The sequence below is a fragment of the Streptosporangium carneum genome, from assembly GCF_027922005.1.
Taxonomy (GTDB): domain Bacteria; phylum Actinomycetota; class Actinomycetes; order Streptosporangiales; family Streptosporangiaceae; genus Streptosporangium; species Streptosporangium carneum.
Genome location: NZ_BSEV01000015.1, coordinates 1 through 57,671, shown reverse-complemented (window position 1 = coordinate 57,671; position 57,671 = coordinate 1). Strand labels below are relative to the sequence as shown.

The following is a 57,671-nucleotide window of genomic DNA, read 5'->3' as shown; positions in this document are numbered from 1 at the left end:
GCCCGCGGCCGAGGCGATGGTGTCGACGCTGTCGTCCGTGGTCTCCAGCAGCTCCTGCGCGCGGCGGATCCGCTGCGTCAGCAGCCACTGCAGCGGAGTGGTGCCGGTTACCGAGCGGAAGTGGCGGGCCAGGTGGCGCGAGCTCATGTTCGCCTGGCGGGCCAGGTCCTCCACGGTGAGCGGCTGGTCCAGCCGCCGCATCACCCAGGGGAGCAGCTCGGCCAGGGGATGGCCGTCCTGGGCGGGCACCGGTGTGGTGACGAACTGGGCCTGGCCGCCGGCCCGGTGGGGCGGCACGACCAGGCGGCGGGCGACCACGTTGGCGATCGCCGAGCCGTGGTCGCGGCGGACCAGATGCAGGCACAGGTCCATCGCCGCGGCCTTGCCCGCGGAGGTGAGCACGCTGCCGTTGTCGACGTAGAGCACGTCCGGGTCGACCTTCACCCGGGGGTAGCGGGCGGCCAGTTCCTCGGTGTGGGCCCAGTGCGTGGTCGCGTACAGCCCGTCCAGCAGGCCTGCGGCGGCGAGCACGAACGCGCCTGTGCACAGGGAGACCATCCGCGCGCCCGACTCGTGGGCCGCGCGCACCGCCTCGACCAGGTCGGCCGGCGGGTCCTCGCCGACGTCCGCCAGGGCGGGGACGATCACGGTGTCGGCGTGCGCCAGCCGGTCGAGCCCGCAGTCCGGCTCCAGCAGGAACCGGCCGACCCGGACGGCCCGCGTGCCGCACACCCTGACGTCGTACCAGGGGTCCGGCAGGGCGGCCGGGGCGGAGCCGAAGACCTCGTAGGCCAGGGCCAGCTCGAAGTGCAGCATTCCGTCGGTAGTGGCGACCGCGACGGAACGCGGGGCAGAGTTCATGTCGGGAATTGTACGCATCATGTCGTTTCGGACACTGGGCATCGCCGGGCCGACAGGACAGGATTTCCGCCGTGGACAACGTCGAGCACGTGGGAGCAGGCATGGGATCGGGTCGGAACGTGGCGGTGTTCGGCGCCTACGGGCACACCGGGCGGTTCGTGGTCGCGGAGTTGCGCGAGCGTGGGTACGTCCCATTGCTTCTCGGGCGCGACCAGGACAAGCTGCTGGCGCTGGCGCAGGCCCATCCGGGACTCGAGGCGTGGCAGGCCTCAGCCGACGATCCGGCCTCGCTCGACCGCGCCCTGAGCGGGGCGGCCGCCGTGATCAACTGCGCCGGGCCCTTCGCCACGACCGCCGCCCCGCTGGTCGAGGCCGCGCTGCGCGCAGGCATCCCGTATGTCGACGTGGCCGCCGAGATCGAGGCGAACCTTGACACGTTCGCGCGCTTCGCGGGGCGCGCCCGCGCCGCGGGCACCGTGGTGGTCCCGGCGATGGCCTTCTTCGGCGGCCTCGGCGACCTGTTGGTCACCACCGCGATGGGCGACTGGACGGCGGCGGACGAGGCGCACGTCGCCTACGGCCTGAGCAGCTGGCACCCCACTGCCGGAACGCTCGCCTCGGGCGTGGTCTCCGGGCGGCGACGGGGTGGCCGCCGTGTCCGCTACACCGGCGGACGGCTGGAGTACCACGACGACGCTCTGCCGACCCTGGAGTGGCCCTTCCCTGCTCCGCTCGGCCCTCAGAGCGTCATCGGAGAGTTCACCATGGCCGACGTGGTCACCGTTCCCAGTCACCTGGCCGTCCCCGAGGTGCGCACCTACATGACCGCCAAGGCGGCCGCGGACCTGTCCGCTCCCGGCGCCTCGGCACCGGCCGCCGTCGACGAGCGCGGCCGCTCCGCGCAGACCTTCGTCGTCGACGTCCTTGTCCGCTCCGGCGGCACGGAACGCCGCGTGGCCGCCGCCGGTCAGGACATCTACGCCATCAGCGCGCCGCTCGCGGCGGAGGCCGTCGACCGCGTCCTCACCGGCCGGACCAGGACCACCGGCGTCGCCTCCGCGGGCGCGGTCTTCGACGCCCCGGACTTCCTGCGCGCCCTGTCCTCGCACCTCTCGCTGCACGTCCCGCTCGACACACATGGCTGACCGGCGCCCCGTGCCGGGATCCGCCCTCTGGTCAGCGCGGTCGGTGAGCAGGAAGATCCATCGCTTGCTCCCACCGGTTCTGCCGGACGCCGTCCCCTCGGTTTGCCGCACCGCGTCCTGGTTTCGCGCGTCCACGCAGGATGCGGGTAGCGGTGCGCAGGTCATCGACAAACACCAACTCGCCGAACTCCTCGGCCTGACGGTCTACTGGATCGAAAAGCGGTGCCGTCGTCAGCTCATCCCCCACCTACGGCTAGGGCGCCAGTATCGGTTCACGTCGGCACACGTTCAGAAGATCATCGCGATGCACGAGCGCCGCCCAATCGAGCGACCGCCAACTGTCGCCCTCGCCCCCTCTTTGAACGCTGGGGATTCTCGGCCACTGGTTGCCCGAACTCCTCGGCACCGAGTCCAGGCACCCGACGCACCGACTGCTCCTGCGCCGCTGCGCGCTCGCGACCTGCCGACACGCAGACTCCGCCATCCAGTCGGTGACCAGTAACCACCACTGAACACCGCTCCCAGGACGAATTCCGTTTCTCCAAGGCGTGGGGCTACGACCGAATCCTGGAAGCCAAACGGGAACTCGCCGAGGCCGGATGGTCCTTCCCCGAGGACGGCCCCCCGGTGTCCCCCACAGAGGCCAAGCGGGTTCTTGCCGAGGCCTCCCCCCGTTCCCGCCGGACCACCGCGACGGCGACCGTGAACGGACACGCGCCGGGCGGTGAGGCGGGATGAATGGGTTCATCTATCGCACCGGTTCCAGCGCCTACCTCGCCCAAGAACTGCTCGAGGTCCGCGCCCAGTACGGCAGTGCCCGCGTCGTCTACCTGACTCCCAACGACGACGGCACACACTCCATCTGCCTGGAGGTAGGGAATGACTGCGGACCTCACTGAAGCCCCGCAGCAAGCCCCAGACGCTGCCGGGCAGCAGACCGCCGCGGAGCCGAGCCGTCCTCGCAGTGAGCCCACTAATAGCTCCTAACAGAATGATCTCCGTTGTGGTTTGATCTCTCGCTGTAACGACAGCGGGAGAGGTGAGCGGGTTGGCGCGGCTGAAGCCGTGGGAGGTCGGCGACGAGCTGTGGGCGATCATCGAGCCCCTGCTGCCCAAACACCAGCGGCGAGCCCGCTGGCCAGGGCGAAAACGGCTGGATGACCGCCTGGCCCTGCAGGGTGTGCTGTTCGTGCTGCACACCCGGATCTCCTGGGAACACCTGCCGCAGGAACTCGGGTACGGCTCGGGCATGACGTGCTGGCGGCGGCTGAACGAGTGGCACAAGGCCGGTGTCTGGCAGCGCCTGCACGAGGTGCCCCTGGCCCGGCTGCGCGCGGCAGGAGCGATCGACTTCTCCCGGGCTTCGGTGGACTCCTCCCACGTCAGAGCCCTAAAAGGGGGGCGCAGACCGGCCCGTCGCCGGTCGATCGGGGACGATCCGGCAGCAAGCACCACCTGATCAGCGACGCCACCGGCATCCCGCTGGCAGCGATTGTGACTGACGGCAACCGCGGGCGACGTCATCCAGCTGATACCGCTTCTGGAGGCCGTCCCACCGGTGCGCGGCAAGCGCGGCCGGCCGCGTCGGCGCCCCGATGTCGTCCTCGCCGACCGCGGCTACGACCACGACAAGTACCGCAAGCAGGTCCGCGGCTTGGGCATTCGCCCGCTGATCGCCCGACGCGGCACCGAGCACGGCTCCGGCCTGGGCAAACACCGCTGGGTCGTCGAGCAGGCCTTTGCCTTGTTGCACCACTTCCGTCGACTGCGTATCCGCTGGGAGGTGCGCGCCGACATCCACGAAGCCTTCCTCAGCCTCGGCTGCGCCTTGATCTGCCGGCGCCGCCTCAGCTCATTGCGTTAGCAGTTCTAAGCGGGCTGACGAGAAGTACTACCTCATCGACGGCCAGCACAGCACCAAGGTCGCCCAGGAGAAGGAAGGCATGAGCTTCCTCCGTGACTGCATGGTCTACGAAGGCCTCGACATCGAGATGGAAGCTCGCCTGTTCTTGGCAGCCAACCAAGATCGTAAGCCGGTCAAGCCCTACGACAACTTCAACGTCGCAATCACCGCGAAGGACCCGCTGGCTACACGGGTGCGCCGAGAGGTCCAGAGCTGCGGTCTAGAGGTTGCCCCCGGCACGTCGACCAACCGAGTCGGTGCCGTACAGGCGCTCATGGCGATCGGCACACGGCGCGACGGCCTGGTGGTGAAGGTGCTACAGACGGCAGAAAGGGCATGGGGGCGCGAAGCCGCCAGCTGGGACAACATGATGCTGCGCGCTCTGAGCATGGTCATCCATGAGAATTGGGACCGGATCGACTACAGGCGCCTGGTTAAGACGCTGGAGAAGCAGTCGGTCGGTCGTTGGAAGAGTGTCGCCATCCCAGGCAGCACGGGCGGCGAAGGTTCGTCCTCCCGCTCAACCCCCTTGGCCGCACACATCATCACGTCTTACAACGGCCGACTGGGTCGCGAGAAAATGCTCACCCTCGCTGCCGCTGCGGCGTCATAGAACGGCAGCCGCCCCCTCTTCAAAAGCTTTGCCCGACGACCTGGTGGACGAGCAGCTGCGCCTAGAGCTGCTCGTCGAGGCACTCCACCACGAAGCCGAGGCCCTGGTCCGCGGCTGACCGGTCCGGCCCCGACTCCGGCGAGGGGAGCCGGGGCCCCGCCCGCACAGCCGTCAGCCGATGTCGCCCCGGTACCGCCACACCGCCGGATCCCCGCCCAAGGTCGGCTCGTAGACCGCCCGGGCCACCGAGCCAGGAACAACCATGTACGCCCCCGGGTCGCTCGTGATCGGCTGCGCGGGCAGCACCATGCCGTCCAGCGGCCCGCCGTACAGGGTCACGTCCATCTCCATGCCGTCAGCACGACACAAAGCGCCCTCGTCGTTCCGCTGAATCGTAAGCGCAGGCAAGGTTGCCGCGACCGACGGATAGTTGCGCAGCACCGCAGGCTCTTCTTCTTCCGAAACCTCTGTAAAGACCCGTGCAATGAAGATCGCTCTCAAAAGCCATCGACGTAGCTACGGGAGAGGATTGACATCAAAGGAGGCTGGCTTGAGGGCGGAGCCCTGCGCTCTTGCCGGGAGCCTCCGAGCCGCGCCGCGAAGACCGAAGGAGGTAAGGGGCATGCCCCTCACCGAAAGGGGTCGGCGACGCTGGCGGATCGTCGCCCTCGCGCTGCTCGCCATCGTGCTTGCCTTGATCGTCAAAAGGGCCATCGACTGGGCTGATCTGAGAAAGAAGCCCGAAATTACGGACTTGGCGGGCATGATGGTCGCGGTGGTCACCCTGACCGGAGTCGCGATCACCCTGTTCAAGTGGGCCTTGCGCCGTCAGCCGCCTCTGGCCGTCCCGACCGACACGATGATCACCGCTGCCAAGGCGGCGCTGGCGGACCTAGTGCAGCAGCAATGGAAAGAAGAGGCCCGCAGCCGATCCCGGTCGCCTGGCATTTGACCGGCAAACGCGCGCTGATGGACCACCCGCACCTGATCGCGGCCCAGGAACTCGCCTTCGCCGGCAACGCCAACGACATACGCGCCTTGGCCGGGCAGTTTCGCGGCCTGTGTAGCCGCCGCCTGATCATCACAGGCGGCCCGGGCACCGGCAAGACGACCTTGGCCGTGCAACTGCTGCGGGAACTCCTCGACAGCCGCAGCCACGCAGAACCGGTTCCCGTGATGCTGTCGATCGCCAGCTGGGACACCGCCCGTTACCGACGCTTGGACGAGTGGCTGGCGGCGCAGCTTGCCGTCGACTACGCGACGCTGTGCGCCGCCGAGTATGGCGGTGACGCCGCCCCCAGAATGCTCGCCGAGCAAGGGCACATCCTGCCCGTTCTCGATGGCCTGGACGAGCTACCCGCTTCGGCCCGGGCACAGGTCATCCGGGCGTTGAACGATTCGCTGATGGAGGGTGATCAACTGATCTTGACCAGCCGCACGACCGAGTTCGCCGCTGCCGTTCAGAGCGTGGGAGACGTGGTGACGGCTGCGGCCGTCATCGCCCCGGCCGCGCTCACCCCGCCCATCGCCGCCACCTACCTGCAAACCTGCCTGCCGCCCGCACGCCGCTACGACTGGGGACCCGTCCTGGCGGCCATCCGCTCGGGATCGGCTCCGGCACTGTCCTCAGTGACCACCACCCCGCTGGGCTTGTGGCTGATCCGCATGGTCTACATCCTGCCCAACGCCGACCCCGCTCCGCTGCTCGGCCACCTGGGCAACGCCCCCAAAGCCTTGCGCCGCTATCTGCTGGATCACCTCATTGACGCCCTCATCCGAGCCCGGCCCCCCACCAGCGACCCCGGCGATCCCTTCCGCCCTCGCCAATCATGGAACCCCGATCAAGCATGTACCTGGCTCAGCCACCTGGCCCAGGCACTCGCCCGCAACCACACCCGGGACCTGGCCTGGTGGAACATTGCCCGCTACACCACCTCTCCCGCACGGCGCCGCCTTCTGACGGCGGCGATCGGGGCCACGGCCGGGTTCGCGGTGGGCCTAACCGGCGCTACCCTGGCCGCCTTCCTAACCTTCCTGACCGGCGAATCATTTTCGCTAAGGAGCGCCGCGACCGTCGGAGGTGTGCTCGGGCTCACCGCCTGGATCTTAGTTTGGGTCAAGACTAGAGGCTGGTTCGATGAGGTCCCAGGATTTCAGTCCGGTGGGCGGCTTGCCGTGATCCGCACTCCCTCCCTCCGGGATATCGGGCTCAGGTTGGGAGTCATAGTCGCGGGATTCCTGCTTTCAGCCCTTACTCTGCGTTTGCCAATAACACAGCCCATGGCCATATTGGCTTCGTTTGCTTTCCTCATGCTTGGCATCACGGGCGCGGCCGCGATCATGTTCTCCGCGTGGGTTGGGCAGATGGAACACCCCACCCCGCTCGATTCCGCGACCAGTGCTTCGTCGGCCTGGAGAGCTGACAGGAACCTCACCCTCGCTCGTATTCTCGCGGCCGCGTTCGCGTTCAGTGTCTCGGTCTTCGGGTACTTAGGCGTGATAAACCTCCTTCAGGGCGGCAGTACTGGATATATGGTCAAGATCGGACTCGTGCTCGGCATCGGGTTCGGGCTCACCGGCGGGTTCGTCGCAGGAGTGGCATCCGGGCGTCATCACGCGTGGCTGGTCTGCAAGATCGCCTTATTGACCCAGACCCGTCTGCCCCGCAGGCTGATCCCGTTCCTCGATGACATGCACCGCCTTGGGCTGCTGCGCACTGTCGGTCCGCTCTACCAGTTCCGCCACGCCGAACTACACGATCACCTCGCCGCGTCGGCCCCCCTGCACGCGGTCAGGCCGGCAGAAAGCGAAAGTGGTCGCCACAGCGATGACCGAGATGCCGGTCACGTGTGACGAGGAGGGCCGGTAGTGAAACTGCCAGCAAGTACACGTGATTGCGTTAGCCCAGTTCAGCGGGCCGGACCCGCGGGCCAGAGTCAGCATTCTGCAAGTAAACCCCAGCGGGGCTGCGAAAGTTGTCACCAGGGTCAACATGATCGCCGGCGCCTGGTGACACACCCCTTAACGACACCCCGCCATGCGTAGCGGCGGTAATCGCCGGAATGGGGTCAGCGTTACTGCCCGGATGAGGACGTTCCCGCCCGCCAACCCTCCGCAGAAAGCGGCCGTCTTCCTGGTGTTCACTCACCTGATCCCGGGAGCGTCCCTTACTCAGACGTCTCATCGTCTCCGCCAGTCTCGTCGCCGCCGTACTCGCACCGGCCGCGGCTCTGCCCGCCGCCGCCAGCGTCCAGGGCAGCACCTCCGTCGCGAGCGTGACCTGCACCTACCAGCGGTCCGGCACCCATTGGTCATGCATCACGCCCGGCGTGTACTGCCCGGCCGCGGCCCACAACCGGTACGGCTACGCCAAGGTCACCAACCGGCGCTACAAGTGCAGCCAGTACCCCAACGGCCAATGGCGCTGGAAGCGCGTCTAACACAGCGAAAACGCCCCGTTCGCCCTCCACGCAGGAGGGCGAGCGGGGCGTCCTGTTGTTCAGGCCCGGCGAAACAGCTTGCGGACGGCACGCCATGCAGCCGAAATATGAGAAACCGGGAGCTCCCCACCCCCGACGATCGGTGGTCACCTTGAGGTGTCCTCCCACCCGACCGTGAGGAGTCACCATGAAGATCCGTCGATTGCCCGCCGCAGCCCTGCTCGCAGCGGCGCTGGGCACCGCCGCCCTCGCCAGCGCCGCACCAACCGCCGCAGCCACACCCACTGCGGCCTCATTCGCGTACATCGCCGGCTACTACCCCAGCTACGCGTCCTGCGCCTACGCTGGCGAGCATGGGCCCTGGTCCTGGTACACCTGCTTCCAGTCGGGGAGCGTCTGGGCTCTTCAAGTGCCCGACGGATGAAGTCACACGGGCGCGCCTCGGCCACCAATGCGGGACGCGCCCGGTCAGCTCTCCTTCCGGGCAGCCTTCTGCAAGGCCGTCCGCCTAGGGAGAGCGAGGCTGTCCAGGCTAGGCGAAACAGCCTGCGAACGGCACGCCATGCAACCGAAACACGGGAAACCGAGAGTTCCCCGGCCTCGCCGATCGGTGCTCATTTGAAAGTGTCCTCCTACCCCAGCCACGAGGAGACCTTCGTGAAGATCCGTCGATTACCCGCCGCCGTCCTACTCGCGGCAGCACTGGGCACCGCCGCCCTGACCGGCGCCACACCCGCTTCCGCCACCGCTCAGGTCAGCTCCGCCACTGCTCAGACCATAGTGTGGGCAGGCCCCTACGCCACCTATAGAAAGTGCGAGGAAGCGCGGCAATACGTCCTCACGCACGACCCCGTCCTATTCGCCGACCCTTGCGAGTACAGTAGCGAGACTCCTCCCGGTTTCTACTTCCTCGCTGGCTTCTGAGCCAGTAGGCGAACGGGTGTCCGGGGCTGCGGTCACTCCTTGGCAGCCTTCTGCAGCGCCATCCACGCCCCATGCCGGTTCCGCTGCTCACCTCGCCACAGGATGTGCGATGCGCCCCACTGTTCAGGTCCGGCGAAACAGCCACGAACCTCAAACCATGTGGCCGAAATATGAGGAAATGCGAGCTCCCCACCCTCGCCGATCGGTGCTCATCTGAAGGTGTCCTCCCACCCAGCCGTAAGGAGTCACCATGAAGGTCCGCCGACTGTCAGCCGCAGCCCTGCTCGCAGCGGCGCTGGGCACCGCCGTCCTGGCTGGCGCAGCGCCCGCCGCCGCCCTCGCGGGCGACCCTCCCCCGTCGGTCACGCGCGGCCCCTTCTCCACCTTGGAGCAGTGCCAGGCGGATCGGGATCACATCATCCAGCGCTATGGGGCGCACGTCTGGGTCACCCAGTGCTGGAGCGGCTCGGGCGGCTACTACTTCAAGGCCGTCTCCATCGACTGAACCGGCGGGCGTCGCGGGCTGCGATCATGCTTCAGCGGCCCGCTGCTCCTCCGTGACCTCCGCCTCCCCCGCCAGCACCGCGACCGACGACGGCAGAGCGTCCGTCACCTCCTGCACCCGGGCGCCGGCCTCCCAATAGGCCTGCTGCGCGGCGATCAGGTCGTCTGGGAACTCGATAGTCGGACATGGCGGATCTCCCCCGGGCGTGCGGTTTGGGGCGATCCTATTCACCAAACCCAGGACAGCCGAAAACGCCCCGCCGTCCTGGCGCAGGGTCAGTGCCGGTAGCCGATGGTGGTGGCCAGGGTCTGTACACCGGACACCCGCGGATACTGGTTGATCAGGGCCACTGCCATCGCACGAATCGCCGGCCGGGTGCGGACCTCACCCACCGACTCCTGGCATGCGTTCAGCAGGGCCGACGCGGTCTGTTCGGGTTTGCCCCACTGCCACCACGCCCGCGCCAGGTCGGTGTGGAGCCGCCCGCGCCGTTCGGGAGTGAGCAGCTGGCTGGGATGAACGCTGCGTCCCGCGTGCACAGCTGCCCCGGCGTCGCCCAGAGACCAGCGCACGCCGACCTCATACAGGCTGACATGCGCGGGACTGACGGCGAAGGGCCGGCCAGACACCGCCTGCGAGGGAAGCCGGGCGGCGACGTACGCGGCTTGCCTGATCATTTCCAGGGCGCGGTCCCGATCTCCTACCTGAGCAGCGGTGTATGCACAGGTGCACAACATCTGGGCGTAGGCGGCGGCGTGAGCGGGGACATCGAGGCCCGCGGCCTCCACACGGTTCACAGCCTGCAATATGAGCCGGTCGGCGATCTCACGTCGGCCTTCGTGACGCAGCACCATACTCAAAGAGCGTGCCGAGGCGGCCATGCTGATCGGGGCCCCGGACAGGCCCGCGAGCATGACGGCGCGGTCTGCGGTGATCCTGCTTGCCTCGTGGCGGCCGACCTTGAGCAGGGCGTCGGTCGCCAGGTCGTAGCACGCGGCAGCCTGCGCATAGGCGGTCGCTGTCGCGTGCGTCTCGGCCGCCTCGTGGGCCAGGGCAAGCAGGTCGGGAAGGCCGGCGACCAGCCGACCGAGATCACCAGCGTCGAAGCTGGCACGTGCCTGCGCCAGTCGAGAGGCGATCTGTTCCGGAAGCGCAGGAGCGGAGGGGGTAGGCAAGACGGCCAAGGCGTCGTCGACTCTGGACAGCAGGTCGGGAACGGCGGCTGCCGCGCCGGCCACCGCGAGGTTGGTCAGGAGTGCGCGTCGCCGCATCGGATCGCCACCGTCCTCGTCGTGATCGTCCCGGCCTACGGTAGTCGGCGGCACAGCCCACGGGGAGGCTACGGCGAATGCGGCATGTCGCCCGTTGATGTCCAGGGACAAGCCGAGAACGGCAGGCGGGATACTCAAATGCTGGGCCAAGAGCTGCAGGATGGCGACGTTCGTAAGGGGCTGTTCGCCGGTTTCCAGCCGGGAGACCGTCGAGGCTGAGCAGCACAGCAGGCTCCCAAGTTGGGCCTGGGTCAGGCTGCGGGCGCGGCGGACCAGGCGGACGACGGCGCCGAGGTCTCCTGCGGCTCGTGCCGCTGCCATCGCACGAGAGCTCCATACAGGATCACAGTCGTCCATGCCCCACCTGCCCTGTCGCACTCAGCGTAAGCAGGTGGTTGCGGATGTCTATCGGGATTTGCGTTTTCCGCAAACCGTGTGCACGTCTCGGGCAGCGCCTTCTGTCATCACCTCGCGGCGCTCACCGTAAAGGCACGCCCCCAGCAGGGAGCCGCAGGACCGACATCACGGAGGACCGATGACCATCATCGTCGACCGCCCCACCGTCACCGACCCGTGCACCCTCGTCGAGCCCGGCCTGTTCGACCGGCTCGTCTCCCGGATCCGCGTCGACCACCCCGAGCTCGGCGAGGTCGCCGAGCCCATCATGGAGCAGGCGCTGGCGTTCCTCGCCACCTGCGCAGCCAACCCCGGCGCCGACCTCGGCCCGTCGGAGCAGGTCGACGTCGGCTGGCACACCTTCATCCTCTACACCCGGGACTACGCGGCCTTCTGCCAGCGCACCGCGGGCCGATTCATCCACCACACCCCTGACGACGTTCCCAGCGGCGGTCTCGGCGAGTCCAAGACGGGCCCCGGCCTGGCGGCTACGATCGAGGCAATGAGGGCGGCCGGCTACCGCGTCGACCCGGTCGTGTGGCCGGACTCCGCCGCCGACTGCACCAGCAAATGCCACCAGTGCTACTCGGGGTGTTATGCATCACCAGAGAAGGCAGTGGGATGACCTGCCTGAGCAAGCCCGTGAGGCGATCCAGGAGCAGAACGGCACCGTCGTCGGCGTCCGGTCGGCGCCGATCGGCCTGACCTCTGGCCTCGCCGCCACCATCACCACCGAGGGGGCCGCCTTCTTCGTGAAGGCGGCCCCCGCCGCCGCTCCGATCGCCCACCACCTTTTGAGCGAGCGCACCGCCAACCAAGCCCTGCCTGCGAGCATCCCGGCACCGCGCCTGCTGTGGACGGATGACGTCGCAGGCTGGCATCTGCTGCTCTTCGAGCACGCCCCCGGCCGCCCCGCCGACCTCTCCCCAGGCTCGCCGGACCTGCCCGCCGTACTGGACGCCGTCGCCGCCATCGGCGCGCCGTGCCCCTGGCCGGCCCCACCTGTCACCGGCAAGCTTCTCGGTCTCCTGCGCACGGCCGAGGAGCAGCTCACCGCCTCTCCTGCGGACGCTGACTATGAGCCAATCGTCAAAGCACTCGACCTCACCGCTTTCGCCGGCACCACGCTGCTGCACGCCGACCTGCACGCCGACAACCTCCTGGTCGAGAACGGCCAGGCGCAGATCGTCGACTGGTCCATGGCCTGCCAAGGCGCCGCCTGGGTCGACATCGCCCTGCTGATCCCCCGCCTGGTCGACGTCGGCCACACCCCTGCTCAGGCTGAGCAGACCGCTGCCTGGGTGCCCGCCTGGAGCACGGCGCCGCCGGATGCAGTGACCGCGCTGGCCGCCGTCCGAGGCTTGTTCTCGGCACGCATGGCTGAGATCGGACCCATGCCGTTGCGGGCGAAGCGGCTACGGACCGCCGCCGCGTGCCGGACATGGGTGGAGTACCGCACCAGCTGACCCCAGACACGGCGAAAACGCCCCGCCGCCCTCCGGAGAGGACGACGGGGCGCCGCAGTGTTTGGGTGAGGTCTCAGTCGTGGTTTGGCCGCACTCCCAAGACCCCACCCCAGCGAGGCTACCGGCTGGCTGGCGTGCTCAGTTGATTAGTTCAATTGAGGGGTGAGGAGGCCGCTCAAACTGCCGGATGGCAGGCGTACCCGCACTCGTGCGGGCCGCCAGCGGTCAGGCAGTCGCCGTTGCAGCCGTGACGACAGTCACTCAGGTCGTCAGTGGGCACGGCCAGCTCGTCGCCCATTACATCCGGGTCGTCGAGGGGTGTCCCGAGCAGGCATGCGACATGCCGCGAGATGCGAGGACCAGGACCAGGACCACTCATGCTCAACTCCTCTGCGCATCAGATCGAGGAGTTGAACGCCGCCACCGGCACCCTGTCTACGCCTACGCTGTCCAGCAGGATCCGCCGCAGGACGGCATCCACCTCGCCCTCCCCTACCAGAGCGAGCGGAACGTTCCGCAGGTCGCGGATGGCGGTCTCCTCAACGGGCATGCGGACTCCTCGATTTACGGCCATAACAAAAGCATCTGTTTTTGCGAAACAATCTGGGCATCCGAGGAACTCGGAGGTAGACCGGATCTGTGCCCGTGAACGTGCCGGGGAACGGGAGCAGAAGGCCCCCTCACAACGCCAGCATGGCGGCATTGCGAGGGGCCTTCATCGTCTTCGAGAACCGCACGGAAAAGGGCCCAGCGGCCCGCGAATCGATGTTACCGCTGAGGCCGCACGGACTCGTGGTAGTTCTCCACCACGATGGTGGGCGTGACTGGGCCGTCCTTGGGCGCCACGTTGGCTCGCAGCACCAAGCCAAGCACCGCAGACACCAGGATTACGAAGGTCGCGGACTGCTGCTCAGTGAGTGGCAGCCCGAACGAGGCGAGACCCGCCAGAATCGTCGACAGAGCACCGGTGAGGGCAGATACTCATGCTGCTCCGCGGGCTTCGCCGCGGCGAAGCGTGTGGACTTCGGTGGAGCGACATCGCTTTGACCACCGGGCATGCCACGATTTTCCAGACCGTCCTGCAGTACGGGGGGCGCATCGTCATCGACACCCCGAAGTCCAGGGCAGGTAAGCGAGTCGTCTCACTCGATGCGGAAACCGTACGCCTGCTGAAGGCTCACAAGAAGGCCCAGCTGCGGGCGCGGCTCGCGGCCGGCGACGGCTACGAGGACAACGACCTGGTCTTTCCGCGCAGAAACGGCCAAGTGCCCTCCCCTGATTGGGTGTCAGAGCAGTTCCGGGTGATCAGGAAGGCCGCAGGACTGCCGGCGATCAGGCTGCATGAGGCTCGGCACACGGCAGCCACACTGGGCCTGGAAGCCGGCCTGGATGTGAAGGTCGTCTCCGTGCAACTCGGCCACTCCACGACGACCATCACCCGGGACCTCTACCAGCACGTTCGGCAGGCTGTGCTGGATGACGCCGCGGAGAAAGTTGTGGCGCTCATCCCGGAGCGAAAGACGCCGGAAGAAGCAACATCGTGACGCGGTGTTCCCATCTTGTTCCCATCGAGGCGTCAAACAAGGTCATTGACGCCGCCTCGTCCGGCTCGTCTTTCCCGGGTTTCGCGCATTCGCCCAGGCAGCGGAGGCGGACGGGAATCGAACCCGCCAGGCCGAGGACCTCGGCCTCGTCGGTTTTGAAGACCGCGGGGGCCACCAGGCGCCCAGACGCCTCCAGGGGAGAACATACTCGCGGGCGGGTAGGACTGCGGGACGCGGGGCGGCGGCGCGCCGGGCAGCCTCGGAAGGGCCCACCAGGGGAGGCGGCATGACGGGAACGACGACGGGGCGGGGCGTCTCCGCGCGGCCGCCCGGATCCGGGCGGGGCGCGATCAGGCTGACGGGTTACGCCCACGGGGGCGGCTGCGCCTGCAAGATCCCGCCAGGCGAGCTGGAGGCCGTCGTCGCCGGTCTCCTCACCGGTCCCGAGGACGCCTCCCGTCTCTTCTCCCCCGCGGGCGAGCTGGTCATCGGGCTGGACGACGGCGACGACGCCGCCGTGGTCCGGATCGAGGGCGGCCGCGCGCTCGTGGCGACCGCCGACTTCTTCACCCCCGTGGTCGACGACCCCTACGACTGGGGGCGGATCGCCGCGGCCAACGCCCTGTCCGACGTGTACGCGGTCGGCGGCGAGCCGCTGGTGGCCGTCAACCTGCTGTGCTGGCCCAGGGAGCGGCTGCCGATGGAGCTGGCGAAGGAGGTGCTGCGCGGGGGCCTCGACGTGGCGCGGGCCGCGGGCTGTCACGTCGCGGGCGGCCACAGCGTCGACGACCCCGAGCCGAAGTACGGCATGGCCGTCACAGGCCTGGCCGACCCGGAACGGCTGCTGCGCATCGACGGCGGGCGGCCGGGGCTGCCGATCTCGCTGACCAAACCACTCGGCGTCGGGGTGCTCAACACCCGGCACAAGGCGACCGGCGAGGTCTTCCCGCAGGCGGTCGCGGCGATGACCGCGCTGAACCGCGACGCCTCGAGGGCCGCGCTCGCCGCGGGCGCGGAGTGCGCGACGGACGTGACCGGGTTCGGCCTGCTGGGCCATCTGTACAAGCTGGCCAGGGCGAGCGCGGTCACGGCCGTGGTCGACGTGGCGGCCGTGCCGTACCTGGAGGGGGCGCGCGAGGCGGTGCGGGACGGCCACGTCAGCGGCGGCACCCGCCGCAACCTGGCCTGGGTCGAGCCGCACCTGGACCGCGGCCCGTTCGCCGAGGAGGACCTGCTGCTGCTCGCCGACGCCCAGACCTCGGGCGGCCTGCTCGTGGCGGGCGAGGTCCCCGGCGCTCCGGTCGTCGGCGAGCTCGTCCCCTCCGACGGCACGCCCCTGAGGCTGCGCTGAGCGGCCGTTCCGGCTCCATGACCGTCGCGGGCGCTCGCCCCGACCGGTTCGGGCCCGTACGGAGCCTCCCTCCGCGTCCGCGGTCCGGGCTCCGCGGGCGACGCCTACGGTCCGGCGGGGACCGACGCGGGCCTGCCCGCGTCGAGGCGGCGGCGCTGGGGGACCACGGTGTACTTCGGGTCCGCGGCCGACGCCCTGCCCGCCTCCAGGAGCCCGAAGCGGGTGCACAGCGCGCCCGCGGTGAGGGCGGCGCCGGACAGGCCGGTCAGGACGCGGCTCCGTCCGGCGACGACGGCGAGCAGCCCTCCTCCGACCGTCAGGGCGCGGGCGAGGCGCATTCTGCGGCCCGCCTTCCCCTGCCGGTACGGCTCGCCGACCAGGCCCAGTCGCCGTTCCATCACCGCGCCCGCGACCGTCTCCACGACCGCCCCCAGCACGGCGGCGGCACGGGCGGGGGCCGCCTGGGCGTGAGGGGTCGCCAGCATGCCCGCGGCGCCGGCGCTGGCCAGCGCGCTCCCCGCGAACAGGAACGGCAGCTCCCTGTGCGCCTCGTGCCAGGCTGGCACGGCGGTGTCCGCCAGGAGGACGGCGGTGTAGGTGGACATGAGCGGCCCCGTGAGCACGGTGGCCATGACGGCGGCGTCGCCCGCGGCGGGCAGGACCGAGGCGACGGCGGGGGCGCGCAGGACGGCGGTGACCGGGGAGGGCGGCAGGACGGGACCGAGCGCGGAGGCCGCGGCGAGCGCGGTCAGCCCGCTGTGGACGGCCAGGAGCCAGGAGCCCATGCTCATCGGGGAGGTCGGCTTGAACACGCGCAGCATGTTGAGGAACCGCTCGGGACGGCCGAGCTCGGCCACCAGGAATCCCGCGCCCGCGGCGGCCCCGAGCGCCGCGGTGACCCTGGCGGTCAGGGCGAGGCGGTCGTTCCCCGCGATCCGGGCGGCGGCGGCCATCGTGGACGCGGTCCCGGACAGACCTCCGAGGTAGAGGTAGACCGGCATGTGCGGCTCGTGCCAGACGGGGGATTTGATGATCGGCTGCCCGTAGTAGGACCGGAACTCGGCCTCGGGGACCATCGCCTCCTCCCCGCGCCTCACCGCCGCCACCCCCGGCCCCTCCCCGCGGTCGCGAAGGACACCGCGACGGCTCCGGCCAGGGACAGCGCGGCGCCCGCCGCCCACCGCCACATCGCGGGCAGGTCCCGGGTCGTGACCACCGGGTCGGGAGGGAGGCCGTACACCTCCGGATCGTCGAGCAGCAGGAAGAACGCCCCGTCCCCGCCCACGCCGTCGTCGGGATCCGCCCCGTAGAGGCGGGCCCGCGCCCTGCCCTCGCCGCGCAGCCGCTCCACCCGCTCCTCGGCCCTGGCCCGCAGCTCGTCCAGCGGCCCGAACTGGATGGAGTCGGTCGGACAGGCCTTGGCACAGGCGGGTTCGAGGCCGCCGAGCTGGCGGTCGTAGCACATCGTGCACTTGAACGCCCTGCCGTCGCGTTCCCGCCGGTCGATCACGCCGTAGGGGCAGGCGGGCACGCAGTACCCGCAGCCGTTGCAGACGTCCGCCTGCACCACGACCGTGCCGAACTCGGTGCGGAACAGCGCGCCGGTCGGGCAGACGTCCAGGCAGGCGGCGTGCGTGCAGTGCTTGCAGACGTCGGACGACATCAGCCAGCCCTCGACGCCCTCCTGCCCGTCAGGCCCGCCTGGTCCGCCTGGTCCGCCCGGCCCGTCAGAGCCGCCCGGAGCGCCCGGACCGCCCAGTTCGCCCAGGACGTCCAGGCCGTCCAGGCCGCCTTCGGGGCCCGCCTGTTCGCGTTCTCGCCGTATCGGCCGCGACTGCTCGATGAAGGCCACGTGACGCCAGCTGTCGGCCCCCAGGGCTCCCGTGTTGTCATAGGAGGTCGCCCTGAAGACGAACCCGTCGTCGGGCACGTCGTTCCATTCCTTGCAGGCCACCTCGCAGGCCTTGCACCCGATGCAGACGCTCGTGTCGGTGAAGAAGCCCATCCGCTCAGCCATCGCGGTACTCCTGGATCAGTTCGAGCAGTGCCCTGCCCGTGGGACGCCTGCCGGGGCGCAGGTCGCAGGTGACGGCCTTGCCCTCCTGGATGTAGACGTTCGGGTCGAGCACGAGGGGCAGCAGGTCGTTGGCGACGTCGCCGGTCACGAGTCCGCCGCCGCCCCAGCCCCAGTGGTACGGCAGGCCGATCTGGTGGACCGTCCTGCCCGCCAGCCGCAGCGGCCGGACGCGATCGGTGACCAGGACACGGGCCTCGATCGCAGTACGGCTCGTCACGATGGTCGCCCAGCCGCCGTTGACCAGCCCGAGCCGCTCGGCGAGCAGCGGCGAGACCTCGCAGAACAGCTCGGGCTGCAGCTCGGCCAGGTAGGCCAGCGGCCTGCTCATGGCCCCCGCCGTGTGGTGCTCGGTGAGCCGGTAGGTCGTGAGCACGTACGGGAAGCGCGGCGACTGCGGCGGGTTGTACGGGGCCTCCTCGCGGTGGTAGATCCGGCGCGCGGGGTTGGCCTGCTGGCCGTACAGGGGGTTGCGCAGCGGCGACTCGTGCGGCTCGTAGTGGGTCGGCAGCGGCCCGTCCGCCAGCCCCGCGGGGGCGAACAGCCAGCCCTTGCCGTCGGCCTGCATGATGAACGGGTCGGTCCCGGCCAGCGCCGCCTCGGCCAGCGCCCCCTCCGGCGGCAGGTAGTCCGGCGGCTTGTCCTTCTCGAAGTCGGGCACGTCGTGCCCGGTCCACTCGCCCCTGTCCGCGTCCCACCAGACGTAGGCCTTGCGTTCGCTCCACGGGCGGCCCTGCGGGTCGGCGGAGGCCCGGTTGTAGAGGGTGCGCCGGTTGGCGGGCCACGCCCAGCCCCATTCGGGCGCGACCCAGCTCTGCTCACGTCCCGGCTTGCGCCTGGCCGCCTGGTTGACCTCGTCGGCGTAGACCCCGCAGTAGATCCAGCAGCCGCACCGGGTCGAGCCGTCGGGTTCGAGCTCGGTGTAGGCCGACAGCGCCCGCCCGTCGGGGCCGGTGCCGTTGATCTCGCGCAGCACGGCCTCGGCCGAGGGCTCCGCGCGCTCGCCCTCCTCCGGGTAGTCCCAGGTCAGCTCGCGCAGCGGGCGGTCGATCTCGTCGTCGGACAGACGAGCCCTGATTCGTTTGCCGAGGTGGTAGTAGAACGACAGTTCGCTGCGGCAGTCGCCGGGCGGGTCGAGCGCCTTGTGCCGCCACTGCAGCAGCCGCTGGGTGTTGGTGAAGGTGCCCTCCTTCTCCACGTGGCTGGCGGCGGGCATGAAGAACACCTCGGTGGCGACGTCCTCGGTGCGCGTCTCCCCGGTCCTCAGCTCGGGGCCGTCCTTCCAGAACGTGGCCGTCTCGACCAGGGTGAGGTCGCGCACCACGAGCCAGTCGAGGTTGGCCAGCCCGAGCCGTTGTGTCCTGCCCCCCGAGGAGCCGACGGCGGGGTTCTCCCCCACCACGAAGTAGCCCTTCACCGTGCCGTCGATCTGCGCCATCACGGTCGTGTAGTGGCCGTGGTCTCCGGTGAGGCGGGGCAGGTGGCCGAAGCAGAAGTCGTTGTCCTCGGTGGCCGCCTCCCCCCACCACGCCTTGAGCAGGCTGACCATGTAGGAGCGCTTCCTGCCCCAGAAACCCGTGTCCGCGCCCGCGTGGGCCAGGTAGTCGTCCAGGTTCTCGTGCCGGTGGGCGTGCGGCATCGGAAGGTAGCCCGGCAGGATGTTGAACAGCGTCGGGATGTCGGTCGAGCCCTGGATGCTGGCGTGGCCGCGCAGCGCCAGGATGCCGCCGCCGGGGCGGCCCATGTTGCCCAGCAGCAGCTGCAGGATCGAGGCCGTACGGATGTACTGCGCGCCGACGGTGTGCTGGGTCCAGCCGACCGCGTAGGCCCACGCGGTGGTGCGCTCGCGCCCCGAGTTGGCCGTGATCGCCTCGGCGAGCTCCGTGAAGCCCTCTCGGGGGATGCCGCACACCTCCTCGACCATCTCGGGGGTGTAACGCGCGAAGTGCCGTTTGAGGATCTGGTAGACGCAGCGCGGGTGACGCAGCGTCGGGTCGGTCAGGGGCCTGGCCTCCGTCTCGGCTCCGCCCGAGCCGTACTGGTCGGCGCCCGCCGCCTCGGCGTGGCGCGCGCCGCCCTCCATCTGCTCGCCTGCCTCGGGTTCGCCCTGTCCCCGCCCGGCGCCGTCCTCCCGTCGCCCGCCGCCCTCGAACTGCTCGCTGCGCTGCCCCGCGGCGGCCTCCTGCCTGCCTCCGGCGTAGGCCCAGCTCGACGGGTCGTACTTACGCGTGTCCGGGTCGAAGCCCGAGAACAGCCCGTCCAGGTCCTCGGTGTCCCTGAAGTCGTCGGAGACGATCGACGAGGCGTTGGTGTAGGCCGTCACGTACTCGCGGAAGTCCAGCTCGTTGGCCAGGACGTGGTTGATCAGCGCGCCGAGCAGGACGATGTCGCTGCCCGCGCGGATCGGCAGGTGCCGGTCGGCGATCGCGCTGGTCCGGGTGAAGCGCGGGTCGACGTGGAACACCTTCGCCCCCCTGGCCTTGGCCTCGACCACCCACTGGAAGCCGACCGGGTGGCATTCGGCCATGTTGGAGCCCTGGATGACGATGCAGTCCGCGTTCGCGAGATCCTGCTGGAAGTCCGTCGCGCCGCCGCGCCCGAAGCTGGTCCCCAGACCGGGGACGGTGGAGGAGTGTCAAATACGCGCCTGGTTCTCCACCTGGATCGCGCCGAGGGCGGTGTAGAGCTTCTTCATCAGGTAGTTCTCTTCGTTGTCCAGCGTCGCCCCGCCCAGGCTCGCGATGCCCATGGTGCGCCGGACGACCTTGCCCCCCTCCTCCTGCTGCCAGGTCTCCCGCCGGGTGCGGACCACCCGGTCGGCGATCATGTCCATCGCGGTCTCGAGGTCGAGGCTCTCCCACTCCGTGCCGTGCGGACGCCGGTAGAGCACCTGGGTCTGCCTGCCGGGGTGGGTGACGAGCTGTTTGCTCGCCGATCCCTTCGGGCACAGCCTGCCGCGCGAGATGGGCGAGTCGGGGTCGCCCTCGATCTGGGTGACGCGGCCGTCCTTGACGTAGACGAGCTGGCCGCATCCGACCGCGCAGTAGGGGCAGACCGACCGGGCGACGCTGTCGGCGTCCTCGGTCCTGGGCCTCAGCGCGTCGGTGCGCGCCGAACGGGCGGCCGAGCCCCTGGCGTTCTCTCCCCTGAGCTGCCGGAGGACCGGCCAGCGGGAGATCCATCCCCCCTGTGCCATGGTGCGGTCCTACCCGGCGATATATGTCCTAATCATCACGAAAACAGGGATATGAAGAGAAAGGGATGTTCGGCAGTCTCCGCTCGACGACGCCTCAACGACGCTTGACGCTGTATATGACCCGCCCCGGCTCACCGCTGCCGTTGAACTCCCACGGCAGCCGCAGAGTCCACATCACCCGGTCGGCGTCGGCCTCGTCGACGACGGGCAGGATCATGGGGGTGCCGCTGAGCTTCCTGCGCAGCGCCCTGTCGTAGACCTTGCCGTCCAGGATGTCGACCTTGCCTCCCGCCGCCTTGACCGCCTCCAGCACCAGGGCACGGGAACGCCGGTAACGCTCGGCCCACCAGCTGCCGGGAACGGGCAGCGGCAGCGGGAAGAACGAGGAGACGGCCTCGTCGACCCAGGCCAGATACCTGATCTCCAGGTCGCTGCCCTGGGGGAGGTCGTCGAGCTCCCGCAGCCTGGTCCACGCCCGTTCCTGGTACTGGCGGCGGGTCCCGACGTCCAGCCGGATCGGGGTCCCCGCGTCCCGCGCCATCTCGTCGAGGCCGTGGTAGATCCTCGGGTCGAGCTCGGCGACGGCGAACATCGTGATGAGGATGTCGTACATCCGCGTCGCCGTCGGGGACCGCCATCGGCCGTCCTCCGGCCTGTCGACGTCGCCGAACCCGGCGAAGCCGATGGCGGGCAGCGGCGGGACGATCCCCTCCCCCGGCGCGCCCGCGAACACCCTCGCGAAGTGCTCGCGCTGGGCTCTGGCGATCTCGTCCGGCAGCCGCAGGCAGGCCACGTGCAGCCCGATCCACAGCCCCTTGGCGGTCGCGGGAGCCTCCATCGGCTCGCCAAGGTAGAGGTGGCTGTCCTGGTAGAGGCGGTCGTACTCGTCCCGCAGCCGCACGACGAGGTCCACGGGCTCGTCCCGCTCGCCGCCCTCCCCGCCGGACGCCTCGTCTCCGAAGCGGTCGGCCGCCTCCCGCCGAGGCCTGCCGAACGCCTCCGGGGCCTTCTCCCCCGCCTCCTCCGAAGGCTGCCGCCGCGCCGCGCCGGGAGCCTGCCCCGGCGTCTCCTCCCCCGAACGGCGGGCACGCGCGTCCTGACCTCCCTGACCGGCGGAGGCCTCGGCTCCGGCACGGGTCTCCGGATGGGTGAGGCCGACCAGCAGGGCGACAAGACCGAGCACGAGACGACTCTCCTCCTCTCCCCGTTCCCGGGGGCCGTCGCGGTGGAGCAGGGAGAGCAGCTGCCCCGCCAGATCACCCAGCGCGATCCACAACGGGACGCGCAGCGGACTAGCCGGGTCGGCGAGCTCGGCCACGACCGCCCGGTGCAGCCCCATGTCCGGCACCCAGCGGACGGCGTCGAACATGCCGGCCAGGTCCCGGCCGCGCAGGTACAGCTCCCTCGGTGTCTGCGCGGCCCGCTGCTCCAACTGTTCGCGCAGCCGGGTGAAGACGGCGCTCAGCAGGCCGCGCAGCGGTCCGGCGAGCGGCGCGGGCCGCCCGTCCAGGCCGAGCAGGGGTTCGAGCAGATCGTCGAGCGTTCGCATGGCGTCGTCCTGTCGAAGGTCAGTGGTCACCGGTGAACGGCTCCCACTCTGGCTTGCCGAACGGGTCACCCGGCTCCATCGCGGCGGTGAACACCGAACCGGGATAGTCGGCCAGGTCGGTGAGCCTGCGGGCGGGCAGGTACCGGGGGTGGCCGACGTTGATCCGTAACCGCCCCAGGTAGTCGAGGGTGACGTGGTAACGCACGTGCGAATCCCTACGGGGCGCGGATCTCCGGAACAGCGGGGAGACGTTGCCGTACGCGTCGACCCAGACGAAGTCCCAGGTCGCCGCGCCGTGCTCCTCGACGGGCGACGGCAGCCAGCCGGGGGCGATCGCGCCCGCGAACACCCTGCCGTCGCCCCCGCTCTCCAGGAGGTCGGAGCGCAGGTGACGCCTGGTGTCCTCGCCCGGAGCCAGGATCGGGAAGAGCTCGACGGTCTCCCTGTCGTCCAGCGCGTCGGGAGTCCTCCTGACGTGAATGGCGGCGGGCAGCCCCGTGACCTCGAGCCGGGTCCCTGAGCGCCCGCCCTCGAGCACCGTCCCGACGTCGCCGGACCCGCCGTCGAGGAGGTAGATCGGGTTGCCCTCCTGGCACAGGTGGATGACCGGTTCGAGCTCCTGGTTGATCTCGATCTGGAAGCGGATCCTCCCCCAGTCGACGTTGGCGCGGGTGAGCCTGTCCTCGTTGCTGTCGAAGGTGAAGCGCCCCCACTCGATGGACTCGCCCCGGTCGCCGCCCAGCTCACGGTGGATCTGGATGTCCTTCTTCATCGACCGCCACGCCGTACGGACCGACAGTCGTCCCGTGCGGTCGGCGATGTCGAGCCGGTCGCCCGCGTTGAGCAGCATCTCCACCCGGGTGTCGGTGTTCTGCAGGGAGAAGTCGCACGGGAGACTCTGGAGCAGGTTGTCCACGGCGATGCCGACGACGTTCTGCCCCGCCCTCAGCCGCCTGCCGCTGTCGTCGTGCTGCTCCGCGGCGGCCTTCCGCCCCGAGCCCGCCCCCTGGCTCTCGATGTCGGCGTACCGGCTGAAGCTGTGGGCCCAGCAGGCCCCGATGGAGGTCGCCTGCTTGGCGTAACGGCGCTCGACGACCAGCCGGGGGGTCGGGCCCGCGCCGACGCCGTCCACGGTCAGCTCGCGCAACCGTCTGGCCACGATGCGCTCGACCAGCGGCATCGTGCTGGTCTTGCCCGACAGGGCGACGATGTCGATGGGCTCGTCCGGCTCTCTGCGGCGCTGAGCGCTGAACGTGGTGAGCGCGATGTCGACCGCGGCCGTGATGACGGGGGTGGCGAGGTGCTCGAACTGCTCGGGCACCAGGGTGACCACGGTGTGCCCGAGCCGGTCGACCAGCGCGGCGGGCGGACGCGACCGGCCGTCGATGTTGTTGAGCACCTCCTGCAGTTTGGTCTTGGGCAGGGTGTACTCCCTGCCCGCGCCCAGGAGCCTCTTGGCCTGCTCCGCCTCCTGCCACAGCCGGAAGAACGCGCGCCCCGGGGCGGCGCGCTCGCCCGCCGCCCCGAGGGCCGGGCTGTGCGTGGGCAGGAGGTCCCGCAGCGCCTCCCAGACCTGTCCCGGCCGGGGGCCGGGGTCGGGGTTGGCGATGAAGGCCGGGGCGATGGGACGCGGGGTTCCGTTGACGTCGACGTGGGACGGCGGCCAGTGACGCAGCCAGGCGTCCTCCTTGTCCGCCGCGCCCAGCGCCATCAGCGCGTCCGCGATCTCCGCCTTCAGCCAGTGGAAGACCCTCAGGGTCAGCAGGTCCCCGCCGAGCTGCGGATGACCGGTCGAGCCGCGGACCTCGGGGCGGATCACGTAGTGGCGGCCGAAGAACTCCTCGGTGACCTCGTGCGCGGGGACCCGCTGGTCCAGCAGGTGCAGGGCGAACAGGGCGACGTCGGTGGTCCCGCCGCCGATGTCGATGACCAGCATGTTCTGCCGCCAGGCCGGGCGGCCCTGCCGCACACGCCTCGAGCGGGCGCGGAACGGCTCGATGCCGGTGTCGGACTCGCCGCCGAAGTCGCGCATGACGAAGAAGAGCGCCGCCGCCACGGCCTCGTCGAACGTCGTGGTCACCTTGGTCATCCTGAGGCTCGACTGTGCCATCTTCTCCAGCGCGCGGCGCCCCGAGGGCGGCAGCGTGGTGGGATAGGTCAGCACGAGGTGCTTCAGCCCGCGGATCCCCCACTCGGCCGACCGCTTCTCGTTGCCGTGCTCGATGGTCTTGTCCACCAGGTCGTTGTAGGCGTGCATCAGCAACATGTCGGTGGTCATGGGACGCCCTCCCTCCACCGGCAGCTCGGGCAGTTCGCGCGGCCTGGAGAACGCCCGCTTGAGCCCGGGATAGCCGCGCACCACACGGTCGGCTCCGTCTCCGAGCACCGCGCGCAGCGGCGATCCCTCGAGCACCTTGATCTCGCTGGAGATCTCGGGCGAGTCGCCGTCGAAGACGACCTGGTACAGGTACAGCGAGCTCAGCGCGGGCGTCCCGAAGGCGTCGGCGTAGCACCTGTCGAGGCTCGTCGCGTACGCCGTGCCGAGCTTCTCGTCCATCTGCGAGATCGCCAGGTCGAGCTCCCTGCAGAGCACGTCCCGGTAGCGGACGGGCGCGACGGGCAGGTAGTGGAACCCGGGGTGGAGCACCTCGACGCCGTCCTCCTTGACGGTGACCTGGACGGAGTCACCGGTGCCGGAGAAGCCGAGCAGCGAGTTGAGCCGGGCGGCGAAGCCCTGCACGATGTCGTGGCGCACCTGCGGCCAGTCGGCTTCGTGCGGCCCTTCGGGACCGTTGAGGAGCAGGCGGTGAAACCCCTCCAGCAGCACCTCGAACTGCTGCTCGTCCATCTCCAGACGCTGCCCGCCGGTCCTGTCGTACAGGGTGACGGTCGAGGAGGAGGTTCCGAAGTCGATCGCCGCGTGCCCGAAGAAGCGTTCGTGCCGTCGCGGCTCGCCGATGGGCTCGACCCGCCGGGCGGCGTCCTTGTTCCCGCCCGCCCCCTGCGCGGGACGCGCGCCGGGCGGCATGAACCGGAGTTCGAGCGAGAACTCCTGGGGAGGCGATCCGGCGGCGCCGAGCCACCAGGCCATCCTGACGACCCGTTCACCGCCGAACCCGAGGGCGGTGACCGGGACGGAGGGGCCCTGGACGAGCAGGTAGCGTCCCGGGACGGGGCGCGGCCGCCAGCCGGGCAGCGCGTACAGCTTGGCGACCTCCGCGGCCACCTCGTCGCCCGGGGGCTGCGGCCCGGGCCCCTGGACGTCCACGGCGTGCGCGACCCCGTCCGGTTCGACGAAGACGTCGGGCAGGCGGTACTCCCCGTTCACCTCGAAGATCACGAAAACGCCGGGGGCGGTCTCCTCGCTCTCCCCGTCCTGGGGCCCGGCGAACAGCAGGCGCACGGTCATCGGGTCTTCCCTCCGGGCTCGTCGCCCCATTCGTCGAGCAGGTCGCGGATCGGCCCCCTCGAAGGGGAGGCGGCGCGTCTGTTCCCCTGTGTCCGCCGTCGCGCGAGACGCCGGATGTTCTCCTCGGCGGGGATGGCGTTGCGGAGCTCCTGCAGCTCCACGCGCAGCTCCCTGCCCAGCCTGACCGCGTCCGCCAGCAGGCGCCGTCGCAGGTAGTGGTTGACCGCGGCGACGATGTCGCCGCGCACCCTGAAGATGTTCATCTGGTGGGTGACGACCCTGATGCCCGCGTCGCCGCCGATGTTCCTGCGCTCGCCGTGCCAGGGCAGCGCGTGCGCGGTCCGCAGCGGAAAACGCTCGGCGACCTGCGCCGCCTCGGCCTCCGACAGGGGTACGGGCACGGGCAGCAGACCGGCGGCGGCCTCGGGAAGCCAGTCCATCGCGGCCAGGCCGAGCAGGTTGTGCCTGCGCGCCTCGCCGCCGTCCCCCGGGTCGAGTTCCGCGAGCAGCCGTTCGAGGGGGGCGCGCGTCCCGGGGTCCCGCAGCCGCTCGCGCACCTGGGCCAGTTCGCGGTGACGCCGCTCCGCCCAGGCCGCGACGGCGTCCAGGTAGATCTCCCTGGCCGTGCCGACGGCGCGGACGCACGTGGGCTGGAACCTGCCGAAGAGCCGTTCCGTGGTGTCCGGCGCGGTGGCGTCGGCCTCCGTGGGCATGGCGCGCGCGATGCCGAACCGCGGTCCGGACGCCGTCTCCCGCGCCTGCCGCCTGGCGAGCGGCGGCCCGATCAGTCCGTCGTCCCTGACCCGCTCCCGGTACTGCTGCCACTCCTTCCAGGTGAACACGTCGTAGGTGGCGCTGGCCCGCGCGAGGTCGAGCACGGCGGTCCCCTCCCCCGGGAGGACGTGCGTGCCGTCGGCCGAGAGGCGCTCGGGGTCCTCCAGCAGCCCCAGGGATCTGACCGTGCGGGAGGTCTCCTCCTCGATCGACCTGAACAGCGCGGTCAGGGAGCCGGTGTCCCCCGCGTCTCCTGAGGCGCCGGGAAGGGAGGGGCGCAGCATCCGGTCGAGCGTGCGCAGGGCGACCAGCAGGTCCGCGGCGACCGGCGCCACCGCCTCGTGCTTGAGGAACACGCCATAGGTCCGCACGTGCCTGTCGAGCATGGCGCGCAGCCCGGCGGCGCCGCCGTCGCGCCCGAACTCCCTGAGCGCCGCGGTGTAGGGATGACCGGGATCGGTCAACGACAGGTCGTCGGCGATCCGCTTCCACCGCTCGGCCTGGGCTCCGGCCGCCCCCAGCGACTTCGTGATCTTGTCGCCCTCCTCGCCCGCCGTGTCGTACGGCAGGCCCCGGGTGGCGATCGTGACGAGCGAGGAGGTGAAGGCGACCCTGTCCTCCCTGCGCCCGTTGAGCGTCGTCGCCATCCTGTGCAGGGAGGACAGGTCGCGGGAGGCCGCGACCAGGTCGGCCACGCCCGTGTGCAGGGAGTCCGGCGGCTGGAGCAGGTCGAAGCAGTTGGCCGCGACCAGGATCGACTCGCTGAGCGCGCCCTTGCTCCTGCGGTTGCGTTCCAGCAGCGAGTAGAACTGCCGGGCGTCGTCGCGCTCGGCCCTGTGCGAGGGCAGCACGATCACGATGGCGTCGATCTCGTCGAGTTCCCTGACGCTGAGGTACTCGTCGCGGACCGCGGTCGCGCCGAGACCCGGCAGGTCGCACAGCTCGGCCGCGGAGCCGTCCCCCGGCAGCGGCCCCGCCCAGTCCCCCTCGGCGACCGCCACCTGGCAGACGACCCTGCGGATCAGGGTGAAGGTGACCCGCAGCGTCGAGGCCGTCAACACGTCACGGGGAGAGACGGGGAATCCCTGCGCGGCGCGCGGGAAGCTTCGCGGCAGGTCCCGGATGTCCTCGATGTCGAGCGCTTCCCTGAGCATGTCCACCTCGACCGGCAGGGCGAGCCCGGAGTGACCGGCCAGCACGAACTCCCCGGCGAGTCTCAGCGCGTCGCGGATCCGGGTCAGCTCCAGGGTGATCCCCAGGAGCCTGGAGTTCTCCATCGCCGCCCAGTCCAGGGTGGTCTCCGCCCACCGGTTCAGGACGTCCCAGCCGTCCCTGACGGGGTTGTAGCCCGCCAGCGCCGAGACGTCCCTGCCGCCTCCGGCCCGCTGGACGGTCCTGACCAGCTCGTCCATGATGTAGCCGACGGCCTCGGCGAGCTCGTCGCGGGTGAGATACTCGATCCTGGCGGAGCGCAGCCTGGTGCCCTCCCCTGACGCGGCCGGCTCGACGCGCAGCACCGTCACGTTCCCCGTGGTCGGCGAGCCCGAGGTCGGCAGCAGCCCCGGCCTGCCGAGTAGCGTGCCGAGCAGCATGGACTTGCCCGCGCTGTACTCCCCGACGATCCCGACGGACACGGGTTTCGCGCAGCGTTCCCTCAGCTTCGCGGCGAGACCCGCGGCCCGGTCGTAGGCCTGCCGTACGGCCGCCGCGTCCGGAACCTCCTCCTGCCCGAGGGCGGTCATCGCCCGGTCCGCGAGCTCGCGGTAACGGCCGATCGCCGCCCGGTGGTCGGTGGTCGGAGAGGAGGCCGATCCGCCGTTCCGGGCGTGGTAATCGGTCAAAGAGACTCCTCAGAGATCCTGGTTGCGATATGTGCGAGTCCCCCGAGTGCCGCGACGGGAACCGTTGCGGATGTCGTCACGCCCACGGTCGTAGTCGGCCCGCGTGCTCAGCCGGTCGAGGTCGTACCTCATGTCGATCCTGGCGATGTGGGCCTCGCGCAGCCGCTGCGTCTCGTATGCCTGGCTGTAGGCCTGCTCTCGCAGCCGTCGCTCGTAGACGGTCGGTCCGCCGAGAAGCTTGACGCCGAGCGGCAGCAGGTCGAGCAGCAGGAGGGTTATCCTCAGCACCCACGGCAGGGCGACGACGATGGGGCTGCCGCTGTTGTCGATGAACTCGTGGAGCGCGGCCTCCTGGGCGACCCAGCCGGTGTTCCTGCTCACCTGGCGGCGTTCGTCCTCCCGCCTCGGGCGTTCGGCTGCCTGGAAGTCCCTGAAGTCCTTGCTCGCCGCGTCGCGGGCCGTGTCGCACCTGCCCTGGGCCTCGACGTACTCCCGCTGGGCCTTGTTGTAGTCGGCCTCCAGCTTGGTGGCTATCGGGCCGAATCCGACGGTGCCGCTGAGACCCTGGCCCTTCTTCCCCAGGGACTCGTCCTGCTTCTTCTTCAGCGCCGCGTCCCGCGTGCGCTCCTTGCTCCTGGCGGTGGCGCAGAGCTCGACACGGTCGTACTTGGCGTCGATCTGCTTGCGCTTGTCCTCGTCCTCGGCCTTGAACTTGGCGTCGATCTGCTCGGTGCGGGCGGTCTTGGTGAAGGCCAGCTGGTCGCGGACCTCCGACTGGAAGATGAGCAGCGTCACCGCCTCCGCGATGATGAAGGAGACGCCCAGGGCGAGGACGCCCCGCATCAGGTAGGTCAGCCAGCCTGGTTTCCTGCTCACGCGCACCGGGTCGAGCAGCCCGCTCTGGTCGGCGCCGGACAGCACCTTGCCGTAGCTGGGCTCGGCGACGATCGACCGGTCGATCCAGAAGATGAGGATGCCCCAGATCACCGCGAACGGGACGATCCCTGGAGAGAACCCCCCGTTGATGACCGAGGCGAAGACCGCGAACATCGTCGTGGCGATGAGCGAGACCAGGCAGACGAAGATGCCGGTCGTCGAGTAGCGGTACAGCTCGCTACGGTTCGGGATGAGTGCGGGGTCCGCGCCCGCGCACCACAGGAAGGGGCGGGAGACGAACGGCACCCGGTAGCTCTTGACGGCGTCGAACTCGGCGTCGTCCCGGGCCGGGGTGCGCGCCTCCGCCGGCTCCGGCCGGGGCTCCCGCCTGAACCTGAGCCTGTCCCGCAGCCCGTACAGGGCGTCGGTGAACGGCTCGTACAGCGCGCCCGGCCCGCGGGGGCGTTCCCGTCCGGCGTCCCGGCCGTCGTCGGGCTCGACGTGGGGCCCGACGAACTCGCGGGTCTCGTCACGAACGGTTTCGTCACGAACGGTTTCGTCACGAACGGTTTCGTCACGGACGGTGTGGTAGGCGGCCGTCGGGTCGTTGGCGGTCCAGTCGGTGTGGTACGCGCCCGGGTCGCCGCCGGAAGGCGACGCGGTGGAGCCGTTGCCCGAGACGGCCGAACGGCCGGAACCGTCCTCCCCGTCCCGGGGCCCGTCCTGGGACCGCCTGTCCCGGGGCTGCCTGAAGGAGCGGGTACGGCCGGCGTCGTCGTCCCTCGTCCCGGCGGCCCCCTCGTCCGGCGGAGCCGTCGTGTCGGAGCCGTTCCCGGGGAACCTCAGGCCGTCAGTGACGCCCCCCTCGTAGGGACGGGTTCCATCGGGGCCGCCGGTGACGACGCTCTCGTAGGGGCGGGTCCCGTTGGGACCGCCGGGCGGCACGGACCCGCCGCCCCACGCTTCCTGCTCACGCGACGACGCGGCGCCGTTCCGCGGAGGCGGGGACCAGGTGAAGTCACTTTCGGGCGCGGCGTAATCACGGAACTGGTTGTCTTCCGTCATCGACTCAGCAGCACCTCGGTCCGACGCCGCCGCGTGTCTCATTCAACGTCGTGATCTCCGGCATCCTTCTCCCGATCGGCTCCGTCGAGCACCGCCCCGCGACCGGCTTCCGCCCCAGGACCTCCGAGACCCCCGCCCGCGCCCCACGAGCTGCGGGCCCCCACGGCCCTCGAGAGGCGTCTGTGCTGGAACGATGCAATATGCCCACCGATCGAATGCATATATATGAGGGTTTGTCTTTCGATCCGTGGTTAGTCTAAGCGAGGGATCCCGGCGGCGCGCTCCAGAACACGCCCCAGAAAACTTTTTATCGAAAGCCGCAAACCGCTCTTTTCCGGCACTCTACTACTTAGCGGACAGGAGTGCGCGGAGGGCCGTCCCGACGAGGAACACCCTGCCCGCACGGCCGACGACCACTCCCGCGCCCGTCGGCCCCGAGGACCCGACGGGCGCCTCACCCCTTTGTTATTTCCCAGAAAAATACACAACATCACAATTCGCGAGAAATGGCCTTATAGGGTACCCGCTTGCGATGACGCGAGGGCGGACGCGCACAGGATTCATCGCGCCTGAAGCGCCAATTGCCTTTACAATGTAGATTGTTTCAATCCTCTTCGAGGACGGACGGGAATCGCCGGGAGCACCGCGTGTCGCTCCCCGCCGCCGCCGGGACGCCTGACGGGCCGACGAGCCCGCCGATGGCCGGGCCGCACGGCCAGGCCGGTCGAAAGACCCGGCCGGTGAGGACTTACGGCCCTTCGCGGGTGACCGCGGAACGACTGGAATGACAGGGACGCGACGGGCCGGGCCCGCCCCGCGGATTAGGCGCGGACGGCGGGGGGAGGCACGGAAGTGACCGGGAGCGGAGAGGGACCCCGGCCTCCTCGTCGAGGACGGCCCGTCCCCTTTCCCGCTTCCGCTGGAGACCGCGATTCCTCAGGAGACTTCGATGGCAGAACGCATGACGGCCCCCGGCGACCTGGGCCGCCGGGTGGCGGACCGGCGCGAGAGGCTGGGCCTGAGCCGCGAGCAGCTCGCGGCTCAGGCGGACATCGACCCCGGCTACCTCGGATACCTGGAGGAGACCCCCGCCTCCCCGACCGCGGAGACGGTCAGACGTCTGGCCGCGGCCCTGGGGACCGGGGTCGACGAACTGCTCGGCGGGCTGGTCGACCTGCCGCCGGGACGCGGCCTTCCCGGCGCCCACCCCCACCTCGAGAAGCTGGACGCCGACGAGTGCCTGCGGCTCGTCTCCCCGGGCGGCGTCGGCAGGGTGGCCTTCGACGAGCCGGGCGGACCGGCGATCCTGCCCGTCAACTACGTGGTGCGGGACGGTGCGGTGATCTTCCGTACCTCCTTCGGCGGCCCGCTGGACGAGAACCTGCGCACCGGCGTCCGGGGCGTCGAGTTCAAGATCGCGTTCGAGGTCGACAGGATCGACGAGGTCAACCGCGAGGGCTGGAGCGTGCTGGTGCGCGGCGGCGCCCACCACGTCACAGCGGACGAGCGCGCCTCGGCCGTCGCCTCGGGCGTCCTGCCGTGGGCGGGCGGCGAGCGCGACCTGTACATCAGGATCGTCGCCGTGGAGATCACCGGACGGCGGATCAGGAACGCACCGTGAACCTCGGGGAGATGGACGCCTGGGTGGTGGCCCGCCCGGGGCCGGTGGCCTCGCGTCCCCTCGAGCGGGTCCGGCTCCCGGTCCCCGCCCCCGGCCCCGGCGAGGTGCTGATCGAGGTCGAGGCGTGCGCCGTCTGCCGGACCGACCTCCACCTCGCCGAGGGCGACCTGCCCCCCAGACGCCCGAGAACCGTGCCGGGTCACGAAGCCGTCGGGCGGGTGGTGGCACGCGGCCAGGACGCGGTACGGCTCGAACCCGGCGCCCGTGTCGGCGTGGCCTGGCTCCGCTCGACCTGCGGGCGCTGCCGTCACTGCCTCAGGGGCGCGGAGAACCTCTGCCCCCTGTCGGCCTACACCGGCTGGGACGCCGACGGCGGCTACGCCGGCTACCTCACCGCCCGCGAGGAGTACGTCTATCCGGTTCCCGAGGAGACGCCCGCGGAGAGGCTGGCCCCGCTGCTGTGCGCCGGGATCATCGGATACCGCGCCCTGCTCCGCTGCGACCTGCCCCCGGGCGGCCGCCTCGGCGTCTACGGCTTCGGCGCGTCGGCCCACCTGACCGCCCAGCTCGCCGTCGCCCAGGGCGCGGCCGTGCACGTCATGACCCGCTCCGCCCGGGCACGCGAGCTGGCCATGAGGCTCGGGGCGTCCTCCGCGCAGGACGCGGCGGACGCGCCTCCGGAGCCGCTGGACGCCTCGATCCTGTTCGCGCCCGTCGGAGAGCTGGTGCCGGTCGCGCTGGAGGCCCTGGACCGGGGCGGCACCCTCGCCGTCGCGGGCATCCACCTCAGCGACATCCCGGTGCTGAACTACCGGCGTCACCTGTTCCAGGAGCGGACGCTGCGCAGCGTCACCGCCAACACCCGCGCCGACGGCCGGGCGTACCTCGACCAGGCCTCGGCCCACCCGCCGGAGGTCACGACGGTCGCCTACCCCTTCGACGCGGCGGACCAGGCGCTGAGCGACCTGGCCGCCGACCGCGTCGAAGGGGCCGCCGTGCTTGTCAGGTGATCCCGCCCCCGGACGCTCCGCGCCGGCCGGTCGTCGGGCGCGGAGCGGGATGCCCGGGGGCGCGAGGGCCGTCAGGTGCGGAAGGGGCCGCTCACGCAGTAGGTGATCCCCCCGGAGGAGGAGCCCGTGGTGCCCCGCTGCGAGGAGAAGTAGAGCCGGTTGCCCGCCGGGTTGAAGGCGGGACCGGTGATCTCCGAGGAGCTCTGCCCGTTGATCCGCAGGAAGACCGAGATCTTGTCGTCGGGGGTGATCAGGCAGATCTCCATGTTGCCGCCGTCCTCGGCGACGTAGAGATCCCCGAAGGTGGAGCCGGTGATGTTGTCCACCCCGGTCAGCGGGGCGGTGCCGGGGCTGACGAGGCTGTCGTCGTAGGCGAGCTCGTAGGTGTTGTTCAGCAGGTTGATCTGCCAGACCCGGTTGTCGCCCTTGGTGGTGAACCAGACCGTGTCGTCGGCGTAGTGGCAGCCCTCGCCGCCGTTGAACGACTTGGACCCGGAGACCTGGCTGCGGGTCGCGGTCGGGGAACCGTCGGGGTCGGGGACGTTCGCCCAGGTGAACGATCCCGAGGTGGCGGAGCCCGCCACGAGCACCTGAAGGGTCCCGGACGACAGGTTGCCCCACGTGGTGGGGATGAAACGGTAGAACCTGCCGTTGGTCTCGTCCTCCGTCAGGTAGATCACCTGACGGACGGGGTCCGCCGCGGCCGCCTCGTGCTTGAAGCGGCCCATCGCGGGCCGCTGCACCGCCGTCCCCCCGAACGGATAGGTCTCGTAGACGAAGCCCAGGCTGACCTCCTCACAGGACAGCCAGGTGTTCCACGGCGTCGCGCCTCCCGCGCAGTTCTGCCGGGTTCCGGACAGGATGGAGGAGGCGGAGACGACGGAGCCGCCGGAGTCGAACCGGATCGCCGAGGCGCCGCCGCCGGGGTTCACCTCGGAGTTCGACACGTAGATCCAGCCGCTGCCGTCGGCGAAGCAGGCGCCGCCGTCCGGCGCGCTGTGCCAGATGTACGAGGTGCCCGGGACCGCCTGCGTGGAGCGGGCGACGACCTGGCTGGTGAAGCCGCTGGGCAGCTGGATGCCGTTGGCGTCGGCGGCCAGCAGGGAACCGTAGGGGCCGGTGGCGTTCTGGGCGGGCGCGGCCAGGGCGCTGTGCCAGAGGCTTCCGGTGAAGGCGACGGTGCTCGCACCGAGCACCGAGGCGCGCAGGAACGTACGGCGTTGCATCGGCGAACCTCCTGGGGGGTCGGAGTGCTTTTCTGCCGCGGCCCCGCCGACGATAGGAGGCTCAGGGGAATCAGCGCTGAACACGAGATGAGCGCCCCCCGAACGCCTCCCACCCAGGGTGATTCAGGACTCACCGCCCGTGGCCCCCGGCAGGGACGCCAGCGCGCGCAACACCGCCTCCCGCTCCCCCGCGGCTCGCCTGAGCATGCGCCAGCACAGCCCGCAGATGCCGGAGAAGCCGTGGTCGGCGAGGTCACGGTAACGGGGCAGCGCCGTGAGCGCCTGCGCGCCGTGCGAGCCCAGCACGGTGAGGAGGGGATCGGCGGCCAGGTCGGCGAGCGCCTCGCGCGCCCCCTCTCGGTCACGGGCCAGGCGGTGCAGGTCGGACGGCCCCGCCCCCATGATGACCTTCTCGTCGCAGCAGGCCGATATCCGTCCGTCGTAGCGCACCGTCGGGGAGTTCACGATCGCGCACCGCCCGAGGCTCGCACCGGGCACGCGGCGACTCTCGGGGAACAGGCCGGAGGCGCGGCCGTACGGCAGCGGCAGGACCGGGTTGACCTCGGCCAGGTCCCGCCAGCCCTCGCCCAGCGCCTCCTCAAGGAGGGCTTCCGCGGCCTCGACCTGGGCCGGGTCGTCCAGCACCTGGGCGACGATCCACGCGCCCTCCGCGGCGACGGCGCAGAGGGCCGCCACCACGGCGCGCGGCGGGCTCGTGTGGTGGGCGTCGACGCCGAGGACGACGCAGGCGGACAGGCGCAGAACCTCGCGGATCCACTCCGGCGGCCTTCCACCGGCTCCCCAGTGACCGCTGGTGTAGGGCACGAGCGCCTTGCCCGACTCGTTGATCCGCCGGGCGGCGTAGGTGAGCCCGCGGCGCTCCACGAAAGGCTCGCCGCCGGAGACGCCGACCACCCGCAGCGCGTCGTCCGAGCAGAGCCCCTCGACCATCTCCTCGAAGAGCGGGTAGTCGGTGATCCGGGGACCGTCGGGACGGGAGTCGACCGAGCAGTGGGCGCACCCGACCGGACAGCGGTCGGTGACGAACAGCAGCGCCGACCTGCCGCGTTCGCGCCGCAGAGCCTCGAGCTCGGCGAATCTGAGCATGCCCAGACCATACGCCGCCGCACGCCGTCCGGCACCGGCCCGTTCGCCGCCCGGAACACGGCCTTGTGTCGTCGCACCCGGCTACGCCGTCGCCGGTGAACGCCTAGGCCATCCGACCGATCGTCTAGGCCATACGGTCGGCGGCGGTCGGCCGTCGGCCTGGCCGGTCTCCTCCCGGAGCCCTGCCCGGAATACGCATGCGAGGCGGTGGTTCCCGGATGACCCGCTTCATACCTTGATCGTGTGCATCCCGATGGGTGCACACCATCCACCCCATGGGAGGGCCTATGAGCGAGTCGTCTCCACGCGTACGTGACCTCGTGCAACGCGCGGCCTCCGACCCGCTGTTCGCCGAGCAGCTGCTCAGCGACCCGGAGTCGGTCGCGACCGAGTACAACCTCGGCGCCGAGCACATCGACCAGATCAAGGAGCTGGCGGGCGCCGGGCTGCTCAGGCCTGCCGTCGAGGCGCACACGGTCATCAAGGACCGCGAGCCCGGCGGCAGTTACTACTAAACCCGATCCAGGGGGTGTCGTGTACTACAACTCGATCCTGGTCAGCGTCACCGAGATCTGCACTGTCGGCTGCAGTCACTGCGGTTTCACCGGCTCGACGCGGGACCGCCAGCCGACGGCGGAGGAGATCGGACGCTGGGTGGCACAGGCATGTGACAGCGGCATCCCGGAGATCATCTTTACCGGCGGCGAGCCCTTCCAACGATTCCGGATGCTCAAGTCCGGGGTCAGGGCCGCCGCCGGGCACCCCGGCAAGCCCAGGATATGCGTGTTCACCAGCAGTTTCTGGGGACGTTCCCGCGCCGCGGTCGACAAGATCCTCGGGCAGCTGCCCGGCCTCACCCGGCTCTACCTGAGCACCGACGTCTACCACCAGGAACGCGTCCCCGCCCAGTACGTGATGAACGTCATCGAGGGGGCGCTCGCCAGGGAGATTCCGGAGATCAGCCTCTGCATCACCGTCGCGGAGGACCACGAGGAGGAGCAGATCCGCGGGATGTACCGGCGGTTCGAGGACCGGGTCAGGGTGCACGTCGACCGGGTCATCCCCACCCCGTTCATCAAGACCGCCCACCAGGTGGGCCTGCCCCCCGATCCGGAGCACTTCTCCTCCTCCTGTTATCTGGAGACTCCGCTGATCAACCCGAACGGGGACCTGTCCGCCTGCCACATCGGCAAGGCCGGAGCGTACGTCCGTCTCTCCGACCTCGCCTACTTCCTAGGCAACCTGCACGAGAAGTCGTTCCAGGAGATCCTCGCCGACGCGGACGCCAACTACGAGTACCAGTTCCTGCGCGTGTACGGCCCGCAGGGCGTGGCGCGCATGGTGGCCTCCTCCCCCGCGGTGCGCAAGCTCTTCGGCGGGACGACCTTCACCAACGGCTGCGATCTCTGCTACAAGATGCTCCGTTCCCTCGACGGGCGGGCCAGGCTGCGCGAGATCGCGGCGGACCCGTTCCAGCGTGAGCTGATCGACGCCATCAGGGCGGTCAGGTTCGGCGAGCTTCCCGGCGCCTCCCGTCCGGCGTCCCAGCCCGTCGCGTCCCAGCCCGTCGGCTCCCCGGCGATCAGCCCCCGCCCCGCCGGTCCCCAGCCGGCCGACCCCCGACCCACCGGCCCCCAACCCGTCCCCCAACCAGTGAGGAGCGGCATGTGACGAGCAGGGACTTCGTCGGACTCGTGCCCGCCGCGGGGCGCGGCACCCGGATGGCTCCGCTGCGCTATCCGAAGGAGCTGCTGCCCATCGTCTACGAGCCCGCGGACGGCGGCGCCAGGCTGCGTCCCGTCGCCGAGTACGCGCTGGAGTCGCTGGCCCGCGCGGGCGTCGGGCGCGCGGTCCTGGTGGTCGCCCCCTGGAAGCTGGAGGTGGTCAGCTACATCGGGGACGGACGCCATCTCGGCGTCGACGTCGCCTACCTCTTCCAGGAGGAGGCGCGGGGGCTGGCCCACGCCCTCGACCTCGCCCGGGGCTGGACGGAGAAGCGCGACGTCGTGTTCGTGATGCCCGACACGATCTTCACTCCGTCCGACGCGCTCGGCAGGCTGCGCGGCGTCTACGAGGAGACGGGCGCGGACCTCGCGCTCGCGGTCTTCCCCACGCGGGACGCGCACAGGCTCGGGCCCGTCGTGCTGCACGGCGACCGGGTGCACCGGGTGTTCGACAAGCCGGCGGACCCGCCGGTCATGAACACCTGGGGGGCGGCGATCTGGGGGGACGGCTTCGCCTCACTCCTGCACGAGGAGCTACGCCAGGACACCTCGGGCGAGCCGGTCCTGGGTCACTACTTCGACCTCGCGGTCCGTCGTGGCCTGCGGGTCGCCGCCGTCGAGTTCGCGGACGGATCCTTCCAGGACGTCGGCACCCCGCTCGGCGTCCGCAGGTCCCTCGACGGCCCCTCTCTGCTGGCGGTGCGCCCGTGAGACTCCTCTTCTTCGCCATGAGCAGCGCCGGGTACGGCGAGACGCTGATCGGGATGTCGCTGGCGCGCCAGCTCAGGCCCGCGGGCATCGAGTGTCACTTCGTCATCGAGCCGATGTCGGAGAAGCTGCTGCGCGGCAGCGGGTTCCCGTACACGGTGCTCGACCGCTCGATGGGCGGCTTCGCCGCGCTGATCGTGGACGACGTGGTCTCCTCCTTCCGCCCCGAGGCGATCGTCCTGTCGGACTACTTCACCTTCTGCGGGATCTTCCCCAAGCGTTACGGCCTCGACCCGTGGTTCATCGACAGGTACAACCTGCCGATCATCCCGATCGACATCTGGGAGTGGGCGAACACCGCCTTCTCCGTCGACGTCTTCCACGGCAAGGCGATGCCGGTCAACCGGCGGATCCTGGACATGCCCGCGCACCTGCGCCCGGTGCCCGTGTGCCACCTCGACCAGGGCCCGCAGACCTTCCCATTCCGTCTCTGGGAGGGCAACGAACGGGTCAGCAGGCGCACCCGGGCGCACCTGCGCGAGACGTTCGGCATAGAGCGGGAGGACCGGATGGTGCTGCTGGCCGTGGCCGGCTGGCAGCAGGACAAGTACGCCGACGACAACGGCGACCGGATGGCCGAGCAGGTTCCCGAGCTGCTGGTGCACTACCTGCGGCAGCTGCCGCCCAGCGCCCGGTTCATCCTGGTCGGAAGCGTACCGCCGGTGCTCGAGGCGCTGACGGACCGCGCCCATGTCATCCCCGCGTGTTCGCCGAACCGGTTCAACGTGCTGCTGGGCTCGGTCGACCTGGTGCTGACGCTCAACCTGGGGGCCACGACCCTGGCCAGGGCCGTGCTGTCCGACATCCCGGGGGTCGTGCTCACCAACCGGTTCGACGTACCGGAGAAACCGGACATCGACCAGGTCGAGGCGGAGCTGGGCGGCCTCTCCGAGGATGTGCGCTCGTGGCTGTCGCGGACGCTCCCCATGTACCCGTTCCGGATGTGGCCCCTCGGGTTCCACAGCTTCCTCGATCCGGTCGTCGCGGGAAACCCCTACCTGTCGACGTTCGCCCACGCCGAACTGCTCGACGAGCCCGCCGTGCTGTCGGCGCTGCACGGAGTGCTCTACGACCGGGGAGTCCAGGACGACCTGGCACGCAACCGGGCCGCGTATCTGGAGACGTTGACCGCCCATCCCGCCACGCCCGAGGTCTTCGCCTCGGCGGCGCGGCGCGTGGGCCTGGTGTTGTGAGGTGACGATGAAACAGCTGAGCATGCACATCACCGACCTGTGCAACGAGAAGTGCGGTTTCTGCGTCGTCGGCTCGCCTCTGGCGAAGACCGACAGCGTGGAGTACGGCGACCTGGTTCGCTTCCTCGCGGAGAACGCGGGGCAGGGCTACACGTCGGTCAACCTCCACGGCGGGGAGCCGACGATCCACCCCCGCCTGTTCGAGCTGCTGCGCGCCATCCGGCTGCTGGAGTACCCGCGCGTGGAGATCCAGACGAACGCGCGCAGGCTGAAGGACGCCGACTTCACCAACCGTCTCGCCGATCACGGGGTCGAGCTGTTCGTGGTCTCCCTCCACGGGTCGACCTCGGTCATCCAGGACTGCCTGACCCAGACCCCCGGCGGATTCGACGAGACCATCGAGGGGATCCGCAACGCCAAGCGGGCGGGCGTGGCCGTACGGACCAACACCGTCATCACGCGAATGAACATGGGGCGTCTGATGGACATCTGCCGCCTCTGCGTCGACCTGGGGGTCGACCATGTCAACATCTCCAACCTGCATCCGGTGGGCAGCGGTTTCTTCGCCCTCGACATGCAGGCGCCCACGGTCGCGGAGACGCGGCGGCACCTGCTTCCCGTCATCGAGATGATGGCCCAGTCTCCGGCGCGGCTGACGCTGGAGGGCTTCCCGCTGTGCGTGGTCGCCCCGCACGAGAAGCTGGCCATCGAGGACGGGACGCGCTCGATCCGCATGATGTACCAGGGGAAGGTCCTCGACGACTACGACGCGTTCATGGACACGCAGATGCGCGCGTTCGGGCCGCCCTGTGACGGCTGCCCGCTGCGGGCGCGCTGCGGCGGGGTCTACAACGAGTACGCCGAGCGGCGCGGCTGGCAGGAGTTCGGCCTGCAGCAGCCGTCTCCCATCGGAGGGTGAGCCGGGTGTCCCAGCGGATCGCGATCTGGGCGGGGAGCAGCCTGCCGAACGTCGGCGACAAGCTGCTCGCCGCCGTGACCGAGGCCGAGCTGTCGCGCCGCCTGCCGGGCGCGTCCTTCACGCACTTCTGCCCGTGGAGCGCCCAGGGCGCCGCGCCGGGTGCGTCCGGCGACGCCCCGGCGGGCCTCGGGGCGAGCACGGCGAACGGAGCGGCGGCGCGAGCCGTCACCGGCACGACGGCCGCCCCCGTGCCGCTCTGGGTCGACCGGGACGGCCGCTGGCCCGGGGCGGGGTCGTTCGACGCGGTCGTGATGGCGGGCGGCCTGTGGAGCGGCCCTCCGTTCCGGCACGCGATCATGCAGGTGTTCTGTCTCGGTCCCGCGCCCTGGGCGTTCGACCCCGACGTGTGGGTCGCCTGGCACGGGATCGGCTTGCAGGACGGCACTCCCCCCGCGGGGCTCGACCACTGGCGCGGCTACCTGGGATCGGTCAGGGAGAGGCTCGACCACCTGACGGTGCGCAGCGCCGAGGCCGCCCGCAGGATGGACGAGGCGACCGGGGCCGTCGCACCCCCCGGCGCGGGGACGGGCCGGGGGGACGCGACCGCCGGAGGGACGGCGACGCCCGTCGTCCCCGACCCGTCCTTCGCGCTGCCGCCGCTGCCCGTGAGGAGGCCGCGCCGCCGCAGGCCGCTGATCGGCGTCGCCGTCGGCGCTCCGGGGCCGACCACCCAGCTGGTCACCCATCTCGTCGGCCGCGACCTCGCCGGGCGCTGCCCGCACGACCCCGCGCTGTGCGTGCCCCCCGAGCAGGTGCTCGCCGAGGCCTCCGACCCCGCCGAGGGCGTGAACAGGCTCGGGTTCGTCACGGAGCTGGGACTGACGCTCATCGAGCTGGCCGCGGTCGCCGACATCGAGTTCATCACGGTGCCCAACATCTACGGCGACGAGGAGGCGGGCGCCAGGTTCTCCCGCTCCGTGCCGCGCGCCCGCACCCTGGCGCTCGGATCGACCGACTCGACCGGCGCGGACGAGCTCGCCGAGGCTCTGGCCCGCTGTGACCTGGCGCTGGTCTCCCGCTACCACAGCGCGATCCTCGCGCTGCGCGGCGGAACCCCGTTCGTCGCGGTCGACCCGTTCTGGAGCCGCCGCAACGGCACGAGCAAGCTGCACGAGCTCACCGTCGAGCTCGGCATGGCGCACCGCCACTGGGCCTACCGCGGCGCGGACGCGACCGAGGACCTCATGGGGATCGTGGAACGGGCCCTCGCGGAGGAGCCGGTCGAGGCGGAGGCCTATCTGGGCATGCACCTGCGGGCGACGGCCGCCTTCGACCGGCTGGCCGACGGGCTGCGCGCGGCCCACGCGACACGGGCGACCCGGACGCGGGTGTCCCTGGGGAGGTCCTCATGACGATGAAAGCCGTCCTTGTCTACTCCAACGACGACGGGTTCTCCCTCGGGGTCGAGCTGATCCGGGCGGTCGTGGCGGAGCGGGTCTCCCCGGCCGAGGTCGAGCACAGGGTCTGGCTGCACGAGGACGTGGGCAGCCTCACCGAGGACTACCTCGGGCACTACAACGCCTTCATGGCCAAGGTCTTCGACTACCGGCCCGACGTGATCTCCTTCTCCGCGTTCGTCTGGAACCATGACGAGTTCGTGCGGATGGGGCGCATGGTCAGGCGGCATCTGCCGCACTGCCGCATCGTGTGGGGCGGCGCCCAGACCAACTCCCGGCGGATGGCCGCCCACCTGCTGCGCGAGTACCCGTGGCTGGACCTCGTGCTCCGCGGCGAGGCCGAGGACACCTACTCGGAGCTGCTCGAGCACCTGGCCAGGGACGCCGACCTCGGCTCCGTCAGGGGACTCACCCGGCGGGTCGACGGCGAGCCCGTGCACAACGACGACCCGCCGGACGTGGACCTGTCCACGCTGCCGCTGGTCTTCACCGAGGAGAGGCTTCCCCTCGAGCCGATCCTGCGGCGCAGGAGCGGCGCCGTCCTGGCCTACGAGACGGGCAGGGGATGCCGTCAGAAGTGCCGGTTCTGCCTGTACAGCGCGCCCAAACTGCGGGCCTTCCCCATGGAGCGGATAGAGCGGGAGCTGGCGTACCTGCTGGACGCCCGCATCCCCAACCTGCGGGTGTGCGACGCGCACCTGGGCATCTCCCGGCACAGGGCGATGGAGATCTTCGAGATCATCGCCGCGCACAACCGGGGAACGGTCGTGGACGTCTACCCGGACGTCAAGCACGTCGACCTCGAGTACGTGCGGGCGATGAACCGCGCCGGATGCCGGGTGATCACGCTGGGCATCCAGTCGTCGGACTCGGACACCCTCCAGCTGGCCGCGCGCAGGTTCGACCTCGGGCGGTTCGCGCAGGCCGCCTCGCTCATCCGCCGCCACCACAACTACGGTCTGGCCGCCGACATCATCATCGGCATGCCGGGCGACAACCTGGAGAAGGTCCGCCAGAGCGTGCGCTTCGCCTACGCCAGCGGCGTGGACAGAGTGCACTTCGCCCCCCTGATGGCCTTCCCCGGCACCGACTTCTTCGAGTACGCCGAGGAGTACGGGATCGAGTTCTTCGACTTCCAGCCGCCGCTCGTCGTGCGTTCACGGGGGTTCGACACCGACGACTACCAGCGGGCCATGGTGTTCGCCGGACGGGTCGAGGCATTGCAGAACGCGGCGCCGACCCTGTTGCGCTGCCTCATCGCCGTCCCCGGCTGCGACGTCGCGGCCTGGGCGGAACGGCTCGACCTCGGCGCGAGGCCCGACCCGGGGCCGCTGATCGAGGCGGGCTTCCCTCCCCAGGCGAGCCGTCTGCTGCTCGACGGGCTCGCCTGGGACAGGGCCGTCGCGGCGCAGCGGGACACGACCGCCCAGGACCCGCCGCGCCTGTCCGACGACGCGCTCGTCGAGTGCGTCACCCCGGAGGCGGTCCACTGGTTCGACCACCCGATCCACCTTCTGCTGCGTGATTTCACGCTGGGCCTCGAGGCGCTCCCCCCTGAGCGCCACGGCTACCTGTTCCCCAGGGGCGGAGCCGTGAGCTACCCGCTGAGCGGGCTGATCATGGCCGCCTTCGAGGCGGCCGCGCCCGGAATCACGGTGGCCGAGTGGCGGGACAAGACGCGGGCCGGCTCAGCCACCGAGCCGGCCCGTCAGGAATGCGACTCCGCCTTCAGGATCCTCTGCTCCTCCGGCGTCGTCGCGCTGCGCGGGGACGGGTGACTCGTGGCTGCGCAGGGATCTGGCCCGCGAGTCGAACTCTCGGGCCAGGTCCCTGCGCGAGGACAGGCCGAGTTTGGCGAAGACGTTGGACAGGTGTGCCTGCACGGTGCGCGGGGAGACGAAGAGCTTGGCGCCTATCTCCCGGTTGGTCAGCCCGTCCGAGGCGAGCAGCGCCACCTGGCGCTCCGCCCTGGTCAGCGCGGCCCAGCCGACGCCCTGGCCGCGCGGTCCCCTGCCCCTGCCCGCGTAGGTGACCGCCTGGTCCACCTCGAGCCCCGCCCCCTCCTGCCACGCCGCGGAGAAACCCGCGGAGCCGAGTGCGGCGCGCGCCTCGGCCAGGTCCGCCTCGTGCTGCCGTGTCACGGCGGGCGGCCTGGGCAGGCCGAGCCGGTCGCGCAGCGCCTGGGCGGCCCCGAACAGCCGCGCCGCGTGCTCGTGGCGGCGTTGCTCGACCGCGAGGCCGGCGACGGCCTCGAGCGAGTCGGCGGTCCTGGCGCGCAGGCCCATGTCGGCGCCGGCCTTGAGCGCCGAGTGGTGGGCCGCGGCGGCGCGGGCCGGATCGCCGCCCCTGGCCACCATGCCCAGCGTGAACAGGCAGCGCAGGGTGAGCGGCCTGTCCTCCGTCTCGCGCGCGCGTGCCACGGCCTCCTCGGCGAAGGCGAGGGCGGCGCGGGCGTTGCCCTCGCCGAGGATCGCGCCGCCGAGCCCGGCGAGCCCCATCGCCGCGAGCCGGGGGGCGGTGCGTTCGCCCAGCTCGACGACCTCGGAGAAGACGTCCCTGGCAGCCCCGTACTCGGCGACGTCGAGCAACGCCCCGCCCAGGGTGTCGAGGCAGTCGCCGAGCAGCAGCGGGGACTCCACGGCGCGGGCGGTCTCGACCGCCTGGGCGAGCAGCTGCCTGGCCTGGCCGTACCGCCCTCGGCAGGCGGCCACCTCGCCCAGTCCCCTGAGCGCTGCGGCGCTCCCCCAGACGTCGCCCATCCGCCGTGCCACGGCCATGCTCTGGTCGAGCGCGTTCTCCGCCTCGCCGTACGCGCCCTGGTGGACGGCCACCCGCGCCACCGCCAGCAGGCCCATCCCCAGGCTCAGCTCGGAGCCGTGCCTGCGGCCGATCGTCACGCACTGCTCCACGGCCGCGCGGGCCCCCGCGAGGTCTCCGGCGGCCAGGCGCGCGTGGCCGAGCAGCACGAGGGGGAAGCCGGTCCACGCGTGCCCGATCGCCCCGGTCCCTCTGGCGGCCAGCTCGGTGAGGGTACGGCAGGCCGAGGCGGGCTCGCTCATCGTCCTCAGGCCCGCCAGCACCGCCAGCGCCCGTGTCTGCCCCGCCTCGTCGCGCAGTTCCCCGAACATGTCCAGGGCCTGCCTGCAGGCGACCGCCGCGTCGGCGAACTCGCCCAGCGCGCAGGAGAGCACGGCCGTGCTCAACGCCATCCCCGCCAGCACCTGCCCGGGGGCCACGCCGCCCGTCTCGGTGAGCGAGGCGAGCCAGCCGCGCCCCTCCCGGAGGCGTCCCCGGACGATCCAGTAGGTCTCGAGGGCGCTCGCCAGGCGCGCCCCGATCGTGGGCGGTCCGCCCGAGGTGCACCAGCGCAGGACCGCGCGCATGTTGGCGTAGCCCGCCTCGACGCGTTCGAGGTGCGCCGCCGCCGCGCCGGTGGTGACGGCTCGCGCCGCGCGCTCGGCCAGCGCCGTGTAGTACTCGGCGTGCCGCAGCCGTACGGCCCTGACCTCGTCGGAGGCCCTGTCACAGGCGCTGCCGGGAGCACCGCCAAAGGCTTCGTCTCCCGCGCCCTCGTCCGCGCGCGGTCCGTGCCTGACGTAGCCCCTGACGATCCGCAGCAGCCTGTAGCGGGTCACGGAGCCGGTGGTGTCGCACTCGACGAGGGATCTGGACACCAGCCGTGACAGCAGGTCGACGACGTCGTCCCGGGTGATCGCGCCGCCCGCGCAGACTCCTTCGACGTCGTCGATGACGAACCCGTCCTCGAAGACGGCGAGCCTGCTCAGCAGCAGCCGTTCGTCCTCAGGCAGCTGCTCGTGGCTCCAGGCGATGGCCGCCTCCAGCGACCTGTGCCTGGCGTGGGCGGTACGGCTCCCGCCGGACAGCAGCCGGAAGGGGTCGTCGAGGCGTTCGGCTATCTGCCACGGCGACAGCATGATGGATCGGGCGGCGGCGAGCTCGACGGCCAGCGGAAGGCCGTCGAGACGACGGCAGATCTCCTCGACCGCCGCCCCGGTCTCGGGGGTCGCGGGCCGTCCCCGCGCGGCGGCCTGCTCGGTGAACAGGCGGGCGGCCTGCGGCAGCGTCAGGGGCGCGAGGCGGCAGGTCACCTCGCCGGGAACGCCGAGGGGCTCCCTGCTCGTGGCGAGCACTCCGAGCGCGGGGTGGGCGTCGAGCAGCGCGGGAACGACCAGGGCGCACTCGTCGGCGAGGCGCTCGCAGGTGTCGAGGACGAGCAGCGCGGGTCCCGCGCCCGGGGCGACCCGCCGCAGGCCCTCCTCTCCGCAGGCGAGGTCGCGCAGCCACATCCCGCCCGGGTAGGCGGCGGCCCACGCGCGGGCGTAGGCGTGCGCGAGACGCGTCTTGCCCACGCCGGGCGCTCCGGTCAGCGTGACGAGCCTGCCGGAGCCGAGAAGGTCGCGCAGTCCCGCGAGTTCGGCGTCGCGTCCGACGAGGTCGCCGGTCCAGTCGCTCCAGTTCCCTGGCAGTGCGCCGCCCACGCCTAACCCACCAGGCGGCGGATGAAGGTCCGCAGCGCGAGCGCGCCGACGACCAGCGTCGCCCCGGCCAGCACGGCGAGCACCACGACCTCCGGCATGTGGGGCACCGCGGGGCTCAGCGCGCCCCGCAGTCCCTCGCTCACGTAGACGAGGGGGTTGGCCAGGACGGTGATCTGCAGCCAGCGCAGCGGCGCCAGCGCCGCCCACGGGTAGTAGACGCATCCGAGCATCATGAGCGGGACGATGAAGATGGCGAACATGGTGCTGAGCTGGTGGGGCGGCAGCACGGTGCCGATGAACAGGCCGAGGGCGGCGGTCAGGAGCGCCGACAGCACGAGCACGGCGATCAGCAGCGGCCAGCGCCCGAAGCCGATGTCCGGGGCCTCTCCGGGGCCGTGCACGAACAGCACGGCGAGGAAGACGGCTGCGGCGGCGAGCAGTGACTGGATCGCCCCTGAGACGATCTTCTCGGCGGCGACGACCCAGACGGGGACGGGAGACAGCACCCTGTCGTCGATCTCGCGGGTGTAGGACAGCTCCATCACCAGCGGGGTCGTCACGGCGAAGACGCCCTGCATGACCATGCCCGAGGCGACGAGGCCGGGGACCAGGATCGTGCTGAACGTCTCGGCGCGCGCGCCCGCGTCGAACGACTGGCCCCCACCGAACCCGATCTTCGGCAGCACGACGGCGAAGACGAAGATGAACAGGACGGGCTGGAGCACGGTGCGGGCCAGGAAGGAGAACAGTTCCCTCCGCATCACCCGCATGTCCCTGGCCAGCATCGCGGTGAAGGTGTGCGCGTAACCGCGGAACGCTCCAGACGCCGCTATGGTCGGTGCCGTCATTCTCTGTACTCCCGCCCGGTCAGGTTGAGAAACACGGTTTCGAGGCTGGGACGAACGACCCGGACGTCGGCCAGCGCGAGCCCTGCGTCATGGCTCACCCTCACCACGGCGGCCAGGACGCCCTCGGGCGCCCGGGTGAACACGCGCAGCCCCGGCCCGGAGGCCTCCGCGCTCGTGACACCGGACAGCCCCCTGACCTGCGTGACGATCTTGTCGGCGTCCGCGTCCTCCTCGTAGGTGAGGGTCAGCACCGTCTCCAGGAGGGTGGCCTCCTTGAGCGCGGCGAGCGCGTCGCAGGCCAGGACGGTCCCGCGGTCGATGATCGCGATCCTGTCGCAGAGCGACTCGGCCTCCTCCATGTAATGGGTCGACAGGACGATCGTCTGGCCGTCCGCGCGCATCCGCCGCAGGACGTCCCAGAGGTTCACCCGGGTCTGCGGGTCCAGTCCCGAGGTCGGCTCGTCGAGGAAGAGGATGGCGGGGCGGCGCATCAGCGCCCTGGCGATCATCACGCGCTGCGCCTGGCCGCCCGACATCTCGTTGATCTTCGCTCCGGCGCGGGCCTCCATGTTGAACAGCTCCAGCAGCTCCATGGCCCGCTTCCTGGCCGCCCGCGCCGCCAGCCCCGCGTAGCGGCCGCTGAACTCCAGGTTCTCCAGGGCGCTCAGCTGCCGGTCCAGGTTGTTGTACTGCGGCACGACGCCGATGGCGCGCTTGACCGCGATGGGATCGCCCACCACGTCGGCGCCCGCGACCGTGGCCGTCCCCGCGGTCGGGGCGATCCTGGTGGTGAGCATGCCCAGGGTCGTCGTCTTGCCCGCCCCGTTCGGTCCGAGGAGGCCGAACAGCTCACCCCTGCCGACCCTGAGGGTGAGTCCGGCCACCGCCTCGGTCACCCCGGACGAGGTCACGTAGGTCTTGCGTAGTTCATCGGTGTCCACCGCGACATCCGTCATGTCCAGGACCCCTTTCGGCGCGTGGGGCTCATTGTGTGAGCGCCCGGTTAAGCGCCGCTTTGATCGCGGTTGGAATCCGGTTAGAGGAGCCGCTCAGCCTGGGGCACCAACTGCTTACATACCGGGATTCAACCGATATCAAAGCGGCCGCCCCGACACTTCGTTCAGACGACGGGAGCGTGATGACACCCCCCAGCACCGTCCTGCGGGCGAAGATCGACCTGGCGGGCCACGCGCTGCGACACGCGAGCGGCCTGCTGTGGCGTGCCCCCGATCCGCGTGGGCGTTATCGGGACTACCTGTGCGCGACCCACATGGTGATCAGGGCCTCGGTGCCGTTGCTGCTGGCGGCCTCCGCCAGGTGCGCGGAGCTGGGCGAGCCCCGGCTGGCCGGATACCTGGACCGGCACGCCGTGGAGGAGGCGGGCCACGACGACTGGCTGCTCGAGGACCTGGCGCTGGTCGACCCGGCGGCGCGGGAGTCGCTCGGCCGCACCCCGCCCCCCTCGGTCGCCGCCCTGGTCGGAGCCCAGTACTACTGGGTCCTGCACCACCACCCCGTCGCCCTGCTCGGATACGTCGCGGTGCTGGAGGGGAACGCCCCCTCCCCCGGGCTCCTCGAGCACATCGAGCGGAACACGGGCTACCCGAGGGCGGCGTTCCGCACGCTGTGGCGGCACGCCGCGCTGGATCCCGGGCACAGCGAGGAACTGAACCGGCTGTTCGACGGGCTCCGGCCGACGAGGGAGCAGCAGACCGCGGTGGGGGTCAGCGCCCTGCACACCGTGCGCGCCGCCGCCGCGCTCTTCCGTGAGCTGGCGGAAACCCCCTCAGGGGCGGTCGCGGGCGCCGCCGGGGTGACGGCGAGGGCGTGGGGAACCCCCGGGCGGGCCGCGGAGGGCGTCCCGTGCACCTGATGGACATCCTGGCGCTGCGCCCCGTGCCCGCGGCCGCGGTGCTCATGGCGATCACCCGCCGGTGCCCGCTGCGCTGCCGCCACTGTTCGACCGGCTCCCTGCCGACCAGCCAGGAGCATCCAGGTCACCCCTTCCTGCGGCTGGCCGGGACGTTCACCCCCGGTGACCGGCCCGAGCTGGTCATGCTCACCGGGGGCGAGCCGCTGCTGCGGCCCAGGCTGGTCCGTTCCCTGGCGGAGACGGCGGCCGCGAGCGGCAGCCGTACCATGATCCTTTCAGGCATGTTCTTCGCGCCGAGGATCCCGCCCGCCATCGGGGAGGCGATCGAGGCGGCCGACCACTTCTCCGCGAGCCTGGACGCCTTCCACGAGGAGGAGGTGCCGCGGGAGAGCGTCTTCGCCGTCATGCGGACGCTGCTGGCGCGCGGCAAGGACCTCAGCTTCCACGTCACGGGCGCCGGCCCCGAGGACCCCTACCTGCGCGACGTCACCTCGGCGATCAGGCGGGAGTTCGACGACCGGGTGCCGGTGCTGGTGAGCCGGGTGCAGCCCGTCGGCCGCGCCCGCGCCCTGCCGCCGAACGCCTCTCCCGCCGTCCGGGACACCGCACCGCAGGAGGAGCGGGAGACGCAGGCGCGGGTCCTGCCCTGCGCGATGGCCGCGTGGCCGGTCGTCGGCTTCGACGGGACGATCACCGCCTGCTGCAACCAGGACGTCGTCGACCACCGCCCCGTCCCCGCCCACCTGCTCCTGGGACACGCGCGCGACGACGGCTGGAGCACGATCCGCGAGCGCTGCCTCGGCTCCGACACGCTCCGCGCCATCAGGACGTACGGCCCGCTGCGGCTCGCCGACGCCCCCGGGTCGGGGTACTGCGAGACCTGTCGCGCGCTGGGTCCGCTCACCCGGGCGAGGACCCCCGTCTCCGCCTTCCTCGAACGGCAGGTCCGCGACATGCAACTGGCCGCAGGCGGCGCCGGATTCGCCAGACGGTACGGCTGCCCGCCGTACAGCGAGCTCGTATCCCTCGGCCACCCCAGGAGGAACGATGGCCTTTGACCCTCTTCATGAGCTGACCATGGCGGGGATCGACCTGACCCTCGTCGGCGCCGAGCAGCGGGAGGTCATCCTCTCGCTGAGCGAGGAGGAGGTCGCGCTCCTCGTCTCCATCCAGCGGCAGCTCCAGGAGAGCGATCCGGAGGTCGAGGCCCATATCGTCGGCGGCCTGCTGTTCTAGATCGGGGACCCGTTCATGCGATGCCCCTCCTGCCTGGCCGTGTCGCCGGGCCGGCCCCGGTTCTGCCCGTCGTGCGGCACGCGTCTCGCCGCGGCGACGCCCCCGGAGGCACGAAAGATCGTCACGGTTGTCTTCTGCGACCTGGCCGAGTCGACCGCGCTGAGCGAGCGCCTGGACCCCGAGTCCCTGCGCGCGGTGCTGATCCGCTACTTCGCGCTCATGCGGGACCAGCTGGCGTGGCACGGCGGCACCGTGGAGAAGTTCATCGGCGACGCCGTGATGGCGGTCTTCGGCGTGCCGGAGCTCCACGAGGACGACGCGCTGCGCGCCGCGCGGGCGGCGGTGGACATGCGGGAGGCGCTCGACGGGCTGAACGACGACCTCGAACGCGCGCTCGGGATCCGCCTCAAGGTCCGCATCGGGGTCAACACCGGCGAGGTCGTCGCCTCGGGACACGCCTACGGCGAGCAGGCGCTCGTCGCGGGCGAGGTGGTGAACACCGCGGCCAGGCTGCAGCAGTTCGCGGGCCCCGGGGAGATCCTGCTCGGCCAGGAGACCTGGCGTCTCGTCGGCCCCTCCGCGGTCGGCACCCAGGTCGGGCAGCTCGAGCTGCGGGGCAAACGGCGCACGACCACCGCGTGGCGGCTGGTCTCGATGCGTTCGGACGACCCCGCGGTCGCCCGCAGGTTCGACGTCCCGTTCGTCGACAGGCGGGAGCCGCTGCGCGAGCTCGACCTGGCCCTGGAGGAGGTCATCCGGCGGCGCGAGTGCCGCATCGTCACCCTGCACGGGGAGGCCGGGATCGGCAAGACCCGGCTGGCGCGGCTGTGGCTGGCGCGGGCGGGCGAGCGGGGCGTCCTCGTCGGCTCGGGCCGGTGCAGGCCGTACGGGGCGGGCGGCACGCTGCTCGGGGTCGCGGACGCGGTACGCGAGCTGGTGACGGTCGGCGCCCCCGATCCCGAGGCTCTCGCCGTGCTCCGTGCGGGCCTGCTGAGGGACGGCACGCCCAACCCCTCGCACCAGGAGACCTCGCGGGCGCTGCGCGGCCTGCTGCAGGACCTCGGGCGGTCGGCGGGCGTCCTGATCGTGCTGGACGACGTGCACTGGGCGGCCAGGTCCGTCTTCGACCTGCTCGGCGACCTCGCCGAGGAGCTTCGGGACGCGGCCGTGATGGTGCTGTGCGTCACCAGGCCCGACCTCTTCGAACGGCTTCCCGACTGGCAGCCGGGCTCAAGGCTCGCCCTGCCCCGGCTCGGCCCGGAGGACTCCAGGCTCCTGGTCTCCGAGCTGGTCGAGGTGATGCCGCACGACAGCGCGCTCGTCGACCGGATCGCGGACCGCGCCGAGGGCAACCCCCTCTACCTTGAGCAACTGGTGGCCATGCTCCGCGACGGCGGGGAGCCGCACAGCCTGCCGCCGACCGTGCACTCGCTCATCGCCGCCCGCGTCGACGGCCTCGGACAGGCCGCCAGGTCGGTGTTGGAGTGCGCCGCGGTGATCGGCAGGGAGTTCACCGTCGAGCAGCTGCGGTCCATCTGCGAGCCGGACGACCTGGGCGCGCTGCTGGAGCTGCTGGAGCGCAAGTGCTTCGTCGAGCACCGCACCGAGGTGACGTTCCGTTTCTCCGGAGCCCTCATCCAGGAGGTGGTGTACGGGGGGATGGCCAAACGGCGGCGCGCCGAGCTCCACGAGAGGTTCGCCGGCTGGCTGGCCGTCGCGAGCGGCGGCGACGAGGCCGTGGGGACGCATCTGGAACAGGCCTACCGGCACCGCGCCGATCTGGGCCCGCCCGACGAGCACACCCTGCGGCTGCGCGGCGGGGCCGCCGCCCGCATCGTGGGGGCGGGCACGGTCGCGCTGCGCAGAAGCGACCTGTCCAGGGCGGAGAACCTGCTCAGCAGGGGCGCCGACCTGCTCGGGCCCGACGATCCCGGCTGGCTCGGGGTCAGCGGGCGCGTCGCGGAGGCCCAGATCACCCTGGGCGAGATCGAGCGGGGGCGACGGCTGCTGAGCGAGGTGCTGGAGCAGGCCGGGGGCGGCGCGGACCCGCTGGTCGCCGCCCACGCCTCGCTCTACCTCGCCCACTTCGACCCCTCACGCGCCTTCGAGGTCGCGCGGCGGGCCGTGCCGGTGTTCGAGGAGGCGGGCGACGACCTCGGGCTGGCCAGGGCCTGGACCATGGTGGCCCAGGAGGCGCAGGGGCGGGGCAGGTTCGCCGACACGGGGACCATGCTGCGGCGCGCGCTGGGGTACGCCCTCAGGTCGGACGCGGAGCTGGAGCGGGCGACCATCCTGGGCAACCTCGCCGTCTCGCTCTGGCTGGGTCCGGAACCGGCCCCCCTCGCCATCTCCGAGTGCCGTGCCCTGATGGCCGCGCACGGCAGGGACAGGGGAACGGTGCGCGCCGTCGTCGGCTGTCCGCTGGCCGTCCTGCTGGCGACACGCGGGAAGTTCGACGAGGCCAGGGCGACCCTGGAGGCCGCGGAACACGTCTTCGCCGACCTCCGCCACGCGTACGCGGGCGCCTTCACCCCCATCTTCTCCGCCTCGGTCGAGTCGCTCGCGGGCCGCTGGGACCTGGCGGAGGAACTGCTCCACCGGGCCCGCGCCAGAGCTGAGGAGCTGGGCGACGGCCAGCTCGTGGCGACCGCCTCGCGTGACCTGGCGTGGGCGCTGCTGCACAGACGGGACGTCGCCGGAGCCGAGCGCCTCGCCCGGACGGCACTGGAGGGATCGGAGGAGGTCGCGCCGGTGAACACCGCGGAACTGCGCGCCGTCCAGGCGCGGGTGCTCGCCCTGCGGGGCGCGGACGAGGACGTCTGCGAGGAGCTCATGGAGCGGGCGCTGCGGGAGGCGGGTGAGACCGACTCCCCCGTCTGCCGCGCCACGGTGCTGCTCAGCAACGCCCGTGGGCTCCTGTCCCTGGGGGCCCGTGACAGGGGCAGGTCGGCGGCGCGTGCCGCGGCGGCCGAGTTCGCGGCCAAGGGGCACCTCGTGGGCCGCGCCCTGGCGCTGGCGGCGGCGGGCCGCCGGTGACCGCCCGTCCGCCGCTCACCTGGCGGCTCGGCCTGGAGGACGACATCGCCGTCGCCGCCTCCGGCCACGCGGGCGTCACCGCGGAGTGGGCGTGGCGGGGGGCCACCGGGCGTGGCGTCCGCGTCTGCGTCGTGGACAGCGGGATCGAGCCGGACCACCCGATGGTCGGCCGGATCGACGGGTCCTACGCCGTGCGGGCGGGGGCGGACGGCGGGGCCGTCGTCGTGGAGAGCGAGGCGGGCGACAGCTGCGGGCACGGGACCGCCTGCGCGGGCATCATCCGCTCGATCGCGCCCGAGTGCGAGCTGCACAGCGTCCAGGTCCTGGGCGCGGGGTTCTCCGGGACGGGCGACGCGTTCGTCACGGGGCTCAGGTGGGCGATCGACCAGGGGTTCGACGTGGTGAGCCTGAGCCTGTCCACCCGCAGGAGGCATCTGGCGGAGCCGCTGCGCGAGCTCGGCGACCTCGCCTACTTCCGCGGGACCGTGCTCGTGGCGTCGGCCCACAACCTGCCGGTCGAGAGCTTCCCCTGGCGGTTCTCCTCGGTCATCTCCGTCGGCAGTCACGCCGAGAACGACCCCGACCTGATCCTGTACAACCCCAGGCCGCCCGTGGAGTTCTTCGCCCACGGCTCGGAGGTCGAGGTCGCCTGGCCCGGAGGCGGGCGCACCCGGTGCACGGGCAACAGTTTCGCGACCCCCCACGTGGCCGGCCGCTGCGCGTTGATCATGAGCAAGCACCCGGGGCTCACGCCCTTCCAGGTGAAGACCGTCCTGTACCAGACGTCGCAGAACGTGAGAGAAGAGCGATGAACGCCAACAGTGAGATCGTCGCGGCGATTTCGACCGCGGTCGCGGGATCGGACCAGGACCACCGCGTCCTGCTCCAGTCGATCGTCGACACGGCACGCGTGATCTTCGAAGCGAGCGCGAGTTCCATCTTCCTGGTGAACGAGGAGCACGGGGACCTCGTCTTCGAGGCGGTATCCGGGGAGGGGGAGGCGTTTCTCGTCGGGCGGCGCTTCCCCTCCACCAAGGGGATCGCCGGATGGGTGCTGAACTCCAGGGACGCCCTCATCGTGAACGACCTGTCGACGAGCACCGTGTTCGCCCGGGACATCGCCGAGTCGACGGCGTACGTGCCGGGGGCGCTCATGGCGGCTCCGCTCATCTACGAGGACGAGGCTCTGGGGGTGCTGGAGGTCCTGGACCCCAGACCGGGCGCCCGGACGGGCATCGACGAGCTGACGCTGCTGACCCTCTTCGCCGGGCAGGCGTCGGCCGCGCTCAGGATCGTGCAGCGCAACCGCCACGCCCGGCGGATCCTCGACGGCGCGGACGGCGAGCTCGGCGAGCTGGCGGCCATCGTCTCCACGCTGGCGCAGGGGGATAACGGACGACGGGAGGCGGGGTTACGGCTCATCCGTTCCCTGCACGAGCTCCTAGTAGACAATAGGAGCTGACCAATTCAGGCAGAAATCACCCATTTACTATGAGATATGGCCCTATATCATGACAATTCAATGACCGTATCTGTCTAGGTCTGGTTGGACTTCCGCAGCCGTCTGAGTAGCCGATGGAGAATCCCCTGTGGGCGTAACCGTATTGCCCGAGGAGGTAGAGGCGGAAGAAACGACTTTCGCCGTGCTTGGCCCTCTTGAGGCCTACCGCAACGGCGGCCTCGTCCCGCTGGGACCGTTCAAACAACGGGTGCTCCTGTCCCTGCTGCTCTGCCACGCCAACAGGATCGTCCCGGTCGAGCAGCTCAGCACCGCGGCGTGGAGCGAGGAGCCGCCTCGCACAGCGCTCAAGAACGTCCAGGTCTACGTCTCCGCGCTGAGGAAGAACGTCCTCGGGGCCGCGCACCGCCACCGGCTCGCCTACCGCCCTCCCGGCTACCAGCTGCAGCTCGGCCCCCACCAGCTGGACATCCTCCGTTACGAGACCCTGGCCCGCCAGGGGCGGCAGCACCTGCGCGACCGCGAGGTCGCCAGGGCGGTCGGCCCCCTCCATGACGCGCTGAAGCTCTGGCGGGGCGACCCCCTGCCCGACATGGCGCACGTCCCGCTCATCAGCGACGAGCTCTCCCGGCTCCACAGCGAGCGCATGTCGGTCTACGAGGACTGGGCCGAGGCCAAGCTCTGCCTCGGGCAGCACACCGACCTCATCGGCTCGCTCGAGGAGAACGTCAGGCGGCACCCGCTGCGCGAGCGGCTGCGCAGCGCGCAGATGATCGCGCTGTTCCGCTGCGGCCGTCAGGCGGAGGCCCTCGCCGAGTACGAGACCATGCGCCAGACACTGGCCAGGGAGCTCGGCCTGCAGCCCAGCCCGGTCCTCGAACGGCTCTACCGGGCGATCCTCGCGGGCGACCCGTCACTGGACGGCCCCACCGTGAGCGGAGCGCCCCCGGGGGCAAGACCGGGGAGCGCCGTGTCCTGGGGGACCGTGTCCAGGGGGGCGGCCTCCCTGAGCCCGGGGTGGAGGGTGAACGCCTCCCCCGCGAGGAGGTCCTCCGCCGGAACGTTCCCCGGCGCGTACACCGCGACCGGCGGCGGCCACGACGTGGTCGCCCACCTCAGCCAGCTCCCCCGCGACCTGGCCGACTTCACCGGCCGCGAGGAGGAGGTGCGGAAGGTCCTGGACATGTTCCTGACCAGCCCGCACAGCCCGCCGGTGGCGATCTCGGGCCCCGCGGGCACGGGCAAGACCGCCTTCGCCGTCCACGTCGCCCACCTGCTCCGCGAGCGCTTCAGCGACGGGCAGCTGTTCGTACGGCTGCGCACCCCGGCGGGCCGGGAGCGTTCCGTGCCCGACGTGCTGGCCGAGACGCTCCGCACCTGCGGCTTCGACGGCGACCCGCCGCGCAGGGCCGGTGAGCGCGTCGCCGTCTACCGGGCCTGGCTGGCCGAGCGCCGCATCCTGCTCATCTTCGACGAGGCCTCGACCGAGGCGCAGATACGGCCGCTGCTGCCCGGCGCCGGGGACAACGGCGTCCTGATCACGGGCAGGAGACGGCTGAGCGCCCTGGAGTCGGCGCACCACGTGGACATGGAGGGCTTCACCCCGGAGGAGGGCGTCGAGCTGCTCCGGCGGATCACCGGCGCCGAGCGCGTCGACGCCGCCCTCGCCGCGGCCACGCGCATGGTTCGCACGTGCGGGAACCTGCCGCTCGCCATCCGCATCGCGGGGGCGCGGCTGGCCGCCCAGCGGCACGCGGGCCTGTCGGCGTTCGCCGACCGGCTCGCGGACGAGCAGTCACTGCTGGACGAGCTGTCCGTGGGCGACCTGTCGCTGCGCATGTGCGCGGCCACCTACCGGCGTGAGCTCGGACCCGACCTGTGGGCCTCGCTGCGACGTCTCGGGGCGCTGCCCGGCGGTGAGTTCACCGTCGACGACCTGGCGGCGCTGCTCGGCTCGGACACGCGGTTCGCCGGCTGCGTCGCCGACAAGCTCGTCGAGGCCCACGTCGTCACCGCGGAGCCCTGGCCCTCGCAGGTCTACCTGATAGCCGACTGGCTGCGCCTGTACGCGCGCGAGAGGCTCGTGTGTGAGGAGACCGCGACGGAGATCTCCGCCGCCAGGGAACGGCTCATGCGGGGGCGTTCACACCCTTGAGGAACCCCGCGGAACCCCGCGGAAGCCCGGGAACCTGAGAAACGCCGGGAAACGACAGAAACGCGCCCACCGTCCCGGTGGGCGCGTTTCTGTCGTTTCCCGTAGAAGTCACCGAGGACGGCGGAAAAGGAAACCCGGGAGACCGAAAAGGTACGGCGAGCGGCCATGCCCGCTCGCCGTACCCGGTCTTCGGTTGTCGAAGTATTCAGTTAGAGGTTAGGACAGACGCTGCCAGAGAGCCGGGACGTTCGGCGGCTCCCAGCCGGGCAGGGAGGTGTGGCTCTGGAGGCAGCGGTAGTTGACGCCGTTGTAGGTGACGGTGTCACCGGCGTTGTACTGCTTCCACTCCTGCCAGTTGGTTCCGCCCTGGTCATCGGAGACGGTGAGGGAGAAGCTGGTGGAGCGGGCGCCGACGGTGCCGGTGCCGGTCAGGGTGATCGTGTAGGTGCCGGCCGGGGTGCTGGCCGACGTGGCGATCGAGACCGACGAGGACTGACCCGAGTTGATCGTCGCCGGGCTGAAGCTCACCGTGGTGCCGCTGGGCGCGCCGCTGGCGGTCAGCGAGACGCTCTGCGCGTTACCGGAGGTGATCGCGCTGTTCAGGGTGGCCGAGGTCGACGCGCCCGGCTTGACCGTGGCCGAGGCCGGGTTCACCGAGACGGAGAAGTCGTTCTCGCCCTGGGGGCCGCGGACCGTCAGGGAGAAGCTGGCGGTGCGGGTGACGGAGCCGGCGGTGCCGGTCAGGGTGATCGTGTAGGTGCCGGCCGGGGTGCTGGCCGACGTGGCGATCGAGACCGACGAGGTCTGGTTGGAGTTGATCGTCGCCGGGCTGAAGCTCACCGTGGTGCCCGCGGGGGCGCCGCTGGCGGTCAGCGAGACGCTCTGCGGGGTGCCGGTCGCCGTGCTGGTCAGGGTGGCGGTGGTCGACGCGCCCTGCTGGACGGTCGCCGACGACGGGTTCACCGAGAGGGTGAAGTCGTTCTGGCTGGTGCAGTTCTCGTTGGCGGCCGCGGGGACGTTGACGGCGCTCCACGCGGCCCTGACCGCGTTGTACTCGGTGCAGCTGCTGGGGAACAGCTGCTTGGCGGCGGCCAGCGTCTGGGCACGCGACTGGGCGTGGGTCCGGTTGCCGCTGGTCTTCATGTTCAGACCGGCCAGGTAGATCTGGCCCGCCTTCTGGATGCCGATGCCGGTCAGCGACGAGGGGCCGGAGCAGACCGGGCTGGCCGGCTTGCCGCCCCCGGGGTTGGTGCCCTCGGCGAGCAGGTAGAACCAGTGGTTCTGCGGGCCGGCCGCCGCGTGCACCTCGGTGTTGGGGATCGAGGAGCTGTAGCAGT

At 71.1% G+C, this 57,671-nt stretch carries 44 protein-coding genes, 1 tRNA gene and 2 pseudogenes (1 of these 47 running past the window's edge); 28 read left to right on the top strand and 19 right to left on the bottom strand.

From position 1 onward, the window contains the following. Nucleotides 1-861: the 5' portion of a helix-turn-helix domain-containing protein gene (locus PKF00_RS27555; RefSeq protein WP_271220558.1), read on the bottom strand. It extends 87 nt beyond the left edge of the window; only the first 861 of its 948 coding nucleotides appear in the window; its start codon is at nt 859-861; its stop codon lies off the left edge, out of view. Between the two features lie 101 nt (nt 862-962). Here PKF00_RS27555 and PKF00_RS27550 point away from each other — a divergent pair, with 101 nt between their 5' ends. The 4 genes and pseudogenes from PKF00_RS27550 to PKF00_RS27535 form a co-directional block, all read left to right on the top strand. Continuing rightward, entirely contained in the window at nt 963-2,006 is a 1,044-nt protein-coding gene (locus PKF00_RS27550) for a saccharopine dehydrogenase NADP-binding domain-containing protein (protein WP_271220557.1), read from the top strand. A gap of 734 nt (nt 2,007-2,740) precedes the next feature. Then, entirely contained in the window at nt 2,741-2,905 is a 165-nt protein-coding gene (locus PKF00_RS27545) for a hypothetical protein (RefSeq protein WP_271220556.1), read from the top strand. A gap of 149 nt (nt 2,906-3,054) precedes the next feature. Continuing rightward, a pseudogene (locus tag PKF00_RS27540) lies at nt 3,055-3,870 on the top strand (IS5 family transposase). A gap of 28 nt (nt 3,871-3,898) precedes the next feature. Next, a pseudogene (locus tag PKF00_RS27535) lies at nt 3,899-4,522 on the top strand (hypothetical protein); the annotation flags it as partial. A 171-nt stretch (nt 4,523-4,693) separates the two neighbouring features. Here PKF00_RS27535 and PKF00_RS27530 read toward each other — a convergent pair. Next, nucleotides 4,694-4,873, bottom strand: coding sequence for a hypothetical protein (locus tag PKF00_RS27530; protein WP_271220554.1), 180 nt, complete (start codon nt 4,871-4,873; stop codon nt 4,694-4,696). Between the two features lie 271 nt (nt 4,874-5,144). On the opposite strand from PKF00_RS27530, the gene PKF00_RS27525 reads away from it, so the two are divergent. From PKF00_RS27525 to PKF00_RS27510, 4 genes are all read left to right on the top strand, one after another. Further along, nucleotides 5,145-5,474: a hypothetical protein gene (locus PKF00_RS27525; protein ID WP_271220553.1), complete on the top strand. Its 330-nt coding sequence runs from the start codon at nt 5,145-5,147 to the stop codon at nt 5,472-5,474. Beyond that, entirely contained in the window at nt 5,429-7,375 is a 1,947-nt protein-coding gene (locus tag PKF00_RS27520) for an NACHT domain-containing protein (RefSeq protein WP_271220552.1), read from the top strand. Before PKF00_RS27525 ends, PKF00_RS27520 begins: the two co-directional genes overlap by 46 nt. A 422-nt stretch (nt 7,376-7,797) precedes the next feature. Beyond that, on the top strand, nt 7,798-7,962 hold the full coding sequence (locus PKF00_RS27515; protein WP_271220551.1) for a hypothetical protein: 165 nt from the start codon (nt 7,798-7,800) through the stop codon (nt 7,960-7,962). Between the two features lie 1,174 nt (nt 7,963-9,136). Beyond that, entirely contained in the window at nt 9,137-9,391 is a 255-nt protein-coding gene (locus PKF00_RS27510) for a hypothetical protein (RefSeq protein ID WP_271220550.1), read from the top strand. Between the two features lie 24 nt (nt 9,392-9,415). On the opposite strand, the gene PKF00_RS45305 is transcribed toward PKF00_RS27510, so the two are convergent. Both PKF00_RS45305 and PKF00_RS27505 read right to left on the bottom strand, forming a co-directional pair. Continuing rightward, nucleotides 9,416-9,622, bottom strand: a complete 207-nt coding sequence (locus tag PKF00_RS45305) for a DUF8825 domain-containing protein (protein ID WP_344924964.1) — start codon at nt 9,620-9,622, stop codon at nt 9,416-9,418. 44 nt (nt 9,623-9,666) lie between these two features. Next, nucleotides 9,667-10,983, bottom strand: coding sequence for a helix-turn-helix domain-containing protein (locus tag PKF00_RS27505; protein WP_271220549.1), 1,317 nt, complete (start codon nt 10,981-10,983; stop codon nt 9,667-9,669). A 214-nt stretch (nt 10,984-11,197) separates the two neighbouring features. On the opposite strand from PKF00_RS27505, the gene PKF00_RS27500 reads away from it, so the two are divergent. Together PKF00_RS27500 and PKF00_RS27495 are read left to right on the top strand one after the other, a co-directional pair. After that, nucleotides 11,198-11,683 (top strand): glycine-rich domain-containing protein, encoded by a 486-nt coding sequence (locus PKF00_RS27500; protein WP_271220548.1) that lies wholly within the window; start codon nt 11,198-11,200, stop codon nt 11,681-11,683. Next, complete coding sequence (locus PKF00_RS27495; RefSeq protein WP_271220547.1) at nt 11,655-12,524, top strand: phosphotransferase family protein; 870 nt, start codon at nt 11,655-11,657, stop codon at nt 12,522-12,524. Before PKF00_RS27500 ends, PKF00_RS27495 begins: the two co-directional genes overlap by 29 nt. 397 nt (nt 12,525-12,921) lie before the next feature. On the opposite strand, the gene PKF00_RS27490 is transcribed toward PKF00_RS27495, so the two are convergent. Continuing rightward, nucleotides 12,922-13,074 (bottom strand): hypothetical protein, encoded by a 153-nt coding sequence (locus PKF00_RS27490; RefSeq protein WP_271220546.1) that lies wholly within the window; start codon nt 13,072-13,074, stop codon nt 12,922-12,924. A gap of 433 nt (nt 13,075-13,507) precedes the next feature. On the opposite strand from PKF00_RS27490, the gene PKF00_RS27485 reads away from it, so the two are divergent. After that, a complete protein-coding gene (locus tag PKF00_RS27485) occupies nt 13,508-14,068 on the top strand; it encodes a site-specific integrase (protein WP_271220545.1) in 561 nt (186 codons plus the stop codon). A gap of 100 nt (nt 14,069-14,168) precedes the next feature. On the opposite strand, the gene PKF00_RS27480 is transcribed toward PKF00_RS27485, so the two are convergent. Then, nucleotides 14,169-14,262: transfer RNA gene (locus tag PKF00_RS27480), tRNA-Sec, on the bottom strand. A 92-nt stretch (nt 14,263-14,354) separates the two neighbouring features. Here PKF00_RS27480 and selD point away from each other — a divergent pair. Then, nucleotides 14,355-15,419: a selenide, water dikinase SelD gene (gene selD / locus PKF00_RS27475; protein WP_271220544.1), complete on the top strand. Its 1,065-nt coding sequence runs from the start codon at nt 14,355-14,357 to the stop codon at nt 15,417-15,419. Nucleotides 15,420-15,523: 104 nt separating this feature from the next. Here selD and nrfD read toward each other — a convergent pair whose 3' ends face one another. The 7 genes from nrfD to PKF00_RS27440 form a co-directional block, all read right to left on the bottom strand. Next, nucleotides 15,524-16,516, bottom strand: a complete 993-nt coding sequence (nrfD, locus tag PKF00_RS27470; protein ID WP_271220543.1) for an NrfD/PsrC family molybdoenzyme membrane anchor subunit — start codon at nt 16,514-16,516, stop codon at nt 15,524-15,526. Next, entirely contained in the window at nt 16,513-17,436 is a 924-nt protein-coding gene (locus PKF00_RS27465; RefSeq protein ID WP_271220542.1) for a 4Fe-4S dicluster domain-containing protein, read from the bottom strand. The genes nrfD and PKF00_RS27465 overlap by 4 nt, the downstream gene beginning before the upstream one ends. Next, entirely contained in the window at nt 17,429-20,689 is a 3,261-nt protein-coding gene (gene fdh, locus PKF00_RS27460; RefSeq protein ID WP_271220541.1) for a formate dehydrogenase, read from the bottom strand. The genes PKF00_RS27465 and fdh overlap by 8 nt, the downstream gene beginning before the upstream one ends. 94 nt (nt 20,690-20,783) lie before the next feature. Next, on the bottom strand, nt 20,784-22,238 hold the full coding sequence (locus PKF00_RS27455; protein WP_271220540.1) for a hypothetical protein: 1,455 nt from the start codon (nt 22,236-22,238) through the stop codon (nt 20,784-20,786). 19 nt (nt 22,239-22,257) lie between these two features. Beyond that, on the bottom strand, nt 22,258-25,647 hold the full coding sequence (locus PKF00_RS27450) for an acetate and sugar kinases/Hsc70/actin family protein (protein WP_271220539.1): 3,390 nt from the start codon (nt 25,645-25,647) through the stop codon (nt 22,258-22,260). Further along, entirely contained in the window at nt 25,644-28,262 is a 2,619-nt protein-coding gene (locus PKF00_RS27445) for a P-loop NTPase family protein (protein ID WP_271220538.1), read from the bottom strand. Before PKF00_RS27445 ends, PKF00_RS27450 begins: the two co-directional genes overlap by 4 nt. A 9-nt stretch (nt 28,263-28,271) precedes the next feature. Continuing rightward, complete coding sequence (locus tag PKF00_RS27440; RefSeq protein WP_271220537.1) at nt 28,272-30,203, bottom strand: DUF4407 domain-containing protein; 1,932 nt, start codon at nt 30,201-30,203, stop codon at nt 28,272-28,274. A gap of 949 nt (nt 30,204-31,152) precedes the next feature. Here PKF00_RS27440 and PKF00_RS27435 point away from each other — a divergent pair. Further along, on the top strand, nt 31,153-31,824 hold the full coding sequence (locus PKF00_RS27435) for a pyridoxamine 5'-phosphate oxidase family protein (RefSeq protein ID WP_271220536.1): 672 nt from the start codon (nt 31,153-31,155) through the stop codon (nt 31,822-31,824). Continuing rightward, a complete protein-coding gene (locus PKF00_RS27430) occupies nt 31,821-32,834 on the top strand; it encodes a zinc-dependent alcohol dehydrogenase family protein (protein WP_369011188.1) in 1,014 nt (337 codons plus the stop codon). Before PKF00_RS27435 ends, PKF00_RS27430 begins: the two co-directional genes overlap by 4 nt. 71 nt (nt 32,835-32,905) lie before the next feature. Here PKF00_RS27430 and PKF00_RS27425 read toward each other — a convergent pair whose 3' ends face one another. Further along, on the bottom strand, nt 32,906-34,060 hold the full coding sequence (locus PKF00_RS27425; RefSeq protein ID WP_271220535.1) for an alkaline phosphatase PhoX: 1,155 nt from the start codon (nt 34,058-34,060) through the stop codon (nt 32,906-32,908). A 123-nt stretch (nt 34,061-34,183) separates the two neighbouring features. Further along, the gene (locus PKF00_RS27420; protein WP_271220534.1) at nt 34,184-35,167 is read right to left on the bottom strand and encodes a radical SAM family protein; all 984 of its coding nucleotides are present in this window, start codon (nt 35,165-35,167) and stop codon (nt 34,184-34,186) included. A 287-nt stretch (nt 35,168-35,454) separates the two neighbouring features. On the opposite strand from PKF00_RS27420, the gene PKF00_RS27415 reads away from it, so the two are divergent. From PKF00_RS27415 to PKF00_RS27385, 7 genes are read left to right on the top strand one after another with little or no spacing between them, the layout of a single operon-like run. Further along, nucleotides 35,455-35,682: a hypothetical protein gene (locus PKF00_RS27415; protein WP_271220533.1), complete on the top strand. Its 228-nt coding sequence runs from the start codon at nt 35,455-35,457 to the stop codon at nt 35,680-35,682. Between the two features lie 19 nt (nt 35,683-35,701). Continuing rightward, nucleotides 35,702-36,838 (top strand): radical SAM family protein, encoded by a 1,137-nt coding sequence (locus tag PKF00_RS27410; protein WP_271220532.1) that lies wholly within the window; start codon nt 35,702-35,704, stop codon nt 36,836-36,838. Continuing rightward, nucleotides 36,835-37,602, top strand: a complete 768-nt coding sequence (locus PKF00_RS27405) for a sugar phosphate nucleotidyltransferase (protein ID WP_271220531.1) — start codon at nt 36,835-36,837, stop codon at nt 37,600-37,602. Before PKF00_RS27410 ends, PKF00_RS27405 begins: the two co-directional genes overlap by 4 nt. Next, complete coding sequence (locus tag PKF00_RS27400) at nt 37,599-38,852, top strand: DUF6365 family protein (RefSeq protein ID WP_271220530.1); 1,254 nt, start codon at nt 37,599-37,601, stop codon at nt 38,850-38,852. Before PKF00_RS27405 ends, PKF00_RS27400 begins: the two co-directional genes overlap by 4 nt. 7 nt (nt 38,853-38,859) lie before the next feature. Then, a complete protein-coding gene (locus PKF00_RS27395) occupies nt 38,860-39,771 on the top strand; it encodes a radical SAM protein (protein ID WP_271220529.1) in 912 nt (303 codons plus the stop codon). A gap of 5 nt (nt 39,772-39,776) precedes the next feature. Next, nucleotides 39,777-41,183 (top strand): polysaccharide pyruvyl transferase family protein, encoded by a 1,407-nt coding sequence (locus tag PKF00_RS27390; RefSeq protein WP_271220528.1) that lies wholly within the window; start codon nt 39,777-39,779, stop codon nt 41,181-41,183. After that, complete coding sequence (locus tag PKF00_RS27385; RefSeq protein ID WP_271220527.1) at nt 41,180-43,006, top strand: B12-binding domain-containing radical SAM protein; 1,827 nt, start codon at nt 41,180-41,182, stop codon at nt 43,004-43,006. Before PKF00_RS27390 ends, PKF00_RS27385 begins: the two co-directional genes overlap by 4 nt. Here the strand turns inward: PKF00_RS27385 and PKF00_RS27380 are convergent. The 3 genes from PKF00_RS27380 to PKF00_RS27370 are packed head-to-tail and all read right to left on the bottom strand — an operon-like array spanning nt 42,917 to nt 47,531. Further along, nucleotides 42,917-45,727, bottom strand: a complete 2,811-nt coding sequence (locus tag PKF00_RS27380) for a helix-turn-helix transcriptional regulator (RefSeq protein WP_271220526.1) — start codon at nt 45,725-45,727, stop codon at nt 42,917-42,919. The two genes, PKF00_RS27385 and PKF00_RS27380, sit on opposite strands and share 90 nt — an antisense overlap. Before the next feature lie 2 nt (nt 45,728-45,729). Then, nucleotides 45,730-46,575: an ABC transporter permease gene (locus PKF00_RS27375; RefSeq protein ID WP_271220525.1), complete on the bottom strand. Its 846-nt coding sequence runs from the start codon at nt 46,573-46,575 to the stop codon at nt 45,730-45,732. Further along, on the bottom strand, nt 46,572-47,531 hold the full coding sequence (locus tag PKF00_RS27370) for an ABC transporter ATP-binding protein (protein WP_271220524.1): 960 nt from the start codon (nt 47,529-47,531) through the stop codon (nt 46,572-46,574). Before PKF00_RS27370 ends, PKF00_RS27375 begins: the two co-directional genes overlap by 4 nt. 182 nt (nt 47,532-47,713) lie before the next feature. Between PKF00_RS27370 and PKF00_RS27365 the strand changes: the two genes are divergently transcribed. The 7 genes from PKF00_RS27365 (at nt 47,714) to PKF00_RS27335 (ending at nt 56,334) form a co-directional block, all read left to right on the top strand. After that, a complete protein-coding gene (locus PKF00_RS27365; RefSeq protein WP_271220523.1) occupies nt 47,714-48,448 on the top strand; it encodes an iron-containing redox enzyme family protein in 735 nt (244 codons plus the stop codon). After that, nucleotides 48,448-49,506, top strand: coding sequence for a radical SAM protein (locus PKF00_RS27360; protein ID WP_271220658.1), 1,059 nt, complete (start codon nt 48,448-48,450; stop codon nt 49,504-49,506). Before PKF00_RS27365 ends, PKF00_RS27360 begins: the two co-directional genes overlap by 1 nt. Further along, complete coding sequence (locus PKF00_RS27355) at nt 49,496-49,684, top strand: aroma-sacti cluster domain-containing protein (protein ID WP_271220522.1); 189 nt, start codon at nt 49,496-49,498, stop codon at nt 49,682-49,684. Before PKF00_RS27360 ends, PKF00_RS27355 begins: the two co-directional genes overlap by 11 nt. 15 nt (nt 49,685-49,699) lie before the next feature. Next, nucleotides 49,700-52,720: an adenylate/guanylate cyclase domain-containing protein gene (locus PKF00_RS27350; RefSeq protein ID WP_271220521.1), complete on the top strand. Its 3,021-nt coding sequence runs from the start codon at nt 49,700-49,702 to the stop codon at nt 52,718-52,720. Further along, entirely contained in the window at nt 52,717-53,532 is an 816-nt protein-coding gene (locus PKF00_RS27345; RefSeq protein WP_271220520.1) for a S8 family peptidase, read from the top strand. The genes PKF00_RS27350 and PKF00_RS27345 overlap by 4 nt, the downstream gene beginning before the upstream one ends. Beyond that, the gene (locus PKF00_RS27340) at nt 53,529-54,182 is read left to right on the top strand and encodes a GAF domain-containing protein (RefSeq protein ID WP_271220519.1); all 654 of its coding nucleotides are present in this window, start codon (nt 53,529-53,531) and stop codon (nt 54,180-54,182) included. The genes PKF00_RS27345 and PKF00_RS27340 overlap by 4 nt, the downstream gene beginning before the upstream one ends. A 181-nt stretch (nt 54,183-54,363) precedes the next feature. Continuing rightward, nucleotides 54,364-56,334 carry an AfsR/SARP family transcriptional regulator gene (locus tag PKF00_RS27335; RefSeq protein WP_271220518.1) on the top strand — a complete coding sequence of 657 codons (1,971 nt, stop codon included), beginning with the start codon at nt 54,364-54,366 and terminating at the stop codon, nt 56,332-56,334. 216 nt (nt 56,335-56,550) lie between these two features. On the opposite strand, the gene PKF00_RS27330 is transcribed toward PKF00_RS27335, so the two are convergent. Further along, nucleotides 56,551-57,671: carbohydrate-binding protein (locus PKF00_RS27330; RefSeq protein WP_271220517.1), on the bottom strand; the 1,121-nt coding region annotated here is incomplete at its 5' end.

What these genes read in the sequence shown, in the direction of transcription:
- PKF00_RS27550 (WP_271220557.1), top strand. Translation starts at nt 963, where the DNA reads ATGGGATCGGGTCGGAACGTGGCGGTGTTCGGCGCCTACGGGCACACC.
- PKF00_RS27545 (WP_271220556.1), top strand. Translation starts at nt 2,741, where the DNA reads ATGAATGGGTTCATCTATCGCACCGGTTCCAGCGCCTACCTCGCCCAA.
- PKF00_RS27530 (WP_271220554.1), bottom strand. Translation starts at nt 4,873, where the DNA reads ATGGAGATGGACGTGACCCTGTACGGCGGGCCGCTGGACGGCATGGTG.
- PKF00_RS27525 (WP_271220553.1), top strand. Translation starts at nt 5,145, where the DNA reads ATGCCCCTCACCGAAAGGGGTCGGCGACGCTGGCGGATCGTCGCCCTC.
- PKF00_RS27520 (WP_271220552.1), top strand. Translation starts at nt 5,429, where the DNA reads ATGGAAAGAAGAGGCCCGCAGCCGATCCCGGTCGCCTGGCATTTGACC.
- PKF00_RS27510 (WP_271220550.1), top strand. Translation starts at nt 9,137, where the DNA reads ATGAAGGTCCGCCGACTGTCAGCCGCAGCCCTGCTCGCAGCGGCGCTG.
- PKF00_RS27505 (WP_271220549.1), bottom strand. Translation starts at nt 10,983, where the DNA reads ATGGCAGCGGCACGAGCCGCAGGAGACCTCGGCGCCGTCGTCCGCCTG.
- PKF00_RS27500 (WP_271220548.1), top strand. Translation starts at nt 11,198, where the DNA reads ATGACCATCATCGTCGACCGCCCCACCGTCACCGACCCGTGCACCCTC.
- PKF00_RS27495 (WP_271220547.1), top strand. Translation starts at nt 11,655, where the DNA reads ATGCATCACCAGAGAAGGCAGTGGGATGACCTGCCTGAGCAAGCCCGT.
- PKF00_RS27490 (WP_271220546.1), bottom strand. Translation starts at nt 13,074, where the DNA reads ATGCCCGTTGAGGAGACCGCCATCCGCGACCTGCGGAACGTTCCGCTC.
- PKF00_RS27485 (WP_271220545.1), top strand. Translation starts at nt 13,508, where the DNA reads ATGCTGCTCCGCGGGCTTCGCCGCGGCGAAGCGTGTGGACTTCGGTGG.
- selD (WP_271220544.1), top strand. Translation starts at nt 14,355, where the DNA reads ATGACGGGAACGACGACGGGGCGGGGCGTCTCCGCGCGGCCGCCCGGA.
- PKF00_RS27465 (WP_271220542.1), bottom strand. Translation starts at nt 17,436, where the DNA reads ATGGCTGAGCGGATGGGCTTCTTCACCGACACGAGCGTCTGCATCGGG.
- PKF00_RS27455 (WP_271220540.1), bottom strand. Translation starts at nt 22,238, where the DNA reads ATGCGAACGCTCGACGATCTGCTCGAACCCCTGCTCGGCCTGGACGGG.
- PKF00_RS27450 (WP_271220539.1), bottom strand. Translation starts at nt 25,647, where the DNA reads ATGACCGTGCGCCTGCTGTTCGCCGGGCCCCAGGACGGGGAGAGCGAG.
- PKF00_RS27440 (WP_271220537.1), bottom strand. Translation starts at nt 30,203, where the DNA reads ATGACGGAAGACAACCAGTTCCGTGATTACGCCGCGCCCGAAAGTGAC.
- PKF00_RS27435 (WP_271220536.1), top strand. Translation starts at nt 31,153, where the DNA reads ATGGCAGAACGCATGACGGCCCCCGGCGACCTGGGCCGCCGGGTGGCG.
- PKF00_RS27425 (WP_271220535.1), bottom strand. Translation starts at nt 34,060, where the DNA reads ATGCAACGCCGTACGTTCCTGCGCGCCTCGGTGCTCGGTGCGAGCACC.
- PKF00_RS27420 (WP_271220534.1), bottom strand. Translation starts at nt 35,167, where the DNA reads ATGCTCAGATTCGCCGAGCTCGAGGCTCTGCGGCGCGAACGCGGCAGG.
- PKF00_RS27415 (WP_271220533.1), top strand. Translation starts at nt 35,455, where the DNA reads ATGAGCGAGTCGTCTCCACGCGTACGTGACCTCGTGCAACGCGCGGCC.
- PKF00_RS27395 (WP_271220529.1), top strand. Translation starts at nt 38,860, where the DNA reads ATGAAACAGCTGAGCATGCACATCACCGACCTGTGCAACGAGAAGTGC.
- PKF00_RS27385 (WP_271220527.1), top strand. Translation starts at nt 41,180, where the DNA reads ATGACGATGAAAGCCGTCCTTGTCTACTCCAACGACGACGGGTTCTCC.
- PKF00_RS27375 (WP_271220525.1), bottom strand. Translation starts at nt 46,575, where the DNA reads ATGACGGCACCGACCATAGCGGCGTCTGGAGCGTTCCGCGGTTACGCG.
- PKF00_RS27370 (WP_271220524.1), bottom strand. Translation starts at nt 47,531, where the DNA reads ATGACGGATGTCGCGGTGGACACCGATGAACTACGCAAGACCTACGTG.
- PKF00_RS27365 (WP_271220523.1), top strand. Translation starts at nt 47,714, where the DNA reads ATGACACCCCCCAGCACCGTCCTGCGGGCGAAGATCGACCTGGCGGGC.
- PKF00_RS27360 (WP_271220658.1), top strand. Translation starts at nt 48,448, where the DNA reads ATGGACATCCTGGCGCTGCGCCCCGTGCCCGCGGCCGCGGTGCTCATG.
- PKF00_RS27355 (WP_271220522.1), top strand. Translation starts at nt 49,496, where the DNA reads ATGGCCTTTGACCCTCTTCATGAGCTGACCATGGCGGGGATCGACCTG.
- PKF00_RS27350 (WP_271220521.1), top strand. Translation starts at nt 49,700, where the DNA reads ATGCGATGCCCCTCCTGCCTGGCCGTGTCGCCGGGCCGGCCCCGGTTC.
- PKF00_RS27340 (WP_271220519.1), top strand. Translation starts at nt 53,529, where the DNA reads ATGAACGCCAACAGTGAGATCGTCGCGGCGATTTCGACCGCGGTCGCG.